This is a genomic window from Pseudomonas sp. MF06569, from assembly GCF_059862735.1.
In genome coordinates this window covers 1-57,671 of sequence record NZ_JCBCUZ010000024.1, presented here as the reverse complement: position 1 = coordinate 57,671, position 57,671 = coordinate 1, and the positions used below count along the sequence as shown (strand labels likewise).

Genomic DNA, 57,671 nt, shown 5'->3' with positions numbered 1-57,671 from the left:
ACCGCCCCTATAGCCGGTTTGAAGATGGTTACGACGACCTTCCACTCGATTCAAACGAGATCGAGGTGCGCCTGGCTATCGCTGACTATGTGATTCGCCGAGTTGCTGGCACACCCACCGGTGAAAGCATTTTCAAGGGGGTGGTCAGGCATTTTGAGAACCGCTACCCACACCATAAATTGCTTGCCCTTTATCTGACTAGCCCTGAATCATTGGTGCCGGAATACGAGGACAGTGAGTCAGACGCGAAGGTTGAGGTTGAGAAGAGCGAGGCCAGTCTTTCATTGAATAAGCTGGATATCTGATTGGATGAAAGCTTGCCTCATTGTCATCAGGATCAAGAACCGTCCGTCTCACTCGCAGGATTGAATTTTGATTTTCCTGCCCGACGTTGACGCCCGGAGCAAACTCGAGCGTATTTATCATATATAAGGATCATTTTTTCCATGTGCAACGCTGTCTTGCGCCGATGCTTCTTCTGAGAGGTATCGCGATGACGGAGTGGGGTTTTCACCGGTATTTATTCTTTTACAATCCGCCCAACACTTTCTTATTTACGAAGGGGTGTCCACGCTCCGAAGCAACCGTGAAATTACTGATTATGGTCGTAACTGCTTGCCCCTAAAGCATTATTTTATTTATGGAAGTTTTCTCATTTTCAAGGAGTGCTGACATTTAGCATGTAACGATTTTTAAATCTGAATCTCTGGTTTTTAGGTGCCGCTAATAGCGTGTGTTTCTGCAGAGGGATACGTGATTTAACATAATATACATTATGCGAACCTCCGTATTGAGGCGTCAGGGTCAGTGGAGGCTGCTTTTCAACAGGCAGACAGGCATTATCGACCTCTGACCATCTTGGGATCAAAACCATGAACCGTGCATCAGGTACTGAAAACCAACGCAGGACGGTGACCTGCTAAGAGTTGCCGATGGCACCGGCACTGGCGACATGATTGTATATTTGCCCTATGATCGAATCAGAAAAATCTAATTCCGCTTATGAGTACTTATGAAAAAAACGTTACTAGCGACACTTATATTACTTTCAGGATGTAATGAAACTGATAGTAAAACGCCAATTACTTCCAGCATGATTGTCTTAGAGTGCAGCGGTGAGAACATTGGTCTGAAAGATAAGAAAAGAACCGAGGCTCAATACCTTATAAAAATCGATCCTAACAATAGATATCAGAGGTCTTTGCATTATTTCAGTGGTGATGAAGAGCGTTTTATACCCTCATGTGAGCTCAAGTATAGCGAGTGTACAGTCACTGTAGACAGCAATCTCATCCAAGAAACTGGTGTATTACGAAGAACCGATAACAGCATTATTTTACTTGAAACAGCCAAAATTAATCGACGGACAGGACGTATGGAAACCTCATTAACTGAGTCAACCTACGGTGAGCGAACGACTTTTATCGGTGATTGTATAAAAGGAGTATACCCGTCGCAGGCACAACAAAAATTCTAAGTCTCCACATGCGCATTCAGGATTATAGAGAGGTCGAAACGAGAGTTTCGCGGGCGCGAAACTGGTTGAATGAGAGGCCAATCCTGCTATTATCGGCCTTTTTAAGATGATCTAGTTATAGCTCTACTAAACAACCATTTAGTATAGTTATAAATAACCCCTGTTTATGCCTCTTTCCCTCACAAAAACCCGGCGCTTGTACTGATTGCACAGGCCAGGAGCAACTATGCTTTGGCTTTGCCACTGCCCGCTGAGCGTGAGGGATGCAAAATGACTCGCCCCACTGAGCCTGATCCGATCTATGCGCTCGATACCCCAGAGCGAACCCGCCCCAGCAATTACCCGCAGCCCTTCGCTTCCCTGATGCTGGGCCGTTCCAAGCGACCCTTGGGAGATCTGTTCAATCTGAAAAATTTTGGCGTGAATCTCATCCACCTTCCCCCGGGGAGCCTTTCGGCGCTTCATCATTCGCACTCGCAGCAGGATGAATTTATCTATGTGCTGGAAGGTCATCCCACCCTGCTTCGAGGGGATGACACGCTGCAACTGGCCCCGGGGATGGTCGCAGGCTTTCCCGCCAAAGGCCTTGCCCACCATCTGGAAAACAGGACGGACGCCGTCTGCGTCATTCTTGAAGTCGGCGACCGCAGCCCAGGCGATTGCGTGACCTACCCCTCTGACGATCTGCAGGCCATTACGCAGGCTGATGGCAAATGGCATTTCGCCCATAAAGATGGCACCCCCTACCCGTGAGGGCACTGACAATTTGTCGCAGGGCCGTGTTTTTGTTAAAGTTGGGAAACTAACTGTTTAGTACATAACTATTTCGACCTTTCCTCGCTCTGTTGACTCGCCCTGCATGGGCCACGACGACGTGAAGAAACTCCGAACGCGCCTGCCCCTGCCCTGCAAGTCGCTACAGTTAAACGCTATACCCTCCTCCCAACCGTTCATGCATCAATAGGGTCATGAAAAATGATTAATTCCCAACCTTCGGCAGCTGTAAGCCGTTGGCCCATCTGGGTCGCCGCTCTCGGTGTGCTTGTTTTCGGATTGCTCTATGTAGCCGGCGGCGGTTACCTCGCCACGCTGGGTGGCAGCCTGTACTTCCTGCTCGCAGGCCTGGGGATGGTTGCCTCGTCCATTCTCCTGTTCAAAAAGCGCCTTGCAGGTGCCTGGCTGTTCGCCGCCGTCATGGTTGCCAGTGTGATCTGGGCAGTGGTCGACGCCGGACTGGTGTTCTGGCCGCTGGTTTCACGCCTGTTCGCCCTCGCGGTACTGAGCCTGGTCGTGGCGCTGGTTTACCCGACTCTGCGCAAGGCCAACGGACTCAACGGCAACGCCGGCTACGCGCTCGGCGCAGTGCTGGCTGTGGCCATCGTTGCCGGTGCCTGGGGGATGTTTCAGCCACACGCTTCGGTCGCACCAACCGGCAACGGTCCCGGCCTGACCAAGGTTGATCCGGACAAGGCCCAGAAAGACTGGGCACATTACGGTAACGACGAGGGCGGCAGCCGCTTCGCGGCACTGGACCAGATCAACCGCAGCAACGTGTCCAAACTGGTTCCGGCCTGGACTTACCAGACCGGCGACGTGGCCATCAGCAACGGCAACGGTGCGGAAGATCAAATGACCCCGCTGCAAGTGGGCGACAAGGTTTTCATCTGCACACCGCACAACAACCTCATTGCCCTGGACGCCGACACGGGTAAAGAGCTGTGGAAAAACAACATCAATGCACAGGCAGCCGTCTGGCAGCGTTGCCGTGGCCTGGCCTATTTTGACGCCACTGGCGCCGTCACCCAGCCTACCGATGGCAGCACTCCGGCAGCGGCCGTCAGCGTTGCCCCCGTTGCTGCGTGCCAGCGTCGGCTGTTGACCAATACCATCGATGCACGCCTGATTGCTGTGGACGCGGATACCGGCCAGTTCTGCCCGGACTTCGGCACCAATGGCCAGGTTGATCTCAAAAACGGGCTGGGCAATGTGCCTGACTCCTACTACCAGCTGTCGTCAGCGCCGTTGATGGCTGGCACCACAGTGGTGGTGGGCGGCCGTGTTGCCGATAACGTGCAAACCGACATGCCAGGCGGCGTTATCCGCGGTTTCGACGTGATCACGGGCGCCATGCGCTGGGCTTTTGATCCGGGCAATCCAGAAGACAAACACGCCCCGGCTGACGGCAAGACCTACGTTCGCAGCACGCCTAACAGCTGGGCGCCGATGTCCTACGACCCGCTGATGAACACCGTGTTTTTGCCGATGGGCAGTTCGTCCACCGATATCTACGGCGTGGAACGTACCGCTCTGAATCACAAGTACGGCGCATCCGTATTGGCGCTTAACGCGACTACCGGTGAAGAAAAATGGGTGTACCAGACCGTCCACAATGACCTGTGGGACTTCGATCTGCCTATGCAGCCAAGCTTGATCGACTTTGCCAAGCCAGATGGCAGCAAGGTGCCTGCCCTGGTGATCGGTACCAAGGCCGGTCAGATTTTTGTGCTGGATCGTCACACGGGTCAGCCGCTGACCAAAGTCGAAGAAGTTGCGGTCAAGCCGTCGAACATCCCTGATGAGCCCTACTCGCTGACTCAACCTAAGTCCGTGGGCATGCCTCAGATCGGCGCGCAGACACTGACTGAATCTGACATGTGGGGTGCCACCCCCTTCGACCAGATGCTGTGCCGTATCTCGTTCAAGAAAATGCGTTACGAAGGCCTGTACACCGCGCCAGGCACTGACGTGTCGCTGAGCTTCCCGGGGTCACTGGGTGGCATGAACTGGGGCAGCCTGTCGACTGACCCGGTACACGGCTTTATCTTCGTCAACGATATGCGTCTGGGCTTGTGGGTTCAGATGGTGCCGCAACAAAAAGACGCCAAGGCTTCTTCCGGCGGTGAAGCACTGAACACCGGGATGGGCGCAGTACCGCTCAAGGGCACGCCTTATGCCGTGAACAAGAACCGATTCCTGTCGGTGGCAGGCATTCCGTGCCAGGCACCGCCTTTCGGGACGCTGACGGCCATCGACATGAAGACCCAGAAAATCGCCTGGCAAGTGCCAGTCGGCACCGTTCAGGACACCGGCCCGCTGGGGATCAAAATGGGTCTGCAACTGCCAATCGGCATGCCGACGCTGGGCGGTACGCTGTCCACTCAAGGTGGCCTGGTGTTTATCGCAGGGACCCAGGACTACTACTTGCGCGCCTTTAACTCGGCCAACGGTGAAGAAGCCTGGAAAGCCCGCCTGCCAGTCGGCAGCCAGGGCGGCCCGATGACATTTGTATCGCCTAAAACAGGCAAGCAATACATCGTCATCACCGCCGGTGGTGCACGCCAGTCGCCTGATCGTGGCGATTACGTGATCGCTTACGCGCTGCCTGACAGCCAGTAAACACTACCCTTGTGGGATGCAGTACCTCGGTCTGACTGACCGAGGTATTGCCATCGCGGGCAAGCCCGGCTCCCACAGGTGCCATGTTTAAGCCAAAACCTCTGCAGGCTTGCTCAGCAACACCCGCGTCACTCGACGCTCTTCTACCTCGACCACAGTCATGGTCCAGCCTTCCCACTCCAGCTTGTCGCCAATCATCGGCAGGCGATCCAGCAAACTCATGACCATCCCGGCTATTGTCTGATAGTCATCCGTAGCCTTGGCTGCAAAGCCGATGTGCTGACGGATCTGGCTCAGGTTCAATGCACCACTGACCAGGTAACCATCCTCGCGGGCAACGATATTGGGCCCTTCGATCTCGCTGGCATCCGGCAGTTCGCCGGCAATGGACTCCAGAATGTCGGTCATGGTCAACAGGCCGATAAAGTCACCGAACTCGTTGATGACGAACGCAATGTGCGTCGACTCTTTGCGCATCTGCTCCAGAGCATTGAGTATCGTGAAACTGTCCAGCAGGTTGATGGCCTTGCGGGCCATGGCTTCCAGATCAGGTTCGTGACCTGCCAACAGCTCTTTGAGCAATTCCTTTTTATGAATAAAGCCCAGCGGCTCGTCAACCCGGCCTTCGCGGATCAGCGGCAGTCGAGAGTACGACGAGTGCATCAGCGTCGTACGAATGGTGTCTGCTGAATCCGCGAGGTCGATATGATCGATCTCGGCCCGAGGCGTCATCACGGTACGAATCGGGCGCTCTGCCAGTTGCAGTACGCCACTGATCATCACGCGTTCGCGTCGGTGGAAAACTTCCTTGTCTTCGCCGCCTTCAAGCATGTCAGCAATGTCTTCGCCCACTTCATCTGCATTCAAGGTACGACCGCCCAGCAAACGCAAGACTGCATGAGCCGTACGCTCGCGCATCGGGCGCAGACCCTGCACGCTTTTCTTGCGACGCGCACGGGCAATCTGGTTCAGCACTTCGATCAGGATCGAGAAGCCGATGGCTGCATACAGGTAGCCCTTGGGAATGTGGAAGCCCAGGCCTTCGGCGGTCAGGCTGAAGCCGATCATCATCAGGAAGCCCAGACACAGCATGATCACTGTCGGATGACTGTTGACGAATTTGGTCAGGGGTTTGCTGGCAATGATCATCAAGCCGATCGAGAACACCACCGCGATCATCATCACCGACAGGTGTTCAACCATGCCCACAGCAGTCACTACGGCATCCAGGGAGAACACGGCATCGAGCACCACAATCTGCGCCACGATCGGCCAGAACATGGCGTAGCCCATGTTTGATGTACGTTCGGCCACATGCCCTTCCAGTCGTTCATGCAATTCCATCGTCGCCTTGAACAACAGGAACAGACCACCGAACAGCATGATCAGGTCGCGACCCGAGAACGATTTGTCGAATACTTCAAACAACGGCGCCGTCAGCGTGACGATCCACGAGATGCTGGCCAGCAGGCCCAGGCGCATCACCAGTGCAAGGGTAAGACCGATCACCCGGGCACGGTCGCGCTGCTCCGGCGGCAACTTGTCCGCCAGGATGGCGATAAACACCAGGTTATCAATGCCCAGTACCAGTTCCAGCACAATCAACGTCAACAGGCCGAGCCAGGCCGTGGGATCTGCAATCCATTCCATAGGTATCAGTCAATCTCACGAAGGTTCAGGGTTAACGACGAGCGCGCACGGGCAAGCGTAGCAGCGGATGTGCTATCGCAAAACGGAGGGCTGGAGAAAGGTAAAGCGCGCTCGACAGAGGTGATCAAGCGAAGAAGGGGCGCAGGCTCAGAGCTGCGACTGGGTGGTTCCTGTAGGGCGTTCATACAAACCTGTATTGAATTGGGGAGGCAATCCTACAGCGATTTATAAATATTCCTGCGAGAAGACTTATTACAAAATTTAACAAGTCTCCCCCCTCTTCCATTATCACTCGGCCTGTCGGGCAAACCATTGCAGCACTTCGGAACACGCCGGATGGGAGTTCGCCGACGGCTGCAGGCACAGCGAATAGTTGCCACCGGTCTTTAACGGCTCGCCGAACGGGACAATCAACACCCCGCGTTGAATGGACTCTGCCGCCAGGGTCATGTCGGTCACTGCCACACCCAGGCCCCGCGCTGCGGCATCCAGTGCCAGCTCGTCGAGATTGAACGGAATATGCCTGTAGGCCTGCAGCGATTTGCCTCCGTTCGCTGCCAGCCAGTCAATCCAGGCTTGCTGGTCGGCCGAGCGATGCAACAGCGCAAAGTGCACAAGCTGCTCCATCGACGTCAGCGGGCCCAGGCCCGGCGCACACACTGGCACCAGTGCTTCGTCAAAGAGCGCCATACAGGCCGGATCGTTCGAAGGCCGTGCCAGATAAAGGATATAGGCGTCACTGTCACTGGCCGGTTCGACAATTTCGGTCGCGACCGTCTCAATCGACAAGGCGATATCCGGATGCTGCAGGTAAAAGTCGCTCAGCTTTGGCAGTAACCAGCGAACGGCCAGCGAAACATGCATGCGAATTCGAAAGGGCCGTTTTTGCGGCGAAATCCGGTCTTCGAGCACTTTCAATTGCTCAAGAATACTGCGGGCACTGGCCAGTACCTGCTCCCCTTCCCCTGTCATGCGAACGTTGCGGCTGGTTCGGGCAAACAGTGCAACACCGAAATGCGCTTCAAGTTGCTGAATCTTGCGGCTGACAGCACTTTGAGTCAGGCACAGGGTTTGCGCGGCCTGAGTGAAGCTGCCCGAGTCTGCAACCTCGACCAGCGCCTGCAATCCCTGGAGCGAGGGTACGTGACGGATTTTATCCATGCGTTTTCAGAATCAATCAATGAATTTATAACGTTGGATATATCACCTGTCACCGCCTAAATTCAAGCTATAGAGAGCGCTACCCGCTAGCAGTCATGCGATTAGTGCATGCATTAACGCCAGGGTGCGGTCAGAACAACAGTCAAACGAGGTGAACCGTGAAAAATGAATGTGGCTGGATTGCGCTCGCAGGGAGCTCCCCTTGCCGTGATCACCTCAAAGGCTCAGAGAAAGCCGACTGGCTCATTATCGGTGCCGGTATCACCGGCCTGAGTGCGGCCCATTCACTGGCTGAACTGCACCCAGAGGCACGCATTGTGATTGTCGACAGGCAACGGGCGGCCCAGGGCGCTTCGGCGCGTAACTCCGGATATGCCGTGGCCCACGAAAATCCGGGCGACGATGAGCTGATCGGCAAAAGCGGGTTTGCAGGGTTTGCAGTGGACTCATCCATTGGCCAGGCAGCGGGTGAAGAAGTGCGCATGCGCATTGCACGCCACGGCATCGAGTGCGAGTACCGGGACTCGGGCTACTACTTCGCCGTCAATGACCCGCGCAAGCTGAATCATGTCGAAGCCAAACTCAACACCCTGAGCGCTGTGGGCGCGTCTGCGCAGTTTCTGGAAGGCGCGCAACTGGCACAAAAACTCGGCACCCGGCATTACCAGGCCGCGATCTGGTGCGGCAATGGCAATGCCTTGCTGCAGCCCGCCAAGTACGTGAAAGGCCTGCTGGATTCATTGCCGGCCAATGTCACCCTGTTTGAAAACACCGAGATCACCGGTCTTGAGCGCCTCAGTGGCGGTCGGATTCGAGCCGCAGGCACCCAGGGCAGCATCGAGACTACCCGGGTGCTGGTGTGCCTGAATGCATTTATCCCCCGAGCCGGAATCGACAACAGCGCGACCTTCCCGATGGAACTGAGCGCCAGCCTGACCCGCCCGCTGACGGACATGGAATACCAGGCCATCGGCAGTGTTGAGCCTTGGGGCGTGCTGTCGACCCGTCCGTTGGGCGCCACGGTACGACTGACCCCGGATCGCCGGGTGATGATCCGCAACACGGCGGAATACCGGACCCGGGATTTATCCGACAGTGATCTGATTCAGCGTCGCAAGCACCACGTACTGGGCCTGCAGCGTCGCTTCCCCGGACTCGGGGAGCAAGACATTCATTACACCTGGACCGGCCACCTGAGCGCTACGCGCAGCGGCCAGCCTTACTTTGCCAAGGTCGAAGAAGGGGTTTATGCCGTGGCCGGATGCAATGGCTCCGGCGTTGCCCGCGGCACTCTGTGGGGGCGTCTGCTCGCCGAAATGGCATCTGGCGCCAGCTCTGCGCTGCTGCAGTCGGTCATGGACAGAGCCCAGCCAGGCTGGCTTCCACCCCGCCCGTTCTTCGATATCGGTGCAGTGCTGCGAATGCGCATGGAAGCGGTCAGGGCCAAAACAGAAATCTGAAACTTTCACACCACAAAAGAATAAGAGCTCCTTGAAAAGGTGATTGAACATGCACATCAACTCGGTTTCCCTTGCGGTCATGCTTGCAGCGTTTTCCACAGCCAGCCTGGCGGACGAGAGCGTCAATATTTCCAACTGGAACGGCTATATCGCCGACGACACCCTGACCACCTTCACCAAGGAAACAGGGATCAAGGCAACGTACGACATTCACGACAGCAACGAAGTCCTGGAATCCAAGTTGATGACCGGCAATACCGGTTATGACGTAGTCAGCCCTTCGAACCATTTCCTGTCTCGCCTGATCAAGGCCGGTGCCATCCAGAAACTGGACCGCAGCCAGTTGCCCAACTGGAAAAACCTTGATCCGGTCTTGATGAAAAAGCTTGAAGTCAACGACCCCGGCAACCAGTACGGCTACCCCTACATGTGGGGAACGGCGGGGATTGGCTACAACGTCGAGAAGATCAAGGCCATTTTCGGCACGACCGATGTCACCCAGTCCTGGAGCCTGTTTTTTGATGAAAACAACATCAAAAAACTCAGCCAGTGCGGGGTCGCGATCATCGACAACCCGACGCAAGTGCTGCCCATCACCCTCAACTACCTGGGCCTGCCACACCACAGCCACGAGCCGGACGATTACAAGAAAGCCGAGCAGGCGCTGTTGAAAATCCGGCCCTATGTTCAGTACTTCCACGCGTCCAAATACATCAGCGATCTGGCAAACGGCAATATCTGTGCGGTGATCGGCTTCAACGGTGACGTGGTGCAGGCAGCGGCCAGCGCCAAGGAAGCCAGGAACGGAATCAATATTGCGTACTCGATTCCAAAGGAAGGCTCCACATTGTGGCTCGACATGGTGGTCATGCCCAAAAGCGCGCCCCATGAGAAGAATGCCTACACCTACATGAACTACCTGCTGGCCCCGCAAGTGATTGCCAATATCAGCAACCAGATCCACTACGCCAACCCTAATCAGGCGGCGGATGCGTACTTGTCCCCAGACGTGAAACAGGACCCGGCGATCTACCCGTCCAAGGAAGTGATCGACACCCTGTTCACCGTAGAAGACCTGCCAGCCAAGGTTGCCCGCTTGACCACCCGCCTGTGGACCAAGCTTAAAACCAACACTTGACGAACCTGTGGGAGCGGGCTTGCTCGCGATGCATCAAATCCCAGCACCCGCATGCCGCAAGGCTTGTGCTACAATAAAAACCGGTCTGTCACATTGCGCCGCTCATTGTCATCTCGCACGTCATAGCTGACGGTGGTGGCAATGTTGGCGTGGTGGGCCAGTTTTTGCGCAATGGATACGTCGTACTCTTCAATCACGCGGGTAATGAACGAACGGCGAAAGTCGTGGGGCATGATGTCTACCCCCACCTGCTTGCCCCGCTGCTTGGCAATGTAGTAAATCGCATGCTTGGTAATGCGCTCGCGGGTGATGTGATTGCCGCGGCGGATGCGATTGAACAGAAACGTGTCATCGCTCACGCCATCCGGCAGTTGGGCCCGACGAAACGCCAGCCACGCCTCAAGCTTTTCAAAGGCCCAGACCGGAGCGAACTTGATCAGTTCCTTGTTGCCTTTGCCCAATACCTGCAAGCTGCGCTGCTCCACATCGACCTGACAAAGGTCCATGTTCACCGACTCCGACTTGCGCATCCCCGAGCCGTACAGAATCGCAATGATCGCAGCATCCCTGAGCCCTTGCGGACGCGGATCTGCCGCACAGACATCCATCAGTTCGCGGATCAGGTTGCGTCGCAGGTTGCGCCCCTTGACCAGGCGCGAGCCGCCGCCCGCCTTCACTGCGCGAATCTTCAACAAATGATCCTGGGTAATCAGGCTCTGCTGCCAGGCCTGATTCATGACGCCGCGAATGGCATTGACGTACAGCGATGAGGTATTGGGCGCGTAGCCGTCCTCGCGCAATGCAGCCACCAGTGCGGTGATATGCCCGGGTTGCAAGTGATGCCAGGGGAATTCGTCAATCGCCACGTCTTCAGCGCCCAGCCGATCTGCCGCCTCCTGCAAGACATAGCGCATGGTTTGCCGGCTGGAGGGAGCAAGACGCTGAAGATAAAGCGCCACAGGTGTTTGAACCTGATTTAACTCAATGGCTGATACCAGGGTTACTGCAGGGTCAATAGTCGACACAACCAATCTCGATACGGGTTGAAACACGTCTCAATATAACCCATAGCCATGATAATTCAGCGCACTTATAGCGTTTTGATCAGTTGTCAAATCCCCGCGCCAGCATCAGGGCCACACCCAAGAGCATCACTGCCGTAGCCCTTTGCAACAACACCTGCCGCGACGGGCTTTGCAGCACACGACGAATCCGCTGACCGAAGTAGCAATACAAGCAGCCGCTGGCGAACTGCAACAGTAAAAACGCCAGCCCCAGCACGATCAGGTCCTGGGCCCGAGTGGCACTGCCCTGCCCGGCAAACTGCGGGAACACTGCGCTGAACATGACGATGGTTTTCGGGTTCGAGAAACCGGTGAGCAAGCCCTTGCCAAATCGGCCCTTGAAGCCGCTGTCCAGGGTTGCCGTGCGATCCAGCGCCAGCCCGTTGCTGTTCCATTGCCGCCAGGCCAGATACAGCAAGTACGCCACTCCGATGTATTGAAGTGCACGGCTGATCAGTGGATTGCCTTTGATCAATTCGGCAAACCCGACGGCAAAAATCAGGATCGACACCAGATACGCCGCACTGGCGCCCAGCTGCACCGGCATTGATCGCTTCAAGCCTTCCTGCATGCCGAAACCCATCAGCAACAGGGTCATGGGGCCAGGACTAAAGGTCATGGTGGCGCAGAACACCAGAAAATAAGAAAAGGAAACCAGTGTGAGTTGTGTGGCCATTTCGATCGTTACATCCCGCAATCAACGCTCGAACCTGTGCGAGCGACACCGCAGTCTAGGCAGGACGTAGCCGAATGGGCAGATCAACCACCGGCAAACTTTACCGACCTTTACTGGTAACATCACCGGCAAAGTATGAGGTCCTGCATGCACTTACCCAGCGTTTCGTTCCAGCCCGGCATTCCCAAGGTCCAGCAGATTGTTGATGCGCTGGGCCAGGCCATCGATCAGGGTCAGTTCAGCCCCGGCAGTAAACTGCCTTCAGCGCGGCTGATGACCCAACACTGGGGTGTCAGCAAGTTCACCCTGATTGAGGCGCTGGATCGCTTGCGTGGCCAAGGCCGGATTACCTCCAGTCAGGGGCTGGGCTATTTCGTGGCGTCGAAAGCACCTGTGGCCAGACGCGCCATTGGCCTTGACCTGTTGCCACAGGATTTGAGCAGCGTCCTGCGCCGCTCCCTGACCGGCGCCAGCGGTGCCCTGCGCCCGGGAAGCGGGCATCTGCCTGAAAGCTGGCTGGAGTCCAGTGCCCTGCGCGCCAGCGTGCGCCAGCTCAGCCGCTCGCCAACCTTGCGCCTGACCGGCTATGGCGATCCGGCGGGGTATCTGCCATTGCGCCAGGCTTTGCAGCAGAAGCTGTTGGGCCAAGGCCTGGATGTGGGTATCGAACAGATCATCACGACCGCCAATACCGTGCTGGCACTGGACATGCTGCTGCGCCTGCGCGTGCGGCCCGGCGATACGGTGCTGCTGGACATGCCCTGCTATTTCAATTTTCACGCCAATCTGGCCTTGCACGGCGTGCGCGTAGTGACGCTGGAACGCACCGTCCAAGGGCTTGACCTGCAAGCCCTGGAAAATCTGTTCATCCAGCACCGCCCCACGCTTTACCTGACCACGGGGCTGCTGCACAACCCGACCGGCCACTCCTTTACGCCGAGCCAGGCTTACGGCCTGCTGGAACTTGCCAAGCGCCATGACTGCTCAATTATCGAAGACGACCTCTATGGCGACTTGCACCCCGAACCGCCTCCGCGGCTGGTGGCTCTGGCAGGCGTAGAGCAAGTGACCTACCTGAGCGGCTTTTCGAAAACCCTCAGTGCCAACTTGCGGGTGAGCTTTGTGGTGGCCACCCCCCAAATGGCCGCCGAGTTGACCCACATGAAGCTGATGTGCGGCGGGATCACTTCGGAAATGCTCGAACAGGTGGTGTGCTCGATGCTCAATGACGGCACTTATCACAAGCACCGCAAGCGCGTGGTGCAAGGCCTGCTGGTCAGCGGTGCACGCGTGGCTGCATGGCTGCGGGGGCTGGGCTTCACATTGAGCGTGCCCTATGCGGGCGGCATGTTTATCTGGGTCACGCTGCCTGCCGGGCTGGATGCAGAAACACTGGCGCAGCAGGCGCTTGCCCGTGACCTGGTGCTCGCCCCCGGCATACTGTTCGGTTTCGACCCCCGGTTGCGCCGCTGCATGCGCTTCAACGTCGCCCATACCGATACGCCCGCTGTCATGGCCGCCTTTGAGGCTTTACTGGCTAGCGCAACCTGAGCGGATCGACCAAACCGGCTGCGATGGCCATGCCCACCAGATCCGGCAAATGTCGGGCCTGCATACGCTTCATCACCCGGGAGCGATACAGGTCGATGGTCTTGACGCTTACCGCCAGTTGCTCGGCAATTTCACGGGTGGTGTAGCCCTTGACCAAGGGCAGGAGCACATCCCGCTCACGGGGCGTCAGGCTGTCCAGTCGCGCCTCCAGCTGCGTCTGCTCCAGGGTTGCCGTTTGTCGTGCGTTGCCGCCGCTGAGGGCCTGCTGCACGCTATCGAGCAGCAACTGCTGGTTATAGGGCTTTTCGATGAAATCATGGGCGCCCGCCTTGAAAGCACGTACCACGATCGGCACATCGGCGTGGCCACTGACAAAAATCACCGGCATCTTGATCCCGCGCTCCTGAAGCGCTTGTTGCACGTTAAGGCCACCCATTGCCGGCATGCGGACATCCAGCACCACACAGGCGCTGAGCGATGGATCGCACGCGTGCAGAAACGCTTGCCCACTGGTGAACGCCAGCGCATTCAGTCCCACGGACTCCAGTAGCCAGACGGTCGAGTCAAGCATGCCCTGATCGTCATCCACCACGTACACCACAGACCGGGTTTGGGTTGTCATGTTGCCTCTCTTGTCGGTTTGAGTGATGCCATCAACGGCAAGCTGCAGCACATCAATAAGCCGTCGGGTTGTGGCCGGGCGTCGAGTTCACCGCCGAAGCCTTCAATGATGCTGCGACTCATCGACAGCCCCAGCCCCAGCCCATCCACCTTGCTGGTGTAAAACGGCGTAAACAGTTGCTCAAGCTGCCCGGCACTGACACCCGGCCCCTGATCCTGCACGCTGATCTGCAGTACCCCGCCCGCGACGGTCTGCGCCTGCAGGGTAATGCGCGAAGCCTGGCCGGGATGCTGCTCGCTGTTGGCGTCTATGGCATTGCGCAACAGGTTGAGCAGCACTTGCTCCAGAAGCACACGATCGACGTATACCCGCCCGAGGTTGTCCGGTAATTGCTGCTCGATGTCCACATTGCGTTCCCGGGCCTCCCAGGCACATAGACTCACGGCCTGACGCGCCACCTCGCTGACATCCAGCGCTTGCAGGTTACGTCGCCCCTTGCGCAGAAAACTGCGCAGACGCTTGATCACTTCAGAGGCATGGTTGGCATGCAGATTGATCCGCTCCAGCCCCTGGGCCACACGCGCTACAGCCTCAGGATTGCTGCCCAGGGTCTGCAGGTAACGCTGGCTGGCGTTGGCGTAATTGACCACGGCCGCCAGGGGTTGGTTGATTTCATGGGCGATGCCTGACGCCAGCTCACCGAGGGTGATCAACCGTGTCGTGTGGGCCATCTCGTCCTGATGGTGACGCTGCTGGGCTTCGCGCAACTCACGCTCGCGCATATCCCGGGCAACCAGAGAGAAAAACCGTTCGCCTGCGGTCGATCGATGGGCCAGCAGCAATAGCGACACAGGCACCGAAGGCTCGCCATTCAAAGGCTGCAGACGGGTTTCAGTACTCCATAGACCCTGCTGCTCGGCACTGCTCCAGCCACTGGACTCCAGCATCGCCAGGGTGTGAGCCGTCAGAAACGCGGCCAATGAAGGCATGCCCTGTGCGGGCAACAGGCCGAGGATGCGCCGGGCCGCCGGATTGAGATAAGACACTCCGCCCGCGGGGTCGATAAACAGCACAGGGTCAGGGTTGGCCTCCACCACATCGGCCAGCCGCCGCTTGTTCTCTTCAGCCTGGATACGGGCAGTGATATCCCGCGACACACTGACCACCTCAACCACCGCCCCGGTATACGTTTCACGGATTGCCCGGCTTGCGGTTTCAAACCACAGGTAATGCCCCCCGTGATGGCGAATGCGATAAGTCATGGTGTGATAGCCATCGAGTTGCAGGGCATCCCGGGCCTGGCGCAGCGCCAGCTTGAGATCGTGAGCATGGAACAGGCGCTGGGCCCGGGTGCCGCGCAGTGTCTCGGGCCAGTAGCCGAGCAGGGTCCAGGACGCCGGGGAGGCATCCAGGAAGCGCCCGTCCGGGGTGTGACGCGAGATCAGGTCAGTGGTGTTTTCGGTAATCAGCCGGTAAAGGCGCCTGGCCTTGGCCGCTTCACGCCCCGCCAGCAATTCTGTACTCGCCTCGCGACCCCGGGCCACGACACACTGGCTATCGGGATCGGGAATCAGTGTCCAGAGCCATACCTGTTGATCCCATTGTGCTTCTACCTGCTCTATGGCCCTGTCCTGTTGCAGGCAGGCCCGAACCAGTTCGGGCAGATTGCCAGGCAACAGGTTACTCACGCTGCTCAGCAACGCGCCCTTCAGCAGGCCGGTCAACGCCCGGTTCGCCGTCAGCGGCAAGCCGTCTGCGTCAAGCACTACAGTGGGTTGGGGATCATGGGGCAGCAGGGTTGGCGGCATTCGGCATCCTGACGGTTGGGCAGTGGTTAGCCATATAGTACAACTACTATAGTGCTTAGGTATTACTTCCATATCAAACCCAGAGTGGGCTATAAGTCAGACCGGACATAAAACTGACCCGCTCGCCATTGGCAGAGCAGGCAGCCATAGAGCTAACAATCAGCCACCGGAATGACCCTCATGTCGATTTTTGAGCACGGCCTTGAGCCGACTGCCGTAAACCATATTGCCCTGACCCCCCTGAGCTTCATCGAACGCACCGCCAACGTCTACCCCGACTACCCTGCCGTCATTCACGGCTCCATTCGCCGCACGTGGGCGCAGACGTACAGCCGGTGTCGCCGACTGGCCTGCGCACTTGCCGGGCGCGGGATTGGCCAGGGCGATACGGTAGCGGTGATGTTGCCCAACATCCCGGCCATGCTCGAGGCGCATTTTGCGGTGCCCATGATCGGCGCAGTGCTCAACGCCCTGAACGTACGCCTGGACGCTGAAGCCATTGCCTTCATGCTGGCCCACGGCGAAGCCAAGGTGTTGATTGCCGACCGCGAGTTCCATGACGTGGTCCATGCCGCTGTCGCCATGCTCGACCATCCGCCGCTGATCATCGATGTCGATGACCCTGAATATGGCGAAGGCCAGCCTGTCAGCACACTGGACTATGAAGCACTGCTGGCTGAAGGCGACCCCGAGTATGACTGGCAGTGGCCCGCAGACGAGTGGCAGGCCATTGCGCTCAACTATACGTCGGGCACCACCGGCAACCCGAAGGGCGTGGTGTATCACCATCGCGGGGCCTACCTCAACTCCCTGGGCAACCAGATGGTCTGGGCCATCGGCAACCATCCCGTGTACCTGTGGACCTTGCCGATGTTCCACTGCAACGGCTGGTGCTACCCGTGGATCATTACGGCATTGGCAGGTGTGCATGTGTTTCTGCGCCGGGTTGATCCGCAAAAAATCCTCACTCTGATTCGCGAGCATCAGGTCACTCACTTGTGCGGTGCGCCGATTGTGCTGAATGCACTGGTCAATATGCCCGAGTCAGCCAAGGCCGCCATCGACCACCCGGTACATGCAATGGTTGCAGGGGCGGCGCCACCGGCCAAAGTCATTGGCGCCGTGGAAGAAATGGGCATCAAGGTGACCCATGTTTACGGCCTGACCGAAGTGTATGGCCCCGTCACCATTTGTGCCTGGCATGACAAGTGGGACGAGCAGCCATTGGCCGAACGAGCACAGATAAAGTCCCGTCAGGGCGTGCGCTACCCCACGCTGGAAGGGCTGATGGTGGCCGACCCCAAGACCCTGATCCCCACGCCCCGTGACGGCGAAACCATGGGCGAGATCTTCATGCGCGGCAACACGGTGATGAAGGGATACCTGAAGAACCCCAGCGCCACGGCCGAAGCCTTCGAGGGTGGCTGGTTCCATACCGGCGACCTGGCGGTATGTCATGCGGACGGTTATGTCGAAATTCGTGACCGCCTCAAGGACATCATCATTTCCGGTGGCGAGAACATCTCAACCATCGAGGTCGAAGGCGTGCTGTATCGCCATCCCGCCGTGATGGAGGCCGCCGTGGTTGCACGCCCGGATGAAAAATGGGGTGAGACCCCCTGCGCCTTTATCACCCTGAAGGCTGATTACCAGCAGGTACGCGAGATAGAAATCATCGCCTTTTGCCGCGATCACCTGGCCGGTTTCAAGGTGCCACGTACGGTGGTGTTTACCCTGTTGCCCAAGACCTCTACGGGGAAAATCCAGAAATACGTACTGCGCGACATGGCCAAAGCGCTGTAATCGCGCCACCTGAATCAACGGTGGGAGCGGGCTTGATCGCTCCCGCAGGGAATCTTTTGCCAGAATAAGAGACTTCACATGCCTGATTTCAATGCCCCGCTTCGCGACATGCGCTTTGTCCTGCACGAACTGTTCGAGGCCCCTGCGCTTTGGGCCCGACTGCCCGCACTGGCCGACCATGTGGATGCCGATACCAGCGATGCGATTCTCGAAGAAGCCGCCAAAGTCACCGGCCAGTTGATTGCTCCACTCAACCGCAGTGGCGATGAGCAAGGCGCCCAGTGGAACGCAGGCCAGGTGACGACCCCCAAGGGCTTCAAGTCGGCCTATGACACCTACATCGAAGGCGGCTGGGTCGGCTTGTCGGGCAACCCTGAATTCGGCGGGCTTGGCATGCCGAAGATGCTGGCCGTGCAATTTGAAGAAATGCTCTACGGCGCCAACGCAAGCTTTGCCCTGTACTCGGCATTGACCAGCGGCGCCTGCCTGGCCATTGATGCCCACGCCAGTGAAGCCCTCAAGCGCATCTTCCTGCCCCCGATGTATGAAGGTCGCTGGGCCGGTTCAATGTGTTTGACCGAGGCCCATTCCGGTACCGACCTCGGCATTATCCGTACCCGTGCCGAACCACTGCCGGACGGCAGTTTCTGCATCAGCGGCAGCAAGATATTCATCACCGGCGGCGACCAGGACCTGACCGAAAACATCATTCACCTGGTGCTGGCCAAACTGCCGGATGCGCCAGCCGGTCCACGGGGCATTTCGCTGTTCCTGGTGCCCAAGGTACTGCTCAATGACGATGGTTCCCTGGGTCAAGGCAATGCCGTGAGCTGTGGCTCCATCGAGCACAAAATGGGGATCAAGGCATCCGCCACCTGCGTGATCAATTTTGACGGTGCACAGGGCTGGTTGATTGGCGACGCCAACAAAGGCCTGGCAGCCATGTTCACCATGATGAATTACGAACGGCTGTCGATCGGCATTCAGGGCATTGGTTGCGCCGAAGCCTCCTATCAGAATGCCCGTGCCTATGCCTGCGAGCGCCTGCAAGGCCGAGCACCGACCGGAGCCGTGGCACCTGAAAAAATCGCCGACCCGATCATTGTTCATCCGGATGTGCGACGCATGCTGCTGAGCATGAAGGCCATGACCGAAGGCGGTCGGGCTTTCGCCAGCTACGTGGGTCAACAACTGGACCTCGCCAAGTTCTCACCCGACCCCCGGGAACAACAGGACGCCAGCACGCTGGTGGCCTTGCTCACGCCGGTGGCCAAAGCCTTTTTCACCGATACCGGGTTCGACAGTTGCGTGCTGGGGCAGCAAGTGTTTGGTGGCCACGGCTACATCCGTGAGTGGGGTCAGGAGCAGTTGGTCCGTGATGTGCGCATCGCCCAGATTTATGAAGGCACCAACGGGATCCAGGCCCTGGATTTACTGGGCCGTAAAGTGATCGCCAACGGCGGTGCAAGCCTGCGCATGTTTACCGCGCAGATCCGCGACTTTGCCCAAAGCCCCGGCAAACCTTACGCCAGCGAGTTGCTCGACGCGGTACAGCGTCTTGAAAACGTCAGTGACTGGTTGCAGGCTCGGGTCAAGGTCAACCCCAACGAAACCGGCGCCGCCTGCGTCGAGTACCTGAACCTGTTCGGGTATGTGGCATACGCCTGGCTCTGGGCGCGCATGGCCGATGTGGCGCAGCGTTCGATGGATGCCGATCCGGCGTTCTATAGCGCCAAGCTGGCCACTGCGCAGTTCTACTTCAGCCGCCTGCTGCCGCGCACGTTGAGCCTTGAGCACACCATCCGGGCAGGCAGCGAATCCTTGTATGAGCTGGATGCCGCTCACTTTTAAACCCGTAAAATAAAACGGCGGCCTCTAAGGGCCGCCGCAGGGTGCTGCACCATTGCCCCTGAGCCTTAAATGCTCAGTTCGTCCAGCAGCAACACTTCACGGTGGGCCAGCAGATCACCCACCGCATGGGTCATCGCCTGATAGTGCGGGGTGGTTTTGTGGTGCTCAATAGCCTCCATGTCCGCCCAGCCTTCAATGAATACAAAGCACTCAGGATCGGTTCGATCCACGTGCAGGTCATAGAAACGACAGCCAGGCTCGGCTCGGGAGCCTTCGACACAGGCGCGCAGGGCCTGTTCTACCGTTCTGCCATGACCAGGTTTGGCGCGCAATGTGGCCACAATTTTGATGATTTGAGACATGTGTACTTCCTGCAACGTGCGATGACTTAAGCGCTCAAGATTTGCGCGATTTTATCCTTGATAAGGAGGCGCTGCTCCTTGAGCTTGCGCAGCACATCATCCGCAACCCCTATTGCATCGTTGGCTTCAGCCTCAACCACTTCGGCATCTTTTTCGCCGTACTGCACAAACAGCTGATTCAGATGAGGGTTTTCGCTGCGAAACTTGCTGATAGCCTCTTTGGTAAGCCCCAAGTCCTGTAACAAGTCGTGCTTGACTGGCATAGATACACCTCATGGACATCTTGGTTACGGGGTCAGGCTCTGAGGGAGAACCTGATCGAAAGTATTCAGTTCGCGATGAACCACCTAAGCAATAGCACGCAAAAGGCCCGTCAGAAAGCCGGGAGAGCACTTTAGTCCCCCTTCTACCCCGCCGTCTCAGTCACTTTACACAGCAAAACCTGCCTTGCATGCCCTGCAGCCCTTGCCAGTCAACCCCCACAATCAAAGTGCCAATTTAATGACTTAATTCACATAAGCGGTATTTTTTTGACTTTTTAACGCTGCAAATCATGGGTTTGATAATTTTCCGGTGATAAGCTGCTGACTTTCCGACACAACCTGAGCTGTAGTACTACGCTTGTGACAGACAAAGCAGGCAGCACGCCCATAACAATAAACGGCCAGAATTACTGGGTAACATGTTGACAGTCATATAATTGGCGCCATAAAAGGTTAACCCCAAAAGGCGCAAGTGATTGTTTTGCATGAATGACAGTACCAGACGCCTCAATAAATGCTTTTCCCTGGGGGGACTTTACGCTTGGTTCATATCAGTTTGGCCATCAGCGGATTGCTGGATCAACAGATTGTGTTGCGCGCAGGCGGCTTGTATTGGGTCACGGTCGATCACTCGACTGACGCAAAACTGCTGGCAAGGCAATTTCTTGAAGCATTACCCGAAAGCGTGCCAGCCACGCTGATTGCAGGTGCCGGTTCGGTCCAGCCGATCATCAGCGATATGGCACCCGATCGCGGTCCCGGCAAGCTCAAGCTGTTTGAAATCGCCCAGAGAGTCATAGAGCCTGGACTGGCCACGCTGACCCGCGATCTTGGCCGTGCCGGCATACTCCCTTCAAGCCAGATCCTGCTGGTGCTGCCCTCGAACACTTGGGCCGAATCGACTACGGCCATCCAGTTGCAACGCTGGATCGAGCGCATACGCGGGTGGCTGCTTGAGCGCAACGCAACGCTATTGGTGATTACCCACGGCGAAGCTGCGCTGCTGCATGCCCAATTGCTGCAACTTAACCAGACCCTGTCCGGTTTAAGTCGCCTGTACTGCTTCAACGGCGATCTGCGCTACCAATTGCACTTCTGGCACAACGAACTGGGTGTCACTGCTGGCCAGGAATTCAAACTCACCGATAAAGGCAATGCCCTGACGCTGATTCCCCAAGCGGTGGTCGATACCCAGCCACGGGTGGCCGACGATCAGCACGTGTACCTCGCCGAGCGCACCGTACTGGAAGGTGCGCCGTCGATGTCTAAACACTGGTACCTGTTCGAAGGCCGTGAGGCGTTGCTTGAAGCCGCCGAGTCTGCCCGTGCGGCCACCGTTATCGTGGGCATCGACAATAGTTACCAGCTACTCGAACTGGCCCAGCAGCTGCACGACTTACGGGAACATTGCGGCCCCGAACTGAAAATCGTCGTACGTGAAATGGAGCCGTCGGTGCGCTATCGCGACGAGCGCCTGCTGCTGGCGTGTGGCGCCAACATGATCGTTCCCGACGGCACACTGCTTTCCAGGTTCCTGAGCATGATCGAAAGCATTCAGGGCCAACGCTGGCAATACACCCAGAGCATCGACTTCAAGACGCTGCTTGAGCGTCAGCGCCCGCCTCAGATTCGCGGGCTGGTCAGCCCCAATGACTTTTATGAGGCCGTATCGCAGATCTACAGGGACAGCTCAGGTGAAGTGACCCATCAGCTGATGAAGTTCGAGCCTGTACCGGGACTGGGCGAGGAACTGTTTTTGAACCAGATGTGCCTTCGTCGTTTTGGCGACTTCGCCTGCCTGCTGGACGGTGAGCTGTACCTGTTTCTGTTTGCCTGCCGTGCAGATGGACTGGAGCCGGCACTGGGCAACATCTGTCGTCTGCCCTGGCGTGACATGTTCACCCAGCGCCGCATGTTGAGCGGGCCTTCCGACCTGCCTGCACAGACCTTCACAAAGGCCCGGGCGGTACCGGCGCATTTGCATATCCCCGTCGAGGCACCGGCCATCATGCCGACACCGGGCGTCAGTGAGCGTGCACCGCTAAATCCTCAACGATTCACGCTTCCTCTCAGTGAGCCACAGTCATGACGTTCCTTGAGCTGATCGATGTCATTGCATTGACCTGTGTGGTCACCATACTGCTGACGCTGTTCTGGCAGCGCATCCGGATGTTCCTGAAAAAGCATTTCGAGCAGTACCTGTCACCTCGCTATATGAAATCGTGCGGCGTCAGACGTCGCATGCCTGCCAGCCCTGCTCAGAGAACGCCTGATGAGTCTGTTTAAGTCTGACGCACCGGCGCAAAAAATTGCCGGACCCTGGCGCGGCCTGGGAGCCTGGAACCTGTATTTCCTGGCCAAGTTCCTGCTGGCCTGGACAGGGCACCTGAATCTCCAGATATTGCCCAACCTGATTTTTGCGGTGGTGTTGCTGATCCCGATCGCCAACCCTGTGCTGCGCCGTGCGCGCACCCTGATTGCGATCCCGGTTGCCGTGGCGCTGCTGTATCAGGACACCTGGTTCCCGCCCTTCTCCCGGTTGCTGGCACAGCCCGGGGTACTGGATTTCTCCTTTGACTACGTGGTCGAGTTGCTGGGGCGATTCATCGACTGGCAAGTGTGCGCCATGTTGCTGCTGTTGATCGTGGGCTACCTGTTCCTCAATCAGTGGCTGCGCCTGACGACCTTCACCCTGCTGGGTTTTGCCTGGCTGGGCATGGGTAACCTGCAATGGCTGCTGCCCCCTTCTGTCGCGCCACAAATGGCCGGCACTCAAGCCGTTACCGGTGGACAAACCAGCAGCGTGGGCGAGCCGGACGATGCGACGCTCAATGGTTATCTGGACAAGTTTTACCTCACTGAATCGACCCGCAAAGTCGACTTCAAGGAGCCTGCCGTCAAGCCGCCGCCTTTTGACCTGTTGGTGATCAATATTTGCTCCATGGCCTGGGATGACCTTGAAGCCGTGGGCTTGCGCGATAACACGCTGTTCAGTCAGATGGACGTGATTTTCGACAACTTCAACTCGGCCACCGCCTACAGTGGCCCTGCAGCTATCCGTTTGATGCGCGCCAGTTGCGGCCAGACCTCCCATGCACAGCTCTACAAGCAACCGGCAGATCAATGCCTGTTGTTCGATGACTTGCGCAAGCTGGGTTTCTCCAACGAGCTGATGCTCAACCACACGGGCGCATTCGACGGCTTCCTCCAGGAAGTCCGCGAGCAGGGCCAGTTGCCTCCTCCGGCACTGGGCGTAGTCCCTGCAGGCCTGCCAAGGACGTACGTAGGTTTTGATGGCTCACCTATCTGGCGCGACCGCGATGTATTGGGCAAGTGGTGGCAACACCGCATGGCCGAGGACACGCCCAACATGGCGCTGTTCTACAACACCACCAGCCTGCATGACGGCAACCGGCAAGTGCAGTCTGATGGCGGTACCCAGCCAGCTGACTACAGCAGCCGCGCACAGGTCCTGCTCGACGACCTCAATGCGTTCCTCAAGGAACTGCAAAAAAGTGGACGCCGCGTGGTGGTGGCCATCGTTCCCGAACATGGTGCCGCGCTGCATGGTGACCGCATGCAGATTGCCGGGATGCGCGAAATCCCGAGCGACTCGATCACCCACGTACCGGTTGGCATCAAGCTGATCAACATGGGCGACAACGGCCAATCCTCGCCCGTCCATATCAGCGAGCCAAGCAGCTACCTGGCGGTCGCCGAAATCATAGCGCGCCTGTATGCCGACCCTGCACTGAGCAATGGCCAGACCGTGGACTGGTCCAGACTGCTGACCGATCTTCCACAAACCCCGAAAGTATCTGAAAACTCAGGGACCGTCGTGCTTGATTACAACGGCAAGCCCTATGTGCGAATCAAGGAGAACGGCGGATGGCTGCCTTACCCACAGCGGTTCAAATAAGCGCCGATATCCTTTCGCGCAAAGAGCGTGCCGATGATATCGCCCGGCTCAAGTCGATGATGGAATTGCACGCCCTGGAATACATCGACGTGTCGGCGCATATGGAGCTGTTGCAGGCTTTTGAGCGCTGGCCGTTGCTGGCTTATCTGGAGGCGCAGCACACGCCGCCCCTTGATCTGGATAAAGACACGGAGCACACCCCATGATTGCCATGAGTTTGCGTGGCGTGCGCGGTGGCGTGGGTACCAGCTCAACCCTGGCGGCGCTGGGCCATGCGCTGCATGAGCTGGGACAGAGGGTACTGCTGGTGGACATGTGCCCGGAGAACTCCCTCGGCCTGCATTTCAACATGGACCTGGCACCCCGCGAGGGCTGGGCCCGGGCGACTCTGGATCAGCAACCCTGGCATGAGCATGCATGGTGTGTAGAGCCCGGCCTGTGCGTGCTGCCCTACGGGCAACTGCAACCGGTCGAATTCATCCAGCTCGACGGCCTGCTGCTTGAGCAGCCACAACTCTGGAGCCAGCGCCAGGCCGCGCTGGCCGACGCCTTTGACTGGATACTGTTCGATCTGCCGCAGCGCTTGCCAGGCCACATGGCCAACCCGCACTGCAGTATTTCAATCATGGTGCTCAACGCCGACGCCGCCTGCCACGTATTGTTGCAACCGCAACTGGCGCAAACGCCACTGTTTCTGGTCAACCGTTTCGATGCCGCCAGCCAGCTGCAGCGGGATCTGCTGCTGATCTGGCAGCACCGCTATGCCCAGGCACTGGTGCCTGTGAACCTGCACGCAGACGAAGCCATGGGTGAAGCCCTGGCCAGAAGCGAGCCCGCAGGCCGCTATGCACCCACCAGCCTGATTGCACTGGATGTCATCAGCCTGGCCAGTTGGTGCCTGCTTCGCGGCAGGAGGGCTGAATGATTGCGCACTGGTTCCCCTACACACGCTTGCGGCGTGAGCAGAACTGCACCCGGTTCACGGCCTTTATTCTGGCGCTGATCCAGGCCCTGGGCTGGATCTTTCTGCGCCTTGAGTCGCGCAACTGGAAAGCCTTGCGTGATCAGCACAGACGCCTGTATCCGCACCTGGCCCAGAAGCGATCCACCATTGGCGACCCGTTGCGTTATGTCGTGCAAACCGTGTGGCTGCTGCTGGTGCGTACGCCGAACCTGAACCAGATCGGGCGCCAGCGTTTCCGTCAGCGCCTGGGCTCCTGGGTGTCGTTGGTGCTCAATATTGTCCAGCGTCCGTGGAACCTGCTGTCCAATTCCTTTGCCCATTTACCCACGGCGATCAGCCCGCAGGTCAGTAAAGGCTCCCACTGGTGGAACACCATGCAGTGGCCTCTGCGCAAGGTGCTCTACATCGGCATTGGCATCATCGCACTGGCCTTGATTGTGCTGTGTATCACCGAGCCTTTCGGTTATCTGGCGCAACTGGTGTTCGTGATCCTGTTGTGGGTACTGGCAATGCTGGTGCGCCGCATGCCGGGACGCTTTCCGACCTTGTTGCTGATCGTATTGTCGATCATCGTTTCGTGCCGCTACCTGTGGTGGCGGTACACCTCGACCCTGAACTGGAACGACAATCTGGATCTGATCTGCGGCCTGATTCTGCTGATCGCCGAGACCTACTCCTGGCTGATCCTGTTGCTGGGCTATGTGCAGACCTCATGGCCGCTCAATCGCCAACCGGCGCAATTGCCCGCAGACATGGAGCAATGGCCGGTCGTCGACCTGTTGATTCCGACGTACAACGAAGAGCTGTCCGTAACCCGTGGCACGGTGTACGCCGCGCTTGGCATCGACTGGCCGAAAGACAAGCTGCGCATTCACCTGCTTGATGACGGCAACCGTCCAAGCTTCAAGGCATTCGCCGAAGAGGTGGGCATCAACTACATCGCCCGGACCGACAACCGCCACGCCAAGGCCGGTAACCTCAATCATGCACTGACCTTGATCGACGGCGATCTGGTGGCGATTTTTGACTGCGACCACATGCCTGCCCGCTCCTTCCTGCAGTTGACGGTTGGCTGGTTCCTGCGTGACCCGACCCTGGCGCTGGTACAGACCCCGCACCACTTCCTGTCACCTGATCCGTTCGAGCGCAACCTGGGTACCTTCCGTAACCGCCCCAACGAAGGCGAGCTGTTTTACGGTTTGATCCAGGACGGTAACGACATGTGGAACGCTGCGTTTTTCTGCGGCTCCTGCGCCATCGTGCGCCGTACTGCGATTGACTCCATTGGCGGGTTCGCGGTCGAAACCGTGACCGAAGATGCCCACACCGCCCTGCGCCTGCACCGCAACGGCTGGACCTCGGCCTATCTGCGCATCCCGCAGGCAGCAGGCCTGGCAACCGAGAGCCTGTCGGCGCATATCGGTCAGCGCATCCGCTGGGCACGGGGCATGGTGCAGATTTTCCGCACCGACAACCCGCTGCTGGGCAAGGGCCTGACCATCTTCCAGCGCATCTGCTACACCAACGCCATGATGCACTTCCTGGTGGGGTTGCCACGGCTGGTGTTCCTCACTGCGCCCCTGGCCTTCCTGTTGCTGCACGCCTACATCATCTACGCCCCGGCGGTGATGATCCTGCTGTACGTGTTGCCGCACATGATCCACGCCAGCCTCACCAACTCACGGATGCAAGGCGCCTACCGCCAGACATTCTGGGGCGAGGTGTACGAGACCGTGCTGGCCTGGTACATCGCACGACCCACCACCGTGGCATTGTTCAGCCCGTCGCGGGGCAAGTTCAACGTGACCGCCAAGGGCGGCATGATGGAAGAAAACCAGTTCGACTGGCAGACCGCCAAACCGTATCTGGTGCTGTCGGTGCTCAACGTGGTCGGCCTGGGGTTTGCCGTCTGGCGCCTCTTTACCGGGCCAAAGGATGAGATCTTCACCATCCTCGTCAGTGTGCTGTGGGTGATTTACAACCTGCTGATCATTGGTGCTGCGGTTGCCGTTGCGGCCGAGGTGCGCCAGGTGCGCACCACGCACCGTGTACTTGCCCGTTTGCCAGGGGCCATCAGATTGTCCGACGGGCACAGCTACCCTTGTGAACTCGTGGACTACTCGGACGGTGGCGTCGGCCTGCAAGTGAGCCAGGCCCTGCAACTGCCCGTCGGCACACAGGTATCGCTGATCCTTCAGCGGGGCAACCGCGAGTTTGTGTTCACCGGTACTCTGACCCGCTCCAGCGACCGGTTTATCGGCTTGAGCTTTGCCCAGTTGCCGCCCGAACAAAAGATCGAGTTCGTGCAGTGCACCTTTGGCCGCGCCGATGCCTGGCTTGACCACAACAGCGGGTTTGAGGCTGACAAGCCGATCCAGAGTCTCAAGGAGATTCTGGCCCTGGGCGTCAAAGGCTATTACCGCCTTTATGAATACCTGCCCAAGTGGATACGCGTCATCGCGAAACCGTTTTTGCTCATTTTTCAGTGGCTGGGCAGCTTTTTGCCGCGCATGCCCGAAGCACCTACCCCCCTTATCTCCCGGCCAGTGAGCAGATCATGAGTCGTCTATCTAAAAAAGCTATCTTCGCCAGCCTCGCGCTGATGACCTTCGCCTCGCAGCTTATGTCGGCCCCCTTGCCTTTACCTGGCAATTCACCTGTGCCCGCTCCACTGCCCAAGCCGGCGGTCGCCCAGACGGATCAGGTACTGCCAAGCTGGCCAGTCACCTACTCATTCGAACAGTTGGGGCGAGCCACAGACTCCCTGCTGCTAGGGATCAACAGCTCAGACGTGGTGGAGTTCAGCCTGCGTCGCGACCGGATTGCCAGCGATGCCAGCCTGCAGCTGGACTACACGCCCTCACCTGCATTGATCCCGACGCTTTCACATATCCGGGTGTACCTCAACGATGTGCTGATGGGCGTTCTGCCGATTGAGAAAGACCAGCTGGGGCGCAAAACCACGCAGAAAATAGCCTTTGATCCACGGCTGATTTCGGACTTCAACCGCCTGCGGCTGGAGTTTGTCGGTCATTACACTGATATCTGTGAAGACCCGGCCAACAACACGTTGTGGGTCAATATCAGCCGCGGTAGCGCTATTACCTTGCAAGAACAGGCCCTGAGCCTGCAAAACGACCTGGCGTTCTTCCCGCTGCCGTTCTTTGATCCACGCAACAACAGCAAGCTGGAACTGCCATTTGTGTTCGCCGCCAACCCGACGCTGGGTGAACAGAAAGCGGCCACGATCCTGGCCTCTTACTTTGGCAGTCAGTCCAACTGGCGTGGCGCAAGTTTCCCGGTGTCGTTCGATACGCTGCCAGGGGTACAGAACAAGGATGCAGTGCAACCGACCGTAGTCTTCGCCACGAACGATCACCGTCCGGCCTTCATGAGCGACCTGGAAAAATTCCCGGCCGTGACGGCGCCTGTGGTCGAAATGATCGATCACCCGGATGCGCCCTACAGCAAAGTCCTGCTGATCATGGGCCGCAACGAAGAAGACCTGACCACTGCTGCCAAGGCTCTGGCCCTGGGCGGTAATTTGCTGCGCGGTTCGCGCGTTACCATCGACAAGGTTCAGGAGCTGCACCCGCGCAAACCCTACGATGCTCCGGCCTGGATGCGGACCGACCGGCCAGTGCGTTTTGCCGAGCTGATTACCTACCCGCAACAATTGCAGGTCAGCGGGTTGCAGCCGCGTCCCATCACCCTGGATGTAAACCTGCCACCCGATCTTTTCGTGTGGCGTAACCAGGGTATCCCGCTGCGCACTCAATACCGCTACACCGCACCGTCGGCCAATGATGATTCACGCCTCAATATCAGCCTCAACGACCAGTTCATCACCAGCCTGCCGTTGCTGCGCAAAGACACCAGCAACCTGGAAGAGCTGCGCTTGGCGGTGCTGTCCAATGACACCGCAAACGTCAATGAAAAGCTGATCGTACCCTCGCTGAAAATTGGCGACCGCAACCGCCTGCGTTTCGATTTCAACTTTGCCAGCACCGTGGGCAGTTCGCAGCGTGATCGCTGCCAGACCATCCTGCCGGCCAACACCCAGGCCATCATCGATGAAGATTCCACCATCGACATGTCCGGCTATCACCACTACATCAGCATGCCGGACCTCAAGGCATTTGTGCGCAGCGGCTTCCCGTTCAGCCGCATGGCCGACATGTCCGAATCCATCGTGGTGGTTCCAAGCAACGCTTCACCGACACAGATCAGCACCCTGCTTGAAACGGTATCCGGCATTTCTGCCCGCTCCGGCTACCCGGCCTTTGGTGTGCGCCTGAGCGATGACTGGGCGTCGGCGTCCAAGGAGGATGTCGACTTGCTGTTACTGGGCGAGATGGCCCCGGAGTTGCGCGACAACCCGGACATGAGCGTGCTGTTGCAACGTCAGCACGACATGCTGGTGCAGCCTTACGGCACCACTGGCATTGATGCCAACAACCGCCGCGGGCCGTCAACCGACGGTCGCAACACACCGGCCAACAAAACCGAAGTTACGGCCCAGGCACCGATTGCGGCCATGTTAGGCATGCAGTCACCTACCCACAACCAGCGCAGCATCGTCGCATTGCTGGGCAATGAGGATGCCGACTACAACCTGCTGCGCGAGGCCTTGGGCGACAGCGGCAAGCTGGACGCGGTGGCAGGCTCTGTGGCACTGGTTCGCAGCAGCGGCGTCTACAGCCAACTGGTCGGTGATCAATACTTTGTCGGCAACCTGCCGTGGTACCTGCTGTTGTGGTACCAGCTGTCAGAGCACCCGGTATTGCTGGCCATACTGGCCGTGATCAGCGTTCTGCTCAGCGCCTTCCTGCTGTGGCGTGCCCTGAGCTGGGCGGCCAACCGTCGTCTGCACAAGGATGACTAAGGCCATGAAACGACTGGCGGCACTCGCCCTGACTTCGACCTTGGGTTGTCTTCCCCTGGTGGCGAGTGCGGCATCCTGTGACTGGCCCGCCTGGGACAGTTACAAGAAAACCATGATGAGCAGCGACGGGCGCATCATCGATGCCTCGTCGACGCAGTTGATCACGACGTCGGAAGGCCAGAGTTACGGGCTGTTTTTTGCCTTGCTGGCCAACGACAGGAAAAGCTTCGCCTCGATTCTCGAATGGACCCGCAATAACCTGGCAGATGGCAGCCTTGAAGGTCATCTGCCTGCCTGGCAATGGGGGCGCGACAAAAGCGGCCAGTGGCACATCCTGGACAGCAACAATGCCAGCGATGCCGATCTGTGGATCGCCTACAGCCTGCTTGAAGCCGGACGCCTGTGGCAGTGGCCCGAGTACGTCGCGCTGGGGCAGAACATCCTCTGGCGCAGTGCGGCCCAAAGCCTGCGCAAATTACCCCGCCTGGGCCTGATGCTGTTGCCCGGCGATGTGGGGTTCGACAGCCCCAAAGGCTGGCGCCTGAACCCCAGCTATCTGCCACCGCAACTGTTGGCACGCTTTGCCCGGATTTCACCGATATGGGCTGAGCTGGCGAGCAATCAGCAGCGCATGTTGATAGAGACTTCACCCAAAGGTTTTGCCCCCGACTGGCTGTTATGGAAAGCCGGTGGTGGCTGGGCTCCCGACACCAAGGACGGCTCCCAGGGCGACTACGATGCCATTCGCGTCTACCTGTGGGTCGGCATGCTGGCTCCGGACGCAGCCAACCGTCAGGTCCTGCAACAGCACTTTGCGCCGATGGCCAACCTGACTCAAACCCTGGGCTATCCACCGGAAAGCGTGAATGCAGTGACCGGTAAATACACCGGAACGGGCCCGGTGGGTTTTTCCGCCGCCATGCTGCCGTTACTGGCAAGTCTGGACTCCCCTGCACTGGCCGTACAACAGGCACGGATCCAGCAACAACCGCCTGCGGCGGATGCTTATTACAACCAGTCGCTGCTGCTGTTTGGCCAGGGCTGGGATGAAGAACGCTATCGCTTTGACAAGGATGGGCAGCTTTTACCTTCGTGGATCAAGACATGCCAAAAATAACAACGTGGGCGTTCCTGCTCGGTGGATTGTCCACTGCAGCCATTGCACAACCGACCACGGTGCAGGAACAGCAACAGTGGCTACTGGAGCAGGTACGTATCGGTGAAGCCATGTACCGGGAAGATCTGGTACGCGCCTCACTGGCACGGCTGCAATTGATCGCCCCCAACGACCCGCAGGCGCTGGTCGCGTCTATACGCCAGGCATTGCTGGACAAGAATCCGGATCTGGCCCGCCAGCGTCTGGCGCAATTGCAAAGCGTTGCCCCCGACTCAGCGGCGCTGCGCCAGGCCCAGAGCCTGATGAAGCTGCAAGACCCGCAAAGCCTCAAAGACCTGCAGCAGGCGCGCCTGTTTGCAGCCGCTGGCCGACCTGAAGAGGCCGCTGCAATTTTCGAGCGACTGTTTGGCAATGCACCACCCGATTTCGCCACGGCGCTGGAGTACCTGCGTATCCGCAGCAATATCCCGGGCCAGCATCCTCAAGTAATCGATCAACTGCGGGCTCTGGATAAGCAATACCCGGGCAACGCCGGGCTGCGCCAAACCCTGGCCGACTTGCTGTTTCGGGAAAAAAGGGCGCCAGAAGCCCTGGTGGTCCTGCAAGAACTGTCCAGCGACCCGATTGCCAGTAACGCCGCCGCAGAGCGTGAGTACACCTACCTCGGCACATTACCCATCGATCGCACTACGGCCCAGGCCTGGCAGGGGTTTATCGCCCGCTACCCCAACTCTCCACTGATCGGTGAGGCCAACAAGAACCTGCAACAACAGCAGCGTTTGCTTGGCGACCCGGCGTGGAACGCAGGGGCTCAAGGCAAGCAGATGATTGATCAGTCGCGCAATCCGGTGGCCGCTGAAGGGCAATTGCGCAGCGCCCTCAAACAATATCCGGACGATCCGACCCTCTACGGTGCCCTGGGCATGGCGCTGTTTCGTCAGGGCCGCTATGCCGAAGCCAACACCAGCTTCTCCACGGCGCGAACCAAGGAACAAGACACCTCCAACATCAGCAAGTGGCAGGACCTGATGGACGCCAGCCGCTACCGCATGTTGCTCAGCCAGGGTGACAAGGCCCTTGAGCAAAAGAACCTGCCAGCGGCACGTAACGCATTTTCTCAGGCCCGCAAGACCAAGCCCGCCGATGCCGACCCACTCATTGGCCTGGCCAGCGTTGCACAGGCCGAGCATGACGATATCCAGGCGGAAGCCTTGCTGTTGCAGGCCCGTCGCCTAGAACCGGGTAATGGCAGCGCCGTCAGGGGGCTGGTTCGCTTGTACAGCGCCCAGGACCCGCAAAAGGCCAAGGCATTTCTCAATGGCCTGCCCGCCTCCAGCCAGAAGGAATTCTCCGGGCTGCGCCAGAGCATGGAGCTGGACGAACTGAACCAGCAGGCCGATGCGGCTACCGAGCGCAAGGACTGGCCGCAAGTGGCCGCATTGCTGAGCAAGATCCGCAACCTGAGCCCTGATGAACCCTGGGTGACTTACCGCCTGGCCAACGCCCAGCGCGAGATCAACCAGCCTGGCGCAGCCGATGACAGCTTCAAGCAATTGATGAACCGCCAGGGGCGAAACCCGGAAGCCATCTACGCCTACGCGCTTTATTTGTCGAACACCGATCGCGATGCCAGCGCCCTGAGCGCGCTGGAGAAATTGCCCAAGGCGCAATGGACCGACTCCATGCGTGAGCTGGACTCACGCCTGCAGCGCAACGTACTGGTTGCCCGCGCCGAACGCCTGCGCGCAGAAGGTCATGAACCGCAAGCCATTGCCCTGTTGATGCAAACCAGCGACAGCGACGACCTGATGACCGTCGCTGGCTGGGCCCAGGAGCGCGGCGACTTCGAGCAAGCGCAAAGCCTGTATGGCCAGGTGCTGAAGAAGGATCCCGCCAATACCGGGGCACGACTGGGGCAAATCGAAACCCTGATTGCCAACCGGCAACTGCCTGCAGCCCGGCAACAACTGGCACAGTTCAATCCGGCCCCCGGCACCGTATTGACCTCTTCCGAACAACGACGGGTGGCCAATGCCTGGGTCGCCGTGGGCGAGCCTGACAAAGCCCGGGCCATCTACGCGCAGCTGCTCAAGTCACCCCAGGCCGATCCGCTGGTGTACCGCGATGCGGCGCGGCTGATGTCGGTCAAGGAGCCGCAACAGGCACTGGATTACTACGCCAAGAGTATGGCTGCCGCGGGCCTGATTACTCCTGAGCAGGCCAACCCTCGCGACAACCGCGCAATGACCATGGCCAGTCGCGAGAAGGACGATGATCAGTGGCTGGCCCGTAGCCTGCGCAGCGACGTGGGTGAGCTGTACCAGCGGCAAAATCCTACGGTCCACCTGTACACCGATTACGGGTGGCGCTCGGACAACGCCTCTGCCGGTACATCAGATACGGATACCCGCACCACCATCCTGCAACTGGACCTGCCAGTGGCGGATGGCACCGGCTTTTTACGTGCAGAACAGCTGAATATGGATGCGGGTAAATTCAGTGCCGATCCCGACGGGTTGGTTCGCGAAAATTACGGTACCTGCGCCGTGAAATACAACGTCAAGGGCACTACCAGCCCCGACTTGTCAGGTTGCGAAGACAGTTCCCAGTCGGTCAACGGCACCATGATGGCCGCTGGCTGGAAGAACGAAGTCTGGAATGTCGACATCGGTCGCACGCCGGACAACTTCAAAGTGCCCAACTGGCTGGGCGGCGTGGCCTACAGCAGCAAGTTCGAGTCCGTGGGCTGGACCCTGACCGGCTCGCGTCGCCCCTTGAGCAACTCGATCCTGTCCTATGCCGGTGCCACAGACCCCATTACAGGGATTACCTGGGGCGGTGTCACCTCCAACGGCCTGACCTTGAGCCTGAGCCACGACGAGGGTGGCGTGGACGGCGTATGGGCCAGCTTCGGCCAGCACTGGTTGCGCGGCAAGAACGTAGAAGACAACCACAAGAGCACGGCCATGGCCGGTTACTACTATCGTTTGGTCGAACGCGCCGACGAACGTATGCGCACCGGTCTGACGCTGATGTACTGGGGGTATGACAAGGACTTGAGTGAGTACACCCTGGGCCAGGGCGGCTACTACAGCCCGCAGAAGTACTATTCGATTGGCGTGCCGCTGAACTATGCGTTCCGTACCGCCAACTGGTCGGTGGCCCTGGAAAGCTCGGTGAGCTGGTCGTATGCCAAGACTGACGCCAATGACCTTTACCCACTCAGCGGGCTGAACGACAAGCTGATCCAGGGACTGGACGAGCGAGGCTTCCAGCTGGCCGACGGCCTGGGCCAGACGTCGGGCGGCAGCAGTACGGGTATCGGCTACCGCCTGCAAGGACTGGTGGAGCGCAGGCTGTCGGACCATCTGGTACTGGGAGGCGGTTTGCTCTATCAGCACAGTGACAGCTACGCACCCAGCCGAGCGATGCTCTACCTGCGTTATACCTTCGACGTCTGGCAGGGCAACTTGCCATTACCGGTACAGCCGTTGATTCCGTATGCCGACTTCCGTTAACAACATCGCGTAACGCTAAACCCGTAGTCGCTGCCAGGGGATTTAGCGTTTAACCGGTGTACGCATGGTCACAAACTCTTCGGCGGCCGTCGGGTGTACCCCGATGGTTTCGTCAAAGTGCTGTTTGGTCGCCCCCGCCTTCAAGGCAATCGCCAGTCCCTGCACGATCTCTCCCGCCTCTGGGCCAACCATGTGGCAACCCAGCACCTTGTCGGTGTCGGCATCGACCACCAGCTTCATCAGCGTACGTTCCTGGCATTCGGTCAGGGTCAGTTTCATGGGGCGGAAGCTGCTCTCGAAAATCTGCACCTTGTGCCCGGCTTCAACCGCCTGCTCTTCGCTCAGGCCCACTGTGCCTATGTTGGGCAGGCTGAACACCGCTGTCGGGATCATTTGGTAATCCACCGGGCGATATTGCTCAGGCTTGAACAGGCGGCGTGCCACGGCCATGCCTTCAGCGAGTGCCACCGGGGTCAGTTGCACGCGACCGATAACATCTCCGATAGCCAGAATCGACGGTTCGCCACTCTGGTACAGATCGTCCACTTCAACGAAGCCGCGCTTGTCGAGTTTGACCCCGGTGTTCTCCAGGCCCAGGTTATCGAGCATCGGACGACGGCCCGTGGCGTAGAAAATACAATCGGCGACCAGCTCACGACCGTCTTTGAGCGTGGCCTTGAGGCTGCCGTCAGGCTGCTTGTCGATACGCTCGATATCGGCGTTGAACTGAACATCCATCCCGCGCTTGGTCAGCTCTTCGTGCAAATGCTTGCGCACCGCACCGTCAAAACCGCGCAGGAACATTTCACCGCGATACAGCAAGGAGGTTTTGGCCCCCAGGCCGTGGAAAATCCCCGCGAACTCAACGGCGATATACCCCCCGCCCACGACCAGTACACGCTTGGGCAACTCTTTGAGAAAGAACGCTTCGTTGGAGCTGATCGCGTGCTCATGGCCCGGGATCTCGGGGATCTGCGGCCAGCCACCGGTGGCGATCAGAATATGTTTGGCGGTGTGGCTCTGACCATTGACTTCAACTTCGTTCGGCCCGGTCAGTTTGGCGTGACCTTCCATCAAGGTGACGCCGCTGTTCACCAGCAAGTTGCGGTAAATGCCGTTCAGGCGATGGATTTCTCGGTCCTTGTTGGCAATCAGGGTCGCCCAATCAAAGTTCGCCTCTCCCAGGCTCCAGCCAAAACCTGAAGCCTGTTCAAAATCTTCAGCAAAATGCGCACCGTAAACCAGCAGCTTTTTAGGTACGCACCCCACGTTGACGCATGTCCCGCCCAAATAGCGGCTTTCGGCTACGGCTACTTTCGCGCCGAAACCTGCAGCAAAACGGGCCGCGCGTACACCGCCAGAACCCGCACCAATCACAAACAGATCAAATTCGTAGGCCATTTCTATCTCCCAGGCAGGCCATCAGCATAATCACTTCGGCGCGATTGACCAGCGCCGCAGCTTGCCGAAGGCAAAAAAACGAAAAAGCCACCCGAGGGTGGCTTTCTCTTGAAGCTCTCTACAACTCGGCGCTAATTAGTAAGCCTTGCCGGTTTTGTAGAAGTTTTCGAAGCAGAAGTTGGTTGCTTCGATGTAGCCTTCAGCGCCGCCGCAGTCAAAGCGTTGGCCTTTGAATTTGTACGCGATCACGCAACCGTTTTGCGCCTGTTTCATCAGGGCGTCGGTGATCTGGATTTCACCGCCTTTGCCTGGCTCGGTCTGTTTGATCAGATCGAAGATGTCCGGGGTCAGGATGTAACGACCGATGATCGCCAGGTTCGACGGTGCATCTTCAGGTGCCGGTTTTTCAACCATGTTGCGCACGCGGTACAGGTCATCACCAATCAGGTCGCCAGCGATCACGCCGTACTTGTTGGTCTCTGCAGGATCAACTTCCTGGATGGCGATGATGGTGCAGCGGTACTGGTTGTACAGCTTGACCATCTGCGTCAGGACGCCGTCGCCTTCCAGGTTGACGCACAAGTCGTCCGCCAGTACTACGGCAAAGGGTTCGTCGCCGATCAGTGGGCGACCGGTCAGAATCGCATGACCCAGGCCTTTCATTTCGGTTTGACGAGTGTAAGAGAACGAACACTCGCTCAGCAGACGACGGATACCCACCAGGTACTTTTCTTTGTCAGTGCCCTTGATCTGGTTTTCCAGCTCGTAGCTGATGTCAAAGTGGTCTTCCAGAGCGCGCTTGCCACGGCCCGTTACGATGGAAATTTCAGTCAAGCCAGCGTCCAGTGCTTCTTCAACCCCGTACTGGATCAGTGGCTTGTTCACCACCGGCAGCATTTCTTTAGGCATGGCCTTTGTCGCTGGCAAAAAGCGAGTGCCGTAACCGGCTGCTGGGAACAAGCATTTCTTGATCATATGAGTCCTTTAAAGGGCTGTACGTTCCAATTTTGGCGCAGTCTAATCAGGCGGCATCGACGTTACAATGCCTCTCGATAGCAAACTGATGCCAACCTAGATAAATATTTTGAGCGTTAGTTCCTTTGCCTTTGATTTTGAGTGTTGGTCGGTCGTGTTTAGCAACACCCGTGTTGCGCTTGCGCTATCATCAGGCCATTAATCCAGGCAATCAGGCAGTTCTTCGATGTCCGCAACAATCAGCGTCAATGGTTATGAAATCAAGCCCAACGAAAAGGGCGAGTGGTGCGTGTTTAATGCATCCGGTGCAAACGTTGCAGGTCCATTTGACTCGCAACAGGTTGCCTCTGAAGTTGCCTCGGTTTTCCAGGACCAGCCTGCCCCACCTGCTCGCCGACGCAACAAATCAAACTAATCCTACTGACGTGATAACACTACCTCGATGAAAAACATTCTGACATTACTCGTACTGGTTACATTGGGCGGTTGTGCCACAGCGTCCAATACCTACCTGGCCGACGGCAAGCAAGGGTTGAGCATAGACTGCTCTGGCGAAGCCATGTCGTGGGCCAAGTGCTACGAGAAAGCGGAAGCCTCTTGTGCCGGCACCGGCTATACCATCATTGGCACTGATGGCTCGCCTGCAGTCAAAGAGCGCGACAAGACACTGGGCGTCGACGTCGGTAATTTCAACAGCCGAAATATCGTGGTGGCTTGCAAATAGCTTGCCGACAAGGCTCGGCTGATGCCGCTAAAGCCCGTGGCTTTAGCGGCATTCAGGGATTACTTGACGCCTTGACCGATCAACACCCCATTAATGGTTTGGCCATAAGCATTGACGCCGTCATTGGCGTGAAACTTGACCCGGGTTTTTTCCACTGATCCTTCAACCAACCGCGGATCCTGCGGCCGTTCGTGGGTGTTTACATACGCCGCCACATCCCAGGCTTGTTGGTCACTCAAGCTGTTGGCCTTGCCCAGCGGCATATTGTGTTTGATGAACGAGGCAGCGGTATTGATCCGGTGCATGCCCGCCCCCCAGTTGTATGAATCTTTGCCCCACAGCGGCGGCATTACGTAGTCCCCTCCCGATTTCTGCCCTTGTCCGCTGTCACCGTGGCAAATGGCACATTGATCCTTGTACACCGCCGCACCGCGCGTCAGGTTGTAACCCCCTTCAGGCTCGGGTACGTCCGGGTATCCGCGGCCAGGCAACTCAACTCCCGTAGGAGCCTTGGTCGAAAGCCAGTAGGCATAGGTCGACAGCGCAGTGATCTCTCTACTGTCGGCCGCTGGAGGCGTGCCACCGTTCATGCTGAATTGAAAACACCCCTGCAAGCGCTCGGCAAAGGTGTTGACCTTGTCGTTCTTCTTTCGGTACGCCGGGTACATGGGGTAAGCGCCCCAGAGTGGTGCCGAATTGGCCATGCGGCCCTGGTCCAGGTGGCAATTGGTGCAGTTAAGCCCGTTGCCCACAAATTGCGGTGCCTGGCGTTTCGTGTCGACAAACAGGGCGTAGCCGTCCAGGACCATTTTGCCGTAGGCGTTGTCCGGCAATTCACTTTGCAGTGGCGGTTGAAAATAGACCGTAGCCTGATCGGCTGTGGCGGGTGTCTGAATCTGGGACTGGTCTTCCATCGCAATGGTCGCGGCATAAGCCCCGGAGCTCAGGAAGATCGAAATGGCACACACTGGCGTCAGCATTTTCATGGGGAAACCTCCTTGTGACCCACATTGGCGAAATACTCGGACACCGCCTTGATTTCATCCTCGGTCATGGCCTTGGCGATATGGCCCATCAAGTCATTGGGATCATTGTGCCGGGTGCCCTCTCGCCACGCATTCAACTGCGCCGTCAGGTACATCGCAGGTTGATTGGCCAATGGCGGGAAAGCACTCCCCACCCCCACCCCGCCAGGCCCATGACAACTGACACACTCAGGGATCTGCCGATCCCAGGCGCCGCGCAGGGCCAGTTTTTCGCCCAGGGACGTGGGCATGCTGCTGCGATTGATGGCAGGCACTTCAGGTGCTGGCATGGCCGCGATGGCAGTGGTGACAGCGGTTATTTCCTGGTCGGTCAGCGCCTTGGCCAGCGGTTGCATCACGGGACTGACCCGTTTGCCGCTTTGAAAATCGTGCAACTGCTTGCTCAGGTAGTCGGCAGAAATACCGGCTAGTCGCGGAAAACCGGCTGGCGCAAGCCCCATGCCATCTGCCCCGTGGCATGCCACGCAGGCGGTAGCGCCCGGCTGGGCTCCACCTTGCAGGTAGATGTTTGGGGGCGGCTGCGCCGCCTGAGCGTGGGTGAAGACGAGCAACATCAGGCTGCCAAGAAGCGTTGGTTTAAGTGGAATCATGGCCACTCCATTATTGTTATAAGCTTAGGCCTACAAAATATAAGCACGTAGAGCCTAGGAGACTTCCCTGCCCCTCACAACATTGAGTTGAGCCTGATCCGAACGCGAGGCGAAAAAAAACCTGACACCGCGCAAGGCAGTTGTCAGGTTCGGGGGGCTGTGGAGCGCTGACTGAAACGCCCGCTCACTCGCCTGAAATACAGTGTGTAGCGGCCTTGCGGATGTCGCCCGGTCGAACCGGCACATTCGACATGCTTTCGTAGACCTTGATGCTGCTACCACCGGAGCGTTCTTCGATATCAATGACCGCAGTAGGATTAGACGTCAGCTTTTGCGGGACGATGATTCGAAATCCTTCCTTGTGCGGTTCTATCTGTGGTGCCCTGCGCGTGTTGGACAGTTGCTGCACCAGGCATTGAGCGTAAGCATCAGGCTTCTTGCCAGAAATCACACTCATGGTGGGAAGAGTCTGCTCAATATCCGTGACGGATGCACAACCACCCAAAGCCAGCACCACCGCTAGTACGCCCCACTTCATATACATTCTCCGTTAAAGACCCTACGACAGCAGAAATTCAGGATTTCTCCCTGGGCATAGTGAATAAATACTCAATAGTGGCGGATTATCCACGTTTTACGTCAAACTCACCTGCATCACGGCATAATACTCGGCTTTAGCCCCCTGACTGGACTAAAGCACATGCTATCGTGCTGATTTTTAAGCAGATTCCCATTCTGGAGCCCAAATGAAATTTATTCACCAGCGTGAGCACCTCAACGAGGATGACATTGTAGTCATCGAGTGCTCCCAACCTTGCAACATCCGCCTGATGAGCGATGCGCACTTTCGCAGCTTCAAGAACGGTGGGCGCCACTCCTACCACGGCGGCGCGTTCAAAGATTTTCCGGCCAGAATCACTGCACCGAGCACCGGTTTCTGGAACATCACCATTGACACCGTCACCAGCCGGGCAATCAGCGTAACCCGCAAGCCGAGCTTCCAGCCGACCATTAAAATCGTGCGTCGCTCCAGCTCCAAACTTCGCTAAACCAAGGCAGGAATTACCGTGCAAACCACCAAGTACGTCATCAAGTACAAACTCAATGGCGAACGCCGCTTCGAGTTTGCCCAGCTTCAGACTGGCTCGGAAACTGAAGCCCGCGAAGCACTTGAGAAGATCCACAGCGATGCCGACGATGTCATCACCGATATCAAGGCAAGCAAGGCGCTCTAAAGTCCATGGACTTGTTTGCCGAGCAGGACCTGCAACAGCCCGCCCGTGTCGAGCGCATCAGCGACCAGGCGTTTGTGCTTCGCGGGTTTGCCCTGCCCGCAATCAAAGAGCTGCTGACGGCCATCGATTCAGTCTTGCTCCAATCACCCTTGCGCCAGATGCAGACACCTGGCGGTTTTACCATGTCCGCCCGTTTGAGCAGTTGCGGTGATTTGGGATGGACGACTGATCGCGATGGTTACCGCTACAGCCCTGTCGACCCCCTGAACGCCTGTCCTTGGCCGGACATGCCGGGTGTCTTCCTGGCACTGGCCGAGGCTGCAGCCAACACTGCAGGTTTCGAGGGCTTCGTACCCGATGCCTGCCTTATCAACGCCTATGCCCCGGGCGCCAGGATGTCGCTGCATCAGGACAAGAACGAGCGCTCGTTCAGTGCGCCCATCGTGTCGATTTCCTTGGGGCTGCCAGCAATTTTTCAGTTCGGCGGGTTTGAGCGAAGCGACCCGAGCCAGCGTATTTCTCTGTTCCACGGCGACATCATGGTGTGGGGAGGTGTCGATCGATTGCGCTTTCACGGCGTGATGCCCATCAAACCCGGACACCATTCGTTATTGGGTGAACAGCGGATCAATATCACCCTGCGCCAGGCTGGCTAAGCCGCTTTTCAGACCCCGCAGTCCTCCCCTTGCCGCAGGACCTTATAAAGCGCTGTATATATTTTTATATAGCGGATATCTTTCCAGCGCCCAAAACAATTTGATAACCATGGGCTGCCCCCCCGTCTCTAATGGAGTTTTGTCATGAATGTTCGTGCCCGCCCCTTTATTCCCACAGCGCTGGCAGCATTGATCGGGTGCCTTGCATTCACCTCTGTCCAGGCGGATGAGGTGCAGGTTGCAGTGGCCGCCAATTTCACGGCGCCGATCCAGGCCATTGCCAGGGATTTTGAGAAAGACACCGGGCACACATTGATTGCAGCTTACGGCGCCACCGGACAGTTCTATACCCAGATCAAAAATGGTGCGCCATTCGAGGTGTTTTTAGCAGCCGATGACACCACGCCAGAGAAGCTTGAAAAAGAAGGCGATATCGTCCCCGGCTCGCGCTTTACCTATGCGATTGGCACCCTGGCACTGTGGTCGGCCAAAGAGGGTTACATTGATGGCACTGACAAAGCATTGTTGGCCAATCAGTTCAAACACTTGTCCATCGCCAACCCGAAGGCTGCGCCCTACGGGCTGGCGGCCACTCAGGTACTGGCCAAGTTAGGGCTGACGGATAAAGTCAAAACCAAGATCGTTGAAGGCCAGAACATCACCCAGGCTTATCAGTTTGTTTCCACGGGTAATGCCGAACTGGGTTTTGTCGCCTTGTCGCAGATCTACAAAGACGGCAAAGTCAGCAGCGGCTCTGCCTGGATAGTCCCCGAGGTGATGCATGACCCGATCCGGCAGGATGCGGTTATCCTCAAAAAAGGCGAGAACAACCCTGCCGCCAAGGCCCTGGCTGACTACCTGAAAAGTCCCAAAGCCACTGCCATCATCCAATCCTACGGTTACCATCTCTAAATGCCGCTCACGAGTGCTGACTTTGCTGCGATCTGGCTGACCCTGCAACTGGCGTCATTGACCACTGTTATCTTGCTGATTGTCGGCACTCCCATCGCACTGTGGCTGGCGCATACCCGGTCACGGTTGCGTGGCCCCATCGGGGCGATCGTGGCACTGCCTCTGGTGTTGCCGCCCACCGTCATTGGCTTTTACCTGCTGCTGACGATGGGGCCCCACGGCTACATCGGGCAATTCACCCAATTCCTGGGGCTCGGCACCCTGACCTTCAGTTTTGCCGGACTGGTGATTGGCTCGGTGATTTACTCCATGCCTTTTGTCGTACAGCCTTTGCAGAACGCATTCACGGCCATTGGCCCAAGGCCGCTTGAAGTGGCTGCCACCCTGCGGGCAAATCGGTGGGATACCTTTTTCACCGTTATCTTGCCCTTGGCCAGGCCCGGCTTTATCACCGCCGCGATTTTGGGCTTTGCCCATACCGTCGGTGAGTTTGGTGTGGTGCTGATGATTGGCGGCAACATCCCGGAAAAAACCCGGGTGGTCTCGGTGCAGATCTACGACCACGTCGAGGCGCTGGAATACGCACAGGCACACTGGCTGGCGGGCGCAATGGTGGTGTTTTCTTTCCTGGTGCTACTGGCGCTGTATTCAAGCCGCAAATCTCAAACCGGCTGGAGCTGAAAATGTCCTCGATCAACCTTCGGCTGCAGCACAGTTATCCCGGTTTTGCCCTGGACCTGGCCCTGCAACTGCCAGGCAAGGGTGTGACCGCGCTCTATGGTCATTCCGGCTCGGGCAAAACCACCTGCCTGCGCTGTATTGCCGGGCTTGAGCGTGCCAGCAACGCCTATGTGCAGATCAACGATGAAGTCTGGCAAGACAGCCAGACAGGTTTCTTTGCCCCGGTGCACAAGCGGGCGCTGGGATATATCTTTCAAGAAGCAAGCCTGTTTCCCCATCTCTCTGTGCAGGCTAACCTGGAGTTCGGGCTGCGCCGCATTGCACTCAAGGAACAACGGGTTGATATGGCTCACGCCACACAGTTGCTGGGAATCAGCCACCTGCTGGAGCGCGCACCGAACAATCTGTCAGGAGGTGAACGTCAACGGGTGGGCATCGCCCGGGCGCTGCTGACAAGTCCAAGGCTGCTGCTGATGGACGAGCCCCTGGCCGCGCTGGACAGCCAGCGCAAGGGTGAAATCATGCCCTATCTGGAGCGTTTGCACGCCGAACTGGATATCCCGGTGCTGTACGTCAGCCACTCCCAGGATGAAGTTGCGCGCCTGGCGGACCACATTGTGCTGCTCAGTGAGGGCAAGGTACTTGCCAGCGGCCCGATTGGCGAAACCCTGGCCAGGCTGGATCTGCCCCTCGCACGGGGGGATGACGCCGGAGTAGTGATTGAAGGCAAGGTCCGTGATTACAACCACCCCTATCAACTGCTGACCCTGCAATTGCCCGGCAGCACCGAGCAGTTGAGAGTCGCCCATGCCTCAATGGCCATCGGCCAGACGTTACGCGTCAAGGTCCAGGCACGGGACATCAGCCTGAGCCTGAGCCCTGGCGAGCACAGCAGCATCCTCAATAGCCTGCGTGTGACTGTCGTGGGCGAAACCCCAGCTGACAATCAGGCCCATGTCCTGGTACGCCTTGATGCCGGCGGTACAGCCTTGCTGGCACGGATAACCCGTTACTCGCGGGACCAGCTCGGGCTGTGTGTCGGGCAGTCGCTTTGGGCACAGATCAAATCGGTAGCGGTACTGGCCTAGATCATTTGCCGACGGCGATTCATGAGGCAGCGAATGGTCGCAATCATAAGGCCAAGCATCAGGCCCATCATCACTCCCAGTACCACTATCAGTGCCTTTTTGGGCTTGATCGGATCAAGCGGAGCCTGGGCCTTGCGATCAACACTCACCAGACCCAGGTTGCTCATGTCAGTGTGCAGATTCTCAAGGCGGTAGACTTCGGCCCGTAAAGGTTCGATATCCTTGAGAAACACATCTTCATTTGAGCGTTTACCGAGCAACTCGACCTCGCGATTAACCTCAAGCAGTTGCATATCTTTACGAACCTGCGAAACGCGCAAGTCCGTAAAATCGTCCGTTGTTCGCTTGAGTAACACGGCACGCTCTGCCTCCAGGGCATCGGAGCCCATGAAGTACTGCGGAATACCCTGGGACGTGATTTCAGTACGTACCAGCCTGGAAGACGCCCCCTGTGCTGCATCAGCCATTGCCGCGGGCGTGGTCGGATGTTTGATGCCCAGTGTCTTTGCGATGGAAATCGCTTCATTCAGCTGATTGATGCGCGCATCTCGCTGAATTTTGAGCTGCATGCGCAAGGCGCTCAATTCATCACCCAAGGTTGCCCGCTTCAGTTTGTCCGACTCGACTAACGCAGCGATTTTTCCTTCTTTTTGAACGTGATAGCTTGAACGGGCAGAATTGATTTTTGTTTCCAGCTCCCCAAGCCGATTACTAATAATAATCTTGAGATCAGCACTGATTTGCTGTCGCCGAATATTAATTGCGTACTCAACAAAGCCGTTAAGAATCTCAACGCCATTGAGAGTTTCCGGGTAAATAAGCTCCATTTTTATAAACGGACTCAATTCGCTTGCCTTGTTCGGATCAGGCCGGCTCACCGTCATTGCGTCACGGCTGAATGCTTCAAAACTCTGCTCAAGGGTGCTCCCTTGCTTTTCCAGCGGTTTGAAAAAGTCCTGATGGGATTTGAAGTAATTCAGCCGGTTTTCATAGGACTCGAGCGCCGCGCCAACTTTAAGCAAGGCGTCTGCAGCTGGCAGTGTGTAGATCCCGGAACGGTTGAGGGCATCGAGTTCATTAACGGCTGCAGGACGCAACACACTACTGGTTCGATAGACGTGTTGCGTTAATGAAACATAGCCAAAGGCTAGAGCCCCAACTATTGCCATGGTTAAACCAATTAACTTTTTTTGCTGCCAAAACGAGTGAAGCAAATCAAAGAAATCTATCTCGGCGTTAATGTTTTTAAGTTGCAGATCCTGACGGAGGTTCAAGTAAATCCACCTTGTTTCTTAGCGTTGTCAACTGGCTGCCGGGTGTGCACGCACACAGAAAAAGTCCGTGCTTTACAGGTTGTCTCAAGGAGAAATTCGCACTCATTGCAAATGAGTGCTTATAGAACGACAAAAATGACAGACCACAAAGCAATATCCGAGATTCATGTTAAATTTAAGATTGTTCTTAATCTTTTATAAGAATGATCTTACATATTTTATAAAAAACAGTTGGATTGTCTTACGATGCCTTCGCAAAATACCCATTTCACGAAGGCATACCCGCGTGGTCTGTGTAATTATTGCCACCACAAAAAAGCACGCTTACGTGTGGGGTAATAATCAGGATGGATATTTTTCAGGCAATGCGCGTGTTCGTGCGCGTCGTCGAAACGGGCAGCTTCACCGCTGCGGCGCAGGTATTGGGATATTCCACTGCGCAAACCTCGCGCTTGCTGTCTGAACTGGAGTCTTCGCTGCAAGCCCGGCTGTTGCAGCGCAGCACGCGACGCCTGGCACTGACCGAGGTAGGGGCACGCTACCTGGAGCGCTGCCGAATGATCCTGGGGGAAATCGAAGACGCCAATGCCGAAGCGGCTGGGGCGCACCTGATACCCCGCGGGCATTTACGGGTGCAATCCACCACAGGGCTTGGCATCCAGCTGCTGGCACCTCTGGTGGCCCGCTACACAGAGCTCTATCCGCAGGTCAATGTCGACCTGACGCTTTCTCAACGCCAGCCGGACTTGCTCGAAGAAGGCCATGACGTTGTGATTACGCTGTCTGCCAACTTGCCGGACTCGGAGCTGATCGGCCAACCCCTGGGCAGTATATTCAGTGTCATCAGTGCCGCGCCCTCCTACCTGAAGGGACGGGAAGTTCCGAAAACCCCGGACGATCTGCACGAGCACCGCTGCCTGCACCTGGTTGACCCCCTGTTTACCGACAGCTGGACCTTTCGCGATGCTGAGGGCGAGCAAGTCATCCGCCCCGGCAACATCTTTCAGGTGAACGTCGCCGAGGCAATGGCCCAAGCGGCCGAGGCCGGGCTTGGCGTGTGCCTGCTGCCCGACTACGTGGCCGTCAGTTCTTATCAGCGCGGTTCTTTGGTACGCCTGCTGCCGCAGTATCGGCTGCACGAAAAAAGCATCTACGCGCTCTACCCTTCCCGGCGGTTTCTGGATGCCAAGGTCAAAACCTGGGTCGAGTTTCTCAAGCAGGAAATACCGAAAGTGCTTGAAGGGCACCAGGCCATCGTCGATGACCCGGAGCATTGGGCTTAAATCGATTGAAGCGCTGTACGCAGTTGCTCACGCAGGGAAATGGCGGTGCGATCAAACTCCAGCGGCGTGACCGAAACCCCGCCCTGCGTCACGACCTGGGTCTCGGTGTCAACCGCTTCAGGGTGCTGATGGCGAGTGATACTGAGCCAGTAATACCTGGCCTCACGAAAATCGGTTCGCTCTATCGCGTCCACCCCATCCATGCGGCCGGCACCCTGGCGAGTGATTTGTATCGGCCCGGCTTCATCCGCCGGAACGTCCGGGAAATTGATGTTCAGGCACGCCGATTGCTCCCAGCCCTTGCCCAGCAACTGCCGGATCACACCAGGGGCCAAGGCGCGAGCGGTGTCCCAGCGTACAAAACTGCGACGGGTGAAGTACTGGCTCAAGGCTATGGACGGAACACCCATCAGCAAACCGGTCATCGCGGCCCCAACGGTGCCGGAAAACAGCGTTTCTACCCCCAGATTGGCGCCTTTGTTGATACCTGAGAGCAACAGCTTCGGTGGTTTGTCCATCAACTGCTGCAAGGCCATTGCGACACAGTCCGCAGGTGTCCCGGATACCGAAAAGCGCCGTTCACCGCGCTTTGTCACGCGCAACGGGTGATGAATGCTGATGGCCGTGGAAATACCGCTTTGGTCATGATCCGGTGCGACCACCCAGACTTCGTCCGCCAACTCGCGGGCCACTTCCTCCAGCACTGCAAGGCCCGGAGCGTCGATGCCGTCGTCGTTGGTGATCAGGATTCGTTCGAGTCGAGCGTCTGGCATGGGTAAATTCCTTTTGTGGGTTGGCGGCAAGCCCGGGCAACGCGATCGACTCCCGACTTGCCGCCTGCAGCTTAGATCCCCTGCAAGGCCAGATCCATTGCAAAGTAAGTCAGGATCATGTCAGCACCGGCGCGCTTGATCGAACCCAGGCTTTCGCGCACCACACGTGCTTCGTCGATGGCACCCGCCTGAGCGCCGAACTTGATCATCGCGTACTCACCGCTGACCTGATACGCCGCCAAAGGCAGATGCGAGGCCTGGCGGATATCGCGAATGATGTCGAGGTAAGCACCGGCAGGCTTGACCATCAGCACGTCTGCGCCCTCTTGCTCGTCCAGCAGGGACTCGCGAATCGCTTCACGGCGGTTCATCGGGTTCATCTGGTACGACTTGCGATCGCCGGTAAGGGCGCTGCCGCCCGCCTCACGGAACGGGCCGTAGAGTGCCGAGGCGAACTTGGTGGAGTACGCCATGATCGAGGTATCGATAAAGCCGGCACCATCCAGAGCGCTGCGGATAGCCTGCACCTGGCCGTCCATTGCGGCCGATGGCGAGATAAAGTCCGCGCCGGCAGCGGCAGCCGCTACAGCTTGTTTACCGAGGTTGATCAGGGTCGCGTCATTGTCGACACCGTGGTCGTGCATCACGCCGCAATGACCATGGGAGGTGTACTCGCAGAAGCAGGTGTCACTCATGACGATCATGTCCGGCGCAGCATCCTTGCTGATGCGCACCATGCGCGACACCAGCCCGTCTTCACGCATTGCATCGCTGCCGGTGGCATCCAGATGGTGAGACACACCGAACAGCATCACCGACTTGATGCCCGCACGGGCATAACGCTCGATTTCACCGGCCAGTTTCGACTCAGGAATACGCATTACGCCAGGCATGCTGGTGATGGGCACGAAGTCGTCGATCTCTTCTTCGACGAAAATCGGCAGCACCAGGTCGTTCAGGCTGAATTCGGTTTCCTGGAACATGTCGCGAAGGGTCTGGGAGCGGCGCAGGCGGCGCGGACGAACGGCGGGGAACTGGTTAGGCATCATGGTTCCTGATGGGCAGATTCAAAAAACAGACGAGCCTTGGCTCAATGGCGGAACAAATACAGGATTGATCCCGCAATTGCAAAACATCCGCCCTACGTGCGGCCGGTTGTCGCGGGGTGTGTTTACTGGGGAACGGAGCCTAATTACAGCGGTGCTTCAGGTAAAACCCATTGCCTGCATCGCGAGCAAGCCCGCTCCCACAGTTGCCCTGTCAGATAACAACACGGACCCGTGGGAACCGGGCTTGCTCGCGATGGCATCACCGCCGGTTGAACATTTCGGAAAAAAGCGTAGTATCAGCCTCATGATTCTTGAACAACTCAAAGCCTTGGGTAATGACACTCGCATGCAAATGATGGAGTGGCTCAAAGACCCGCTCCGCAATTTCCCGCCTCAGGATCACGGTGATCCCGCGATTGGCGTGTGCGTGACCCATTTGCAGCACAAGGCCGGGCTGTCCCCTTCTACGGCGTCAGCGCACCTGGCCATTTTGCAACGAGCAGGTTTTGTCCTGACTACGCGCATTGGCAAGTGGACGTACTATCGACGCAATGAACAGGCGATCGATGACTTTGCAGCTAGGCTGAAAATCGAGTTGTAATTTTTACCTATACATTTCGTTATTTCGCGCAATGTAAAAACATGAGGAAATCCCATGAGCACTAAAACCATCTTCGTCCAACCTGGCGGCGGTTATCACAATGTAGTCGTTGGCAGCAGCGAAGTCAGTGCGCCGGCCCGTGGTGAAATCACTGTAGGTTTACGCGCCAACTCATTGAACTATCACGATTTTGCAGTAGTAAGCGGTATGTGGGGACCCAGCGAAAAGCGCATTCCCATGGCCGATGGTGCAGGTGAAGTGATTGCGGTGGGCGCGGATGTCAGCGAGTTCAAGGTCGGCGATTCGGTGGTCAGCACCTTTTTCCCGGAATGGATCGCCGGAACCCCGCTGGTTGAAGGTTTCGTTACCGTACCCGGCGATGGCATCGACGGTTATGCCCGCGAGCAAGTGACCGCCAAAGCTACATCGTTCACCCTGGCACCCACCGGCTGGAGCCACGCCGAGGCGTCGACCCTGACCACCGCAGGCCTGACTGCGTGGCGCGCGTTGATGGCCGATGACTCCCTCAAGCCGGGTGACACGGTGCTGATTCAAGGCACGGGTGGCGTTTCGATTTTCGCCCTGCAATTCGCCAAAATGGCCGGTGCCACGGTGATCGCCACCTCCTCCAGCGACGAGAAACTGGAGCGCCTGAAAGCCATGGGCGCAGACCATGTCATCAACTACCGCAAAGACCCGCTCTGGGGCGAGACAGCCCTGGCCCTGACCGGTGGCCGCGGTGTCGACCACATCATTGAAGTTGGCGGCCCTGCGACCCTTGAGCAGTCGATGATCGCCATTCGGGTTGGCGGGCATATCTCGATCATTGGCATCCTCAGCGGTGTCAGCGGCGCGATGAACTTTGTACCGATGCTGATCAAGCAAGTTCGCCTGCAAGGGGTACTCGTCGGCAGCCGCAGCCAGCAGCAAGACATGGTTCGTGCGATCAATGCCAACGGCATGCACCCGGTGATTGATCGTCACTTCCCTCTGACCGACATGGTCGAGGCGTTCAAGTACCAGGAAACCAACCAGCATTTCGGCAAGATCATTCTGGATATTTAACCGCCCCTTCACCGGTGGCGCATTGACAGTGCGCCATCGGCTTCTCTAGATTCAGGCTTTTGCCCAAAGAGCCTAGCCCGATGAGCCTTGAATCCGTACGCGCCTTTTTTCACGCCAACGCCCCCGACCTGCACATCATCGAATTGACCACGAGTACGGCGACGGTCGCACTGGCTGCCGAAGCCCATGGCGTTGAGCCCGGTCAAATTGCTAAAACCCTGGCCTTTCGAGTCGGCGAACGCAATGTTTTGCTGGTGGCACGGGGTGATGCACGCATCGACAACAAGAAAATAAAAGACGCCCTGGGCAGCAAAGCCAAAATGCTGGACGCCGAAACGGTCGTCGCACTCACCAGCCACCCTGTGGGGGGCGTCTGCCCTTTCGGGCTGGCGACTGAATTGCCCGTTTACTGCGACATTTCCCTGCAAAGCTTCACTGAAGTCATGCCCGCGGCCGGGGCCACTCACACTGCCGTAAAGATTTGCCCGTCGCGCATGGCCGACCTGGTCAACGCGCAGTGGGTTGACGTCTGCCAGCCTCTCCCTGCCGCTTAAAACACAGGTGCAATGCTCTAGCGCGGGCCTTACAGCGGTGTTAATTGTTCGACAATGTAGAAAATACAGTTGCGATCGATTATCATCCGCTACTCGCGCAGCACCCTCCAACACCATTTCAAAAACATTAAAACGTCGCAGGGTGCTGTTTTAAGGGAATAACCTGAGGCGCTCATGCACCGCTTTACTTTCAGCAAATCATTGATTTGCGCAACATTGGGGATCGTCAGCCTGCCGGCTTTCGCGGCATTGCAACCAGAGTCAGAGGCTGCCCTGGCGGGCGAAACGCAAAGAACCTGCCATTTCAACAAAGACACCAGCACCGATTGCACCACGACCTACCGTTACACCATCCTCACCAACAATGGCCGAGAGATGCTGTCACGTATCGACTTCAGTTTCCCTGAAACGGATCAACTGGAAATCATCAACGCTCAATCCACACAACCCGGCGCCAAGCCGGTGGCCCTGGCTCAATCCCAAATCGACACGCGCATGGCGCCTAACCCGGACAAAGGTTTCCTGCGGGCCAGCCAGACCTCGATTGCTTTCCCGAACCTGCGCATTGGTACCGAGCTCTCCTACACCGTACGCGAGCATACGGTGGGCAAGCCGCTGATGGACCACTTCCATTACCTCATGACGTTTGGCCCGTCCCCTGCCCGCTCGGATGGCTTTAAAAGCACGTTTACCGCCGAGCAGCCGATTGTGTGGCGCAGCGAGATGATGGAAGACTTCACGTTCACCCCGTCTGCCGACAACAAGACCCTCGTGATCGAGCAGAAAAAACCGCGCTTCGTGAATTACATCAATGAGGCCGGCAACGCCTACATCCGCCAGATGCCCCGGGTTGAAATCGGCAGTTCCAGCCAGGTACAGGATCACTTTGGCAACCTCGCCAAACGCTACAACGAAATCGTGACTGCCGGGCTGCCTGCGAGCGCCGCCAAGACCGTTTCAGGGCTCAAGGGTCTACCGCCCGCCCAACAAGTATCCGGGCTGATGCAATACATCCATGATCAATACCGCTACATGGGCGACTGGCGCGCCACTGATCGCGGTTACGTGCCGTTCACCCTGGGCGAGATCGAAGACCGTGGCTACGGCGACTGCAAGGACCTTTCGGTACTGCTGACCGCCATGTTGAAAGCCAGCGGCATCACCGCCCAAACAGCCTGGGTCAGCCGGGGCACCAACCCGCTGGGCCTGTTGTTGCCTGGTACCAGTTCAGCCAATCACGCCATCGTGCGGGCTGAAGTCAATGGCCAGGTCTGGTGGCTTGATCCGACCAACCCCGTGTTCTTGCCGGGCCGCAGCATGCCTGACATCCAGAATCGCTGGGCGCTGGTCATCGATGCCGATGGCAAGGTGCGCCAGGATTACATCCCTGAAGAGCAACCGAGCCTGAGCATGGACGTGAAGAAGTTTGAGCACTTCAATCGCGATGGCCAGGCTCGCACCACCGCTGAAGTCGAAATGGGGCAGATGACGCTGATGCAACTCAGCTACGCCGACACTGATTCGGGGGTCAGTGCTACCGACCTGAACCTGTGCAACCACTTTGGCAAAGAGATCACTGACTGCAAGATCAGTCGGGATAAAACCGGCTTTGTGGTGCCCGAGCGTTACACGGTACACGCCACCCTGACCAACCTTCGTGCACTGGAGAACCTGTCCGGGCAGCAGATCTACAAGCCGGCATTCATGAGCGAGCGCTGGGACAGCTTGATGAACTATCGCCGCACCGGGCAACTGGCTGACCTGTACATGGCCGATCCAGAGAAACTGACCTACGACATCACACTTTCGGGCGCCAAGGTCGGCAAGGAAATCAAGTCCTGCAAGGTGAACTCACCGTGGTTTGATATGGAACTGAGCAGCAAACGCAGCAAGGATAAATACCGCTACCAGTACTCCATCACGCAAAAACACAGCTGGTTGAGTCATGACGAGATCATGAGCGCGCCGTTCGAAGCCATGCTCCAGCAGGCCCGTGCCTGCAACGAAAACATGCAACAAGTGGTGCAACTCAGTACCAGAGGCTGATACCTGCCAGCCTGGTCCTTCAAGCAGCCTGGCCCCATTGCGGGGCCAGGCTTTTTTTTGCGGGTGTTACGCGATGGCGGTGTCTACCAGCACTTGAGCTTCCTCAACCAGGCGGTTCAGGTGCTCGTCGCCGATAAAGCTCTCGGCGTAGATTTTGTAGATGTCTTCAGTGCCCGAAGGACGTGCAGCGAACCAGCCGTTTTCGGTCATGACCTTGAGCCCGCCGATTGCCTGATTGTTGCCCGGGGCATGGCTGAGAATCCGGGTAATGTCTTCACCGGCAAGGCGCGTGGATTTGACTTGATCAGGTGACAATTTGCCCAGCAGCGCTTTTTGCTGCGGGGTTGCCTTGGCATCGACCCGGGTCGAGAACGGAAGACCGAGGTCTTCGGTCATTTTCTGGTACAGCTGGGACGGATCGCGACCTGTACGAGCCGTCATCTCTGCGGCCAATAGCGACGGAATCAGGCCATCCTTGTCAGTGGACCAGACGCTGCCGTCCAGGCGCAAGAACGAGGCACCGGCACTTTCTTCGCCGCCAAAGCCCAGCGAGCCTTCGAACAGGCCATCGGCAAACCACTTGAAGCCCACCGGCACTTCATACAAGCGGCGATCCAGGCGTGCAGCTACGCGGTCAATCAGGCCACTGCTGACCACGGTCTTGCCCACCGCAGCATCAGCGCGCCATTGCGGGCGATTCTGGAACAGGTAGTCGATGGACACCGCCAGGTAGTTGTTCGGCGCCAACAGGCCGCCTGATGGCGTGACAATGCCGTGGCGATCGTGATCAGGGTCACAGGCGAAGGCCACGTCGAAACGCTCTTTAAGCCCGATCAGACCTTGCATGGCATAGCTGGAGGACGGGTCCATGCGGATCCGGCCATCCCAGTCCACGCACATGAAGCGGAAAGTCGGATCGACCGTGGTGTTCACCACTTCCAGATTCAAGCCGTAGTGTTCGCCGATCGCGGACCAGTAATGCACACCTGCGCCACCCAGGGGATCAACGCCCAGGCGCAAGTTGGCGCCGCGAAGGATGTCCATGTCGATCACGTTTTTCAGATCGGCAACATAGGTGTTCAGGTAGTCATGGCGATGCGTCGTGCTGGCTTTGAGCGCCTGCTCGTAACTGATGCGCTTGACCCCGGCCAATCTGGCCGCGAGCAGTTCGTTGGCCTTGGCTTCAATCCATTTGGTGACATCGGTATCGGCCGGGCCACCGTTAGGCGGGTTGTACTTGAAACCACCGCTTTCTGGCGGGTTGTGCGACGGGGTAATCACTACGCCATCTGCCAGGCCGGTGGTGCGGCCACGGTTGTAGCAGATAATTGCGTGAGAAATGGCCGGAGTCGGCGTGTACTCATCGTCAGCGGCGATCATGGTTTCGACGCCATTGGCCGCAAACACTTCCAGGGCACTGGCGCCCGCTGGAGTCGACAGCGCGTGAGTGTCGATACCGACAAACAACGGACCATTGATGCCCTTCATCTGACGGTAGAGGCATATGGCCTGGCTAATGGCCAATACATGCCACTCATTGAAGCTCAGCTCGAACGAACTGCCACGGTGTCCGGATGTACCAAAGGCGACACGCTGGGTGGCGATCGATGCATCGGGTTGACCGGTGTAATAAGCGGTCACCAGTCGCGGTATGTCGACCAGCAATTGAGCTGGGGCCGGTTTGCCCGCAAGAGGACTGAGTGTCATGCAAAACCTCGGGAAATTAATGATTCGGAGGAAAAAAGGCAGTTTACTGGCAGTTCGACATTGGCGCGAAGTAATCTATCCACACCAAGGGGTCTGTTTTGCACTTTAATGCACTATTGGTTGTCTGAGCTTGATCCAGACACCTTGTTTAACTCTTCTGGATGTACATTTCAGCTCTGAATTAAGGAAAGCACCATGAAACCACTGGTGATCAGCGCAGCCGTATTACTCTCCCTGAGTACGCTGTGCAGTGTGGCCAACGCAGCCAAACTGGAAGACGTCGCCCCCTACCCTAAAGCCGAACCGGGTTTTAGCCGCCAGGTCATTAATCTGCCAAAACAGAAAAATGAAGACGACTACAAGGTTCAGATCATTGCGGGCAAGACATTACAGGTCGACTGCAACCAGCAGCGCCTGGGCGGCAAGCTGGAAGAAAAAACCCTCAAGGGCTGGGGCTATCCGATGTATCGCCTGAACAAGGTCACCGGCCCCATGAGCACGATGATGGCCTGCCCCGAAGGCAAGGCACATCCCGAGTTTGTTCCGGTGGTCGGTGATGGCTTCATGCTGCGCTACAACAGCAAACTGCCCATCGTGGTCTACGTTCCCAAGGACATCGAAGTGCGTTACCGGATCTGGTCTGCGTCCAAGCAGATCAAGCAGGCCGTGAGCGAATAAGTGTCATTGCGGGAACGGGCTTGCCCGCTCCCGCCTTGATAGAGTGTTATTGCAACCCTACCCGATACAGCACGCCATCATCCTCGTCGGTCAGTACATACACATAGCCGTCCGGACCTTGGCGAACGTCGCGGATACGTGCCTTCAGATCTCCCAGCAGCCGCTCTTCATGCACCACCTTGCCATCTCTCAGCTGCAGCCGGATCAGGTCTTTGTCTGCAAGTGCGCCAATAAACAGATTGTGCTGCCAGGGCTTGAAACGGTCTGAATCGTAGAAGGCCATACCGCTAATGCCGGGGGATTTCTCCCAGACATGATGGGGCCCCACAGTACCTTCGACGGTTTTGCCCTGTGCTTCGGAGATAGGTTTCGACGAGTAGTCAATCCCGTGGGTAGCCAGCGGCCAGCCATAGTTTTTACCACGCTCGATCAGGTTGATTTCGTCCCCCCCTTTTGGTCCGTGCTCGTGAGTCCACAGGGTGCCGGTCCAGGGATTGAGGGCGGCGCCTTGCTGGTTACGATGGCCGTACGACCAGATTTCTGGCCTCACGTCCTTGTTGCCGACAAAAGGGTTGTCGTTGGGAACGCGCCCGTCAGGAAAAATGCGCGCAATTTTGCCCTGCAGTTTGTCCAGGTCCTGGGATGTCGGACGCTGGTTGTTTTCCCCGAGGGCGATAAACAGATAGCCGTCCCGGTCGAACACCAGGCGCGAGCCAAAGTGATTACCGGTAGAGAGTTTTGGCTCCTGGCGGAAGATCACTTCAAAGTTGCTCAAACGGGTCAAATCCTCCGACAAGCGCCCGCGGCCGACGGTGGTTCCTGCTTTACCGTCTTCACCGCCTTCTGCGTAAGACAAATACACCAGGCGATCTTCTGCAAAACTGGGCGACAGCACCACATCGAGCAGGCCGCCCTGCCCTTTGGCCCACACCTGCGGGACACCGGATACCGGTGCAGACAGCTTTCCATCAGGGCTCACAACGCGAAGATTTCCCGGCCGCTCGGTGACCAGCATGCCCTGTTTATCGGGCAGAAACGCCAATGCCCAAGGATGATCAAGCCCCTCGACGACCGGGGTTGCGGTGACAGTTCCAGACTCGGAAGTAAACGTCTTCTGCGCATCGGCATGGGCCGTGAACGCAATATTGAGTAGCGAAGCGGCGCACACAGTGGCCAGCAAGGTTTTTCTCAACATTAGCTATTCCTTGTTCTATTGAGGTTTGTCTCTGGGCTGCAACGACGGCGCGGTGGGCTTGACGGTCGTTGGCGGTGTCTGGCTACGTGGATAACCATTACCGATCTTGCCGTTCTCGATTGAAGGGGTTCGCAGCGTGGGAGCTGTAGAGGGACCTGTTGCGCCTGGCACGGACGCCCCCGTGCCTTGCCGGCTGTTTGGATTGATGCGGCGGATGACGTTGTTGGCAGGCGGCGTGTTGGCTGGCAAGGTGTTTTGCGCCATTAGCCCAGCATGGGCCGCAAGTGTTGGGCGGGCCCCAGGGTTCGAAAACGTTTGTGCCTGTGCCTGGAAGGCAACTACGCCGCCCATCAATAGAAATAACAGACTGGATCTGACACCGTTCATCACGTCCTCCGCTTTTTGCACGACCGTTTAGCTTTGAGGGTCGTGCACGTCACAGGTTCGGTTTCAAAGATAACAAAACGTGTCAGGCATCGGTTTCAGGGCCAATTTCGATCACCGTGGACTCCCTCGCCTGCGCCAGAAGGGCCTCGCGGCACACTTGATAGCAATCCTCGATATGGCCATTGCCGACCAGTTTCATCACGCCAAAACTGATGGTTGCCGCCACCGCCTGCCCTACAAACGGGACAAAGCGAATCACTGATTTGGTTGCCACTTTTGCGCCCATCTTGCGCACCAGAGACATGACCAGCGTTCGGCTGATGAATTTGCCGATCACCTCACTGCCAATCCCGGTGACCGCTACCACAATCAGGCGCTTGGACCGTGAGTCCATCTGCTCGATCTGGTGGGGGGTCAAACCGAATTTGCTGTTGATAGCCGGCAGCATTTCAACCAGCAATGCGACATCGGTACCGATATCGAGCCCGGGTATCGGGATTGCAGCCGCACCTGCAGAAACTGCCGAGCGCTTGGTGACCATGGACCGGCACTCGTCACGTATACGATCGAGCTCGGCTAATGACCTGATTAACATAGGATCCCCCGACAGATAAAAATAAAACCAGCGTAGTCTACTACGCCCTTCTGACCAGCAAGGCAGGCCTGTCTTCATGTAGAGGGGTAACAGCGAAGGAAATTCACAAAGGCGGGGATGTTTTAAGCCATTGACCTGAAAATACACCGGCCAAAAACAATCAAGCACAAAACAATATGCATTGAGCGATGATTTTTTTGAGAGGTCGTGTCGGCCTGAAGTGCTGGCTGGCATCCAGGTATTAGGGGAGCGTGTCCGCGCAAAGATCTTGTCAAGCATTTTCAACAACCAGAATTAATCTGCGCGTGCCCGCAAAACCAATTTCTGTAGTCTGTTGAGTTCCAAGCTAGTGTCTCGAGCGGTTAGTTCATTAGCTTATTCTTCATCACACTCAGCTTTGCCATATGTACCGAGCTGATGATGGCCGCTGCGGTCTTTGTCCACTTGAACGGCTTGGCTGAATGCTCGTTA

The 57,671-nt window shown here is 57.6% G+C and carries 52 protein-coding genes (1 of these 52 running past the window's edge); 32 read left to right on the top strand and 20 right to left on the bottom strand.

From position 1 onward, the window contains the following. The 4 genes from AC19YQ_RS19350 to AC19YQ_RS19335 all read left to right on the top strand — a co-directional run. A protein-coding gene (locus tag AC19YQ_RS19350; protein WP_500595691.1) for a hypothetical protein crosses the window boundary here: on the top strand, positions 1-305 show its 3' portion. It extends 22 nt beyond the left edge of the window; 305 of the gene's 327 nt are visible here — the last part of the coding sequence; the start codon falls outside the window, past its left edge; the stop codon is at positions 303-305. Between the two features lie 707 nt (positions 306-1,012). Beyond that, positions 1,013-1,477, top strand: coding sequence for a hypothetical protein (locus tag AC19YQ_RS19345; RefSeq protein ID WP_500595690.1), 465 nt, complete (start codon positions 1,013-1,015; stop codon positions 1,475-1,477). Positions 1,478-1,708: 231 nt separating this feature from the next. Continuing rightward, positions 1,709-2,230, top strand: coding sequence for a cupin domain-containing protein (locus AC19YQ_RS19340; RefSeq protein WP_500595689.1), 522 nt, complete (start codon positions 1,709-1,711; stop codon positions 2,228-2,230). Between the two features lie 222 nt (positions 2,231-2,452). Beyond that, positions 2,453-4,873 (top strand): glucose/quinate/shikimate family membrane-bound PQQ-dependent dehydrogenase, encoded by a 2,421-nt coding sequence (locus AC19YQ_RS19335; RefSeq protein WP_500595688.1) that lies wholly within the window; start codon positions 2,453-2,455, stop codon positions 4,871-4,873. Positions 4,874-4,960: 87 nt separating this feature from the next. Here the strand turns inward: AC19YQ_RS19335 and AC19YQ_RS19330 are convergent, their stop codons facing one another. After that, positions 4,961-6,523, bottom strand: coding sequence for a TerC family protein (locus tag AC19YQ_RS19330; protein WP_133078094.1), 1,563 nt, complete (start codon positions 6,521-6,523; stop codon positions 4,961-4,963). A 288-nt stretch (positions 6,524-6,811) separates the two neighbouring features. Continuing rightward, positions 6,812-7,684 (bottom strand): LysR substrate-binding domain-containing protein, encoded by an 873-nt coding sequence (locus AC19YQ_RS19325; RefSeq protein ID WP_133078093.1) that lies wholly within the window; start codon positions 7,682-7,684, stop codon positions 6,812-6,814. A gap of 158 nt (positions 7,685-7,842) precedes the next feature. On the opposite strand from AC19YQ_RS19325, the gene AC19YQ_RS19320 reads away from it, so the two are divergent. Then, positions 7,843-9,144, top strand: coding sequence for an NAD(P)/FAD-dependent oxidoreductase (locus tag AC19YQ_RS19320; RefSeq protein ID WP_500595687.1), 1,302 nt, complete (start codon positions 7,843-7,845; stop codon positions 9,142-9,144). A gap of 49 nt (positions 9,145-9,193) precedes the next feature. Continuing rightward, on the top strand, positions 9,194-10,282 hold the full coding sequence (locus AC19YQ_RS19315; RefSeq protein WP_133078091.1) for a polyamine ABC transporter substrate-binding protein: 1,089 nt from the start codon (positions 9,194-9,196) through the stop codon (positions 10,280-10,282). Positions 10,283-10,350: 68 nt separating this feature from the next. On the opposite strand, the gene AC19YQ_RS19310 is transcribed toward AC19YQ_RS19315, so the two are convergent. Both AC19YQ_RS19310 and AC19YQ_RS19305 read right to left on the bottom strand, forming a co-directional pair. Continuing rightward, positions 10,351-11,298: a site-specific integrase gene (locus AC19YQ_RS19310; protein WP_326427712.1), complete on the bottom strand. Its 948-nt coding sequence runs from the start codon at positions 11,296-11,298 to the stop codon at positions 10,351-10,353. A gap of 88 nt (positions 11,299-11,386) precedes the next feature. Further along, a complete protein-coding gene (locus AC19YQ_RS19305) occupies positions 11,387-12,022 on the bottom strand; it encodes a LysE family translocator (protein WP_219261881.1) in 636 nt (211 codons plus the stop codon). Between the two features lie 147 nt (positions 12,023-12,169). Here AC19YQ_RS19305 and AC19YQ_RS19300 point away from each other — a divergent pair, with 147 nt between their 5' ends. Next, positions 12,170-13,573, top strand: coding sequence for an aminotransferase-like domain-containing protein (locus AC19YQ_RS19300; RefSeq protein WP_219261880.1), 1,404 nt, complete (start codon positions 12,170-12,172; stop codon positions 13,571-13,573). Here the strand turns inward: AC19YQ_RS19300 and AC19YQ_RS19295 are convergent. Further along, entirely contained in the window at positions 13,560-14,195 is a 636-nt protein-coding gene (locus AC19YQ_RS19295; protein WP_219261879.1) for a response regulator transcription factor, read from the bottom strand. The genes AC19YQ_RS19300 and AC19YQ_RS19295 overlap by 14 nt on opposite strands. Then, positions 14,192-16,003 carry a PAS domain-containing sensor histidine kinase gene (locus AC19YQ_RS19290; protein WP_133078087.1) on the bottom strand — a complete coding sequence of 604 codons (1,812 nt, stop codon included), beginning with the start codon at positions 16,001-16,003 and terminating at the stop codon, positions 14,192-14,194. The genes AC19YQ_RS19295 and AC19YQ_RS19290 overlap by 4 nt, the downstream gene beginning before the upstream one ends. A gap of 180 nt (positions 16,004-16,183) precedes the next feature. Here AC19YQ_RS19290 and AC19YQ_RS19285 point away from each other — a divergent pair, with 180 nt between their 5' ends. After that, entirely contained in the window at positions 16,184-17,806 is a 1,623-nt protein-coding gene (locus tag AC19YQ_RS19285; RefSeq protein WP_133078086.1) for an acyl-CoA synthetase, read from the top strand. A gap of 78 nt (positions 17,807-17,884) precedes the next feature. Next, a complete protein-coding gene (locus AC19YQ_RS19280; RefSeq protein ID WP_500595686.1) occupies positions 17,885-19,657 on the top strand; it encodes an acyl-CoA dehydrogenase C-terminal domain-containing protein in 1,773 nt (590 codons plus the stop codon). A 65-nt stretch (positions 19,658-19,722) separates the two neighbouring features. Here the strand turns inward: AC19YQ_RS19280 and AC19YQ_RS19275 are convergent, their stop codons facing one another. Beyond that, positions 19,723-20,019, bottom strand: a complete 297-nt coding sequence (locus tag AC19YQ_RS19275) for an antibiotic biosynthesis monooxygenase (protein WP_133078084.1) — start codon at positions 20,017-20,019, stop codon at positions 19,723-19,725. Between the two features lie 26 nt (positions 20,020-20,045). Beyond that, on the bottom strand, positions 20,046-20,282 hold the full coding sequence (locus tag AC19YQ_RS19270; protein ID WP_019822745.1) for an HP1242/YdcH family protein: 237 nt from the start codon (positions 20,280-20,282) through the stop codon (positions 20,046-20,048). A 541-nt stretch (positions 20,283-20,823) separates the two neighbouring features. On the opposite strand from AC19YQ_RS19270, the gene bcsE reads away from it, so the two are divergent. Genes bcsE through bcsC form a run of 9 tightly spaced genes read left to right on the top strand, consistent with a single transcriptional unit; the run spans position 20,824 to position 34,685 of the window. Then, complete coding sequence (gene bcsE / locus AC19YQ_RS19265; protein ID WP_500595685.1) at positions 20,824-22,371, top strand: cellulose biosynthesis protein BcsE; 1,548 nt, start codon at positions 20,824-20,826, stop codon at positions 22,369-22,371. Next, positions 22,368-22,568, top strand: a complete 201-nt coding sequence (gene bcsF / locus AC19YQ_RS19260; protein ID WP_133078081.1) for a cellulose biosynthesis protein BcsF — start codon at positions 22,368-22,370, stop codon at positions 22,566-22,568. The genes bcsE and bcsF overlap by 4 nt, the downstream gene beginning before the upstream one ends. Further along, entirely contained in the window at positions 22,555-24,201 is a 1,647-nt protein-coding gene (gene bcsG, locus AC19YQ_RS19255; RefSeq protein WP_219261871.1) for a cellulose biosynthesis protein BcsG, read from the top strand. Before bcsF ends, bcsG begins: the two co-directional genes overlap by 14 nt. After that, positions 24,171-24,407, top strand: coding sequence for a cellulose biosynthesis protein BcsR (gene bcsR / locus AC19YQ_RS19250; protein ID WP_133078079.1), 237 nt, complete (start codon positions 24,171-24,173; stop codon positions 24,405-24,407). Before bcsG ends, bcsR begins: the two co-directional genes overlap by 31 nt. After that, positions 24,404-25,126, top strand: a complete 723-nt coding sequence (bcsQ, locus tag AC19YQ_RS19245) for a cellulose biosynthesis protein BcsQ (protein WP_219261870.1) — start codon at positions 24,404-24,406, stop codon at positions 25,124-25,126. Before bcsR ends, bcsQ begins: the two co-directional genes overlap by 4 nt. Further along, entirely contained in the window at positions 25,123-27,726 is a 2,604-nt protein-coding gene (bcsA, locus tag AC19YQ_RS19240; protein ID WP_326426901.1) for a UDP-forming cellulose synthase catalytic subunit, read from the top strand. Before bcsQ ends, bcsA begins: the two co-directional genes overlap by 4 nt. Then, the gene (gene bcsB / locus AC19YQ_RS19235) at positions 27,723-30,050 is read left to right on the top strand and encodes a cellulose biosynthesis cyclic di-GMP-binding regulatory protein BcsB (RefSeq protein WP_500595684.1); all 2,328 of its coding nucleotides are present in this window, start codon (positions 27,723-27,725) and stop codon (positions 30,048-30,050) included. Before bcsA ends, bcsB begins: the two co-directional genes overlap by 4 nt. Positions 30,051-30,054: 4 nt before the next feature. Beyond that, positions 30,055-31,167 (top strand): cellulose synthase complex periplasmic endoglucanase BcsZ, encoded by a 1,113-nt coding sequence (gene bcsZ, locus AC19YQ_RS19230; RefSeq protein ID WP_219261867.1) that lies wholly within the window; start codon positions 30,055-30,057, stop codon positions 31,165-31,167. Continuing rightward, on the top strand, positions 31,155-34,685 hold the full coding sequence (bcsC, locus tag AC19YQ_RS19225) for a cellulose synthase complex outer membrane protein BcsC (protein ID WP_500595683.1): 3,531 nt from the start codon (positions 31,155-31,157) through the stop codon (positions 34,683-34,685). The genes bcsZ and bcsC overlap by 13 nt, the downstream gene beginning before the upstream one ends. Before the next feature lie 42 nt (positions 34,686-34,727). On the opposite strand, the gene gorA is transcribed toward bcsC, so the two are convergent. Together gorA and galU are read right to left on the bottom strand one after the other, a co-directional pair. Continuing rightward, positions 34,728-36,086 (bottom strand): glutathione-disulfide reductase, encoded by a 1,359-nt coding sequence (gene gorA / locus AC19YQ_RS19220; protein ID WP_500595682.1) that lies wholly within the window; start codon positions 36,084-36,086, stop codon positions 34,728-34,730. Positions 36,087-36,221: 135 nt separating this feature from the next. Further along, entirely contained in the window at positions 36,222-37,061 is an 840-nt protein-coding gene (galU, locus tag AC19YQ_RS19215) for a UTP--glucose-1-phosphate uridylyltransferase GalU (RefSeq protein WP_095029362.1), read from the bottom strand. A gap of 226 nt (positions 37,062-37,287) precedes the next feature. Between galU and AC19YQ_RS19210 the strand changes: the two genes are divergently transcribed. Together AC19YQ_RS19210 and AC19YQ_RS19205 are read left to right on the top strand one after the other, a co-directional pair. Beyond that, positions 37,288-37,476: a hypothetical protein gene (locus AC19YQ_RS19210; protein WP_500595680.1), complete on the top strand. Its 189-nt coding sequence runs from the start codon at positions 37,288-37,290 to the stop codon at positions 37,474-37,476. 27 nt (positions 37,477-37,503) lie between these two features. Beyond that, the gene (locus tag AC19YQ_RS19205) at positions 37,504-37,785 is read left to right on the top strand and encodes a hypothetical protein (protein ID WP_133078071.1); all 282 of its coding nucleotides are present in this window, start codon (positions 37,504-37,506) and stop codon (positions 37,783-37,785) included. Between the two features lie 59 nt (positions 37,786-37,844). Here the strand turns inward: AC19YQ_RS19205 and AC19YQ_RS19200 are convergent, their stop codons facing one another. The 3 genes from AC19YQ_RS19200 to AC19YQ_RS19190 form a co-directional block, all read right to left on the bottom strand. After that, the gene (locus tag AC19YQ_RS19200; protein ID WP_133078070.1) at positions 37,845-38,771 is read right to left on the bottom strand and encodes a c-type cytochrome; all 927 of its coding nucleotides are present in this window, start codon (positions 38,769-38,771) and stop codon (positions 37,845-37,847) included. Next, positions 38,768-39,421, bottom strand: a complete 654-nt coding sequence (locus tag AC19YQ_RS19195; RefSeq protein WP_219261863.1) for a c-type cytochrome — start codon at positions 39,419-39,421, stop codon at positions 38,768-38,770. Before AC19YQ_RS19195 ends, AC19YQ_RS19200 begins: the two co-directional genes overlap by 4 nt. A gap of 184 nt (positions 39,422-39,605) precedes the next feature. Next, complete coding sequence (locus tag AC19YQ_RS19190; RefSeq protein WP_133078068.1) at positions 39,606-39,959, bottom strand: hypothetical protein; 354 nt, start codon at positions 39,957-39,959, stop codon at positions 39,606-39,608. A gap of 208 nt (positions 39,960-40,167) precedes the next feature. Here AC19YQ_RS19190 and AC19YQ_RS19185 point away from each other — a divergent pair, with 208 nt between their 5' ends. The 6 genes from AC19YQ_RS19185 (at position 40,168) to modC (ending at position 43,993) form a co-directional block, all read left to right on the top strand. Beyond that, positions 40,168-40,470: a DUF1883 domain-containing protein gene (locus AC19YQ_RS19185; RefSeq protein WP_003445729.1), complete on the top strand. Its 303-nt coding sequence runs from the start codon at positions 40,168-40,170 to the stop codon at positions 40,468-40,470. 18 nt (positions 40,471-40,488) lie between these two features. After that, positions 40,489-40,656: a hypothetical protein gene (locus tag AC19YQ_RS19180; RefSeq protein ID WP_219261862.1), complete on the top strand. Its 168-nt coding sequence runs from the start codon at positions 40,489-40,491 to the stop codon at positions 40,654-40,656. A gap of 5 nt (positions 40,657-40,661) precedes the next feature. Further along, entirely contained in the window at positions 40,662-41,312 is a 651-nt protein-coding gene (gene alkB / locus AC19YQ_RS19175; RefSeq protein WP_133078067.1) for a DNA oxidative demethylase AlkB, read from the top strand. 144 nt (positions 41,313-41,456) lie between these two features. After that, positions 41,457-42,224: a molybdate ABC transporter substrate-binding protein gene (gene modA, locus AC19YQ_RS19170; RefSeq protein WP_326426907.1), complete on the top strand. Its 768-nt coding sequence runs from the start codon at positions 41,457-41,459 to the stop codon at positions 42,222-42,224. Next, positions 42,225-42,905: a molybdate ABC transporter permease subunit gene (gene modB, locus AC19YQ_RS19165; protein WP_019822781.1), complete on the top strand. Its 681-nt coding sequence runs from the start codon at positions 42,225-42,227 to the stop codon at positions 42,903-42,905. Positions 42,906-42,907: 2 nt separating this feature from the next. Continuing rightward, complete coding sequence (modC, locus tag AC19YQ_RS19160; RefSeq protein ID WP_500595679.1) at positions 42,908-43,993, top strand: molybdenum ABC transporter ATP-binding protein; 1,086 nt, start codon at positions 42,908-42,910, stop codon at positions 43,991-43,993. Here the strand turns inward: modC and AC19YQ_RS19155 are convergent. Further along, positions 43,990-45,267: a GNVR domain-containing protein gene (locus AC19YQ_RS19155; protein WP_500595677.1), complete on the bottom strand. Its 1,278-nt coding sequence runs from the start codon at positions 45,265-45,267 to the stop codon at positions 43,990-43,992. The genes modC and AC19YQ_RS19155 overlap by 4 nt on opposite strands. A gap of 347 nt (positions 45,268-45,614) precedes the next feature. Between AC19YQ_RS19155 and AC19YQ_RS19150 the strand changes: the two genes are divergently transcribed. Beyond that, positions 45,615-46,550 (top strand): LysR family transcriptional regulator, encoded by a 936-nt coding sequence (locus AC19YQ_RS19150; RefSeq protein WP_133078064.1) that lies wholly within the window; start codon positions 45,615-45,617, stop codon positions 46,548-46,550. Here AC19YQ_RS19150 and surE read toward each other — a convergent pair. Together surE and hemB are read right to left on the bottom strand one after the other, a co-directional pair. Then, positions 46,547-47,323, bottom strand: a complete 777-nt coding sequence (gene surE / locus AC19YQ_RS19145) for a 5'/3'-nucleotidase SurE (RefSeq protein ID WP_133078063.1) — start codon at positions 47,321-47,323, stop codon at positions 46,547-46,549. The two genes, AC19YQ_RS19150 and surE, sit on opposite strands and share 4 nt — an antisense overlap. Positions 47,324-47,394: 71 nt before the next feature. Further along, positions 47,395-48,369, bottom strand: coding sequence for a porphobilinogen synthase (hemB, locus tag AC19YQ_RS19140; RefSeq protein ID WP_133078062.1), 975 nt, complete (start codon positions 48,367-48,369; stop codon positions 47,395-47,397). Positions 48,370-48,676: 307 nt separating this feature from the next. Between hemB and AC19YQ_RS19135 the strand changes: the two genes are divergently transcribed. The 4 genes from AC19YQ_RS19135 (at position 48,677) to AC19YQ_RS19120 (ending at position 52,638) form a co-directional block, all read left to right on the top strand. Then, a complete protein-coding gene (locus AC19YQ_RS19135) occupies positions 48,677-48,973 on the top strand; it encodes an ArsR/SmtB family transcription factor (RefSeq protein ID WP_133078106.1) in 297 nt (98 codons plus the stop codon). A gap of 54 nt (positions 48,974-49,027) precedes the next feature. Next, positions 49,028-50,038, top strand: a complete 1,011-nt coding sequence (locus AC19YQ_RS19130; RefSeq protein ID WP_219261858.1) for a zinc-dependent alcohol dehydrogenase family protein — start codon at positions 49,028-49,030, stop codon at positions 50,036-50,038. Positions 50,039-50,118: 80 nt separating this feature from the next. Continuing rightward, positions 50,119-50,592: a YbaK/EbsC family protein gene (locus AC19YQ_RS19125; protein ID WP_500595676.1), complete on the top strand. Its 474-nt coding sequence runs from the start codon at positions 50,119-50,121 to the stop codon at positions 50,590-50,592. A 174-nt stretch (positions 50,593-50,766) separates the two neighbouring features. After that, on the top strand, positions 50,767-52,638 hold the full coding sequence (locus tag AC19YQ_RS19120; protein WP_326397914.1) for a DUF3857 domain-containing transglutaminase family protein: 1,872 nt from the start codon (positions 50,767-50,769) through the stop codon (positions 52,636-52,638). 66 nt (positions 52,639-52,704) lie between these two features. On the opposite strand, the gene pgm is transcribed toward AC19YQ_RS19120, so the two are convergent. Then, complete coding sequence (gene pgm / locus AC19YQ_RS19115) at positions 52,705-54,345, bottom strand: phosphoglucomutase (alpha-D-glucose-1,6-bisphosphate-dependent) (RefSeq protein WP_219261855.1); 1,641 nt, start codon at positions 54,343-54,345, stop codon at positions 52,705-52,707. A gap of 195 nt (positions 54,346-54,540) precedes the next feature. On the opposite strand from pgm, the gene eco reads away from it, so the two are divergent. Continuing rightward, positions 54,541-55,023: a serine protease inhibitor ecotin gene (gene eco, locus AC19YQ_RS19110; RefSeq protein ID WP_133078057.1), complete on the top strand. Its 483-nt coding sequence runs from the start codon at positions 54,541-54,543 to the stop codon at positions 55,021-55,023. A 46-nt stretch (positions 55,024-55,069) separates the two neighbouring features. Here the strand turns inward: eco and AC19YQ_RS19105 are convergent, their stop codons facing one another. The 3 genes from AC19YQ_RS19105 to AC19YQ_RS19095 form a co-directional block, all read right to left on the bottom strand. After that, positions 55,070-56,218, bottom strand: a complete 1,149-nt coding sequence (locus AC19YQ_RS19105; protein ID WP_339476200.1) for a PQQ-dependent sugar dehydrogenase — start codon at positions 56,216-56,218, stop codon at positions 55,070-55,072. 15 nt (positions 56,219-56,233) lie between these two features. Continuing rightward, entirely contained in the window at positions 56,234-56,605 is a 372-nt protein-coding gene (locus tag AC19YQ_RS19100) for a hypothetical protein (protein ID WP_500595675.1), read from the bottom strand. A gap of 82 nt (positions 56,606-56,687) precedes the next feature. Continuing rightward, on the bottom strand, positions 56,688-57,146 hold the full coding sequence (locus AC19YQ_RS19095) for a hypothetical protein (protein WP_257622878.1): 459 nt from the start codon (positions 57,144-57,146) through the stop codon (positions 56,688-56,690). Positions 57,147-57,671: the final 525 nt, after the last annotated feature.

Coding starts and splice junctions, on each gene's coding strand:
- AC19YQ_RS19135 (WP_133078106.1), top strand. CDS start 48,677: ATGATTCTTGAACAACTCAAAGCCTTGGGTAATGACACTCGCATGCAA.
- pgm (WP_219261855.1), bottom strand. CDS start 54,345: ATGACACTCAGTCCTCTTGCGGGCAAACCGGCCCCAGCTCAATTGCTG.
- bcsG (WP_219261871.1), top strand. CDS start 22,555: ATGAGTCTGTTTAAGTCTGACGCACCGGCGCAAAAAATTGCCGGACCC.
- AC19YQ_RS19190 (WP_133078068.1), bottom strand. CDS start 39,959: ATGAAGTGGGGCGTACTAGCGGTGGTGCTGGCTTTGGGTGGTTGTGCA.
- surE (WP_133078063.1), bottom strand. CDS start 47,323: ATGCCAGACGCTCGACTCGAACGAATCCTGATCACCAACGACGACGGC.
- AC19YQ_RS19095 (WP_257622878.1), bottom strand. CDS start 57,146: ATGGTCACCAAGCGCTCGGCAGTTTCTGCAGGTGCGGCTGCAATCCCG.
- AC19YQ_RS19270 (WP_019822745.1), bottom strand. CDS start 20,282: ATGCCAGTCAAGCACGACTTGTTACAGGACTTGGGGCTTACCAAAGAG.
- modA (WP_326426907.1), top strand. CDS start 41,457: ATGAATGTTCGTGCCCGCCCCTTTATTCCCACAGCGCTGGCAGCATTG.
- AC19YQ_RS19300 (WP_219261880.1), top strand. CDS start 12,170: ATGCACTTACCCAGCGTTTCGTTCCAGCCCGGCATTCCCAAGGTCCAG.
- AC19YQ_RS19275 (WP_133078084.1), bottom strand. CDS start 20,019: ATGTCTCAAATCATCAAAATTGTGGCCACATTGCGCGCCAAACCTGGT.
- alkB (WP_133078067.1), top strand. CDS start 40,662: ATGGACTTGTTTGCCGAGCAGGACCTGCAACAGCCCGCCCGTGTCGAG.
- AC19YQ_RS19295 (WP_219261879.1), bottom strand. CDS start 14,195: ATGACAACCCAAACCCGGTCTGTGGTGTACGTGGTGGATGACGATCAG.
- AC19YQ_RS19150 (WP_133078064.1), top strand. CDS start 45,615: ATGGATATTTTTCAGGCAATGCGCGTGTTCGTGCGCGTCGTCGAAACG.
- AC19YQ_RS19285 (WP_133078086.1), top strand. CDS start 16,184: ATGTCGATTTTTGAGCACGGCCTTGAGCCGACTGCCGTAAACCATATT.
- AC19YQ_RS19185 (WP_003445729.1), top strand. CDS start 40,168: ATGAAATTTATTCACCAGCGTGAGCACCTCAACGAGGATGACATTGTA.
- AC19YQ_RS19210 (WP_500595680.1), top strand. CDS start 37,288: ATGTCCGCAACAATCAGCGTCAATGGTTATGAAATCAAGCCCAACGAA.
- AC19YQ_RS19205 (WP_133078071.1), top strand. CDS start 37,504: ATGAAAAACATTCTGACATTACTCGTACTGGTTACATTGGGCGGTTGT.
- AC19YQ_RS19305 (WP_219261881.1), bottom strand. CDS start 12,022: ATGGCCACACAACTCACACTGGTTTCCTTTTCTTATTTTCTGGTGTTC.
- bcsQ (WP_219261870.1), top strand. CDS start 24,404: ATGATTGCCATGAGTTTGCGTGGCGTGCGCGGTGGCGTGGGTACCAGC.
- bcsR (WP_133078079.1), top strand. CDS start 24,171: ATGGCTGCCTTACCCACAGCGGTTCAAATAAGCGCCGATATCCTTTCG.
- AC19YQ_RS19330 (WP_133078094.1), bottom strand. CDS start 6,523: ATGGAATGGATTGCAGATCCCACGGCCTGGCTCGGCCTGTTGACGTTG.
- bcsA (WP_326426901.1), top strand. CDS start 25,123: ATGATTGCGCACTGGTTCCCCTACACACGCTTGCGGCGTGAGCAGAAC.
- modC (WP_500595679.1), top strand. CDS start 42,908: ATGTCCTCGATCAACCTTCGGCTGCAGCACAGTTATCCCGGTTTTGCC.
- AC19YQ_RS19200 (WP_133078070.1), bottom strand. CDS start 38,771: ATGAAAATGCTGACGCCAGTGTGTGCCATTTCGATCTTCCTGAGCTCC.
- AC19YQ_RS19325 (WP_133078093.1), bottom strand. CDS start 7,684: ATGGATAAAATCCGTCACGTACCCTCGCTCCAGGGATTGCAGGCGCTG.
- bcsF (WP_133078081.1), top strand. CDS start 22,368: ATGACGTTCCTTGAGCTGATCGATGTCATTGCATTGACCTGTGTGGTC.
- galU (WP_095029362.1), bottom strand. CDS start 37,061: ATGATCAAGAAATGCTTGTTCCCAGCAGCCGGTTACGGCACTCGCTTT.
- AC19YQ_RS19120 (WP_326397914.1), top strand. CDS start 50,767: ATGCACCGCTTTACTTTCAGCAAATCATTGATTTGCGCAACATTGGGG.
- AC19YQ_RS19105 (WP_339476200.1), bottom strand. CDS start 56,218: ATGTTGAGAAAAACCTTGCTGGCCACTGTGTGCGCCGCTTCGCTACTC.
- bcsB (WP_500595684.1), top strand. CDS start 27,723: ATGAGTCGTCTATCTAAAAAAGCTATCTTCGCCAGCCTCGCGCTGATG.
- AC19YQ_RS19345 (WP_500595690.1), top strand. CDS start 1,013: ATGAAAAAAACGTTACTAGCGACACTTATATTACTTTCAGGATGTAAT.
- AC19YQ_RS19125 (WP_500595676.1), top strand. CDS start 50,119: ATGAGCCTTGAATCCGTACGCGCCTTTTTTCACGCCAACGCCCCCGAC.
- AC19YQ_RS19280 (WP_500595686.1), top strand. CDS start 17,885: ATGCCTGATTTCAATGCCCCGCTTCGCGACATGCGCTTTGTCCTGCAC.
- gorA (WP_500595682.1), bottom strand. CDS start 36,086: ATGGCCTACGAATTTGATCTGTTTGTGATTGGTGCGGGTTCTGGCGGT.
- eco (WP_133078057.1), top strand. CDS start 54,541: ATGAAACCACTGGTGATCAGCGCAGCCGTATTACTCTCCCTGAGTACG.
- AC19YQ_RS19335 (WP_500595688.1), top strand. CDS start 2,453: ATGATTAATTCCCAACCTTCGGCAGCTGTAAGCCGTTGGCCCATCTGG.
- AC19YQ_RS19315 (WP_133078091.1), top strand. CDS start 9,194: ATGCACATCAACTCGGTTTCCCTTGCGGTCATGCTTGCAGCGTTTTCC.
- modB (WP_019822781.1), top strand. CDS start 42,225: ATGCCGCTCACGAGTGCTGACTTTGCTGCGATCTGGCTGACCCTGCAA.
- AC19YQ_RS19195 (WP_219261863.1), bottom strand. CDS start 39,421: ATGATTCCACTTAAACCAACGCTTCTTGGCAGCCTGATGTTGCTCGTC.
- bcsZ (WP_219261867.1), top strand. CDS start 30,055: ATGAAACGACTGGCGGCACTCGCCCTGACTTCGACCTTGGGTTGTCTT.
- hemB (WP_133078062.1), bottom strand. CDS start 48,369: ATGCCTAACCAGTTCCCCGCCGTTCGTCCGCGCCGCCTGCGCCGCTCC.
- AC19YQ_RS19130 (WP_219261858.1), top strand. CDS start 49,028: ATGAGCACTAAAACCATCTTCGTCCAACCTGGCGGCGGTTATCACAAT.
- bcsC (WP_500595683.1), top strand. CDS start 31,155: ATGCCAAAAATAACAACGTGGGCGTTCCTGCTCGGTGGATTGTCCACT.
- AC19YQ_RS19290 (WP_133078087.1), bottom strand. CDS start 16,003: ATGCCGCCAACCCTGCTGCCCCATGATCCCCAACCCACTGTAGTGCTT.
- AC19YQ_RS19100 (WP_500595675.1), bottom strand. CDS start 56,605: ATGAACGGTGTCAGATCCAGTCTGTTATTTCTATTGATGGGCGGCGTA.